At 71.5% G+C, this 56684-nt stretch carries 49 protein-coding genes (2 of these 49 only partly in view); 29 read left to right on the forward strand and 20 right to left on the reverse strand.

Annotation, left to right across the window (positions count from 1 at the left end; translation table 11 throughout):
• Nucleotides 1-1866, forward strand: the 3' portion of a protein-coding gene (nagE, locus tag ACHUEU_RS02385; protein WP_394214281.1) for an N-acetylglucosamine-specific PTS transporter subunit IIBC. 90 nt of this gene lie to the left of the window's left edge; only the last 1866 of its 1956 coding nucleotides appear in the window; the start codon falls outside the window, past its left edge; it ends in the stop codon at nucleotides 1864-1866.
• 73 nt (nucleotides 1867-1939) lie between these two features.
• Complete coding sequence (locus ACHUEU_RS02390; protein ID WP_394214282.1) at nucleotides 1940-3331, forward strand: hypothetical protein; 1392 nt, start codon at nucleotides 1940-1942, stop codon at nucleotides 3329-3331.
• A gap of 13 nt (nucleotides 3332-3344) precedes the next feature.
• Here ACHUEU_RS02390 and ACHUEU_RS02395 read toward each other — a convergent pair whose 3' ends face one another.
• Together ACHUEU_RS02395 and ACHUEU_RS02400 are read right to left on the reverse strand one after the other, a co-directional pair.
• Nucleotides 3345-4877, reverse strand: a complete 1533-nt coding sequence (locus ACHUEU_RS02395) for a peptide MFS transporter (RefSeq protein WP_394214283.1) — start codon at nucleotides 4875-4877, stop codon at nucleotides 3345-3347.
• 81 nt (nucleotides 4878-4958) lie between these two features.
• Complete coding sequence (locus ACHUEU_RS02400; protein WP_394214284.1) at nucleotides 4959-6458, reverse strand: phytoene desaturase family protein; 1500 nt, start codon at nucleotides 6456-6458, stop codon at nucleotides 4959-4961.
• Between the two features lie 76 nt (nucleotides 6459-6534).
• On the opposite strand from ACHUEU_RS02400, the gene ACHUEU_RS02405 reads away from it, so the two are divergent.
• From ACHUEU_RS02405 to ACHUEU_RS02430, 6 genes are all read left to right on the forward strand, one after another.
• The gene (locus tag ACHUEU_RS02405; protein ID WP_394214285.1) at nucleotides 6535-7386 is read left to right on the forward strand and encodes a siderophore-interacting protein; all 852 of its coding nucleotides are present in this window, start codon (nucleotides 6535-6537) and stop codon (nucleotides 7384-7386) included.
• A gap of 16 nt (nucleotides 7387-7402) precedes the next feature.
• Nucleotides 7403-8041, forward strand: a complete 639-nt coding sequence (locus tag ACHUEU_RS02410; RefSeq protein ID WP_394214286.1) for a DNA-3-methyladenine glycosylase I — start codon at nucleotides 7403-7405, stop codon at nucleotides 8039-8041.
• Between the two features lie 68 nt (nucleotides 8042-8109).
• The gene (locus ACHUEU_RS02415) at nucleotides 8110-9414 is read left to right on the forward strand and encodes an O-acetylhomoserine aminocarboxypropyltransferase/cysteine synthase family protein (RefSeq protein ID WP_394214287.1); all 1305 of its coding nucleotides are present in this window, start codon (nucleotides 8110-8112) and stop codon (nucleotides 9412-9414) included.
• Nucleotides 9415-9463: 49 nt separating this feature from the next.
• Nucleotides 9464-10579 carry an FAD-dependent oxidoreductase gene (locus ACHUEU_RS02420; protein ID WP_394214288.1) on the forward strand — a complete coding sequence of 372 codons (1116 nt, stop codon included), beginning with the start codon at nucleotides 9464-9466 and terminating at the stop codon, nucleotides 10577-10579.
• Between the two features lie 9 nt (nucleotides 10580-10588).
• On the forward strand, nucleotides 10589-11320 hold the full coding sequence (locus ACHUEU_RS02425) for a PIG-L deacetylase family protein (protein ID WP_394214289.1): 732 nt from the start codon (nucleotides 10589-10591) through the stop codon (nucleotides 11318-11320).
• Nucleotides 11321-11428: 108 nt separating this feature from the next.
• Nucleotides 11429-13303 (forward strand): transketolase, encoded by a 1875-nt coding sequence (locus tag ACHUEU_RS02430; protein ID WP_394214290.1) that lies wholly within the window; start codon nucleotides 11429-11431, stop codon nucleotides 13301-13303.
• Nucleotides 13304-13456: 153 nt separating this feature from the next.
• On the opposite strand, the gene ACHUEU_RS02435 is transcribed toward ACHUEU_RS02430, so the two are convergent.
• From ACHUEU_RS02435 to metG, 6 genes are all read right to left on the reverse strand, one after another.
• The gene (locus ACHUEU_RS02435; RefSeq protein WP_394214291.1) at nucleotides 13457-14917 is read right to left on the reverse strand and encodes a sugar porter family MFS transporter; all 1461 of its coding nucleotides are present in this window, start codon (nucleotides 14915-14917) and stop codon (nucleotides 13457-13459) included.
• A gap of 142 nt (nucleotides 14918-15059) precedes the next feature.
• A complete protein-coding gene (locus tag ACHUEU_RS02440) occupies nucleotides 15060-15407 on the reverse strand; it encodes a GntR family transcriptional regulator (RefSeq protein WP_394214292.1) in 348 nt (115 codons plus the stop codon).
• On the reverse strand, nucleotides 15404-15829 hold the full coding sequence (locus ACHUEU_RS02445) for a hypothetical protein (RefSeq protein WP_394214293.1): 426 nt from the start codon (nucleotides 15827-15829) through the stop codon (nucleotides 15404-15406). The genes ACHUEU_RS02440 and ACHUEU_RS02445 overlap by 4 nt, the downstream gene beginning before the upstream one ends.
• Nucleotides 15830-15916: 87 nt before the next feature.
• Nucleotides 15917-16147 carry a hypothetical protein gene (locus ACHUEU_RS02450; protein WP_394214294.1) on the reverse strand — a complete coding sequence of 77 codons (231 nt, stop codon included), beginning with the start codon at nucleotides 16145-16147 and terminating at the stop codon, nucleotides 15917-15919.
• A gap of 22 nt (nucleotides 16148-16169) precedes the next feature.
• Complete coding sequence (locus ACHUEU_RS02455) at nucleotides 16170-16331, reverse strand: hypothetical protein (protein ID WP_394214295.1); 162 nt, start codon at nucleotides 16329-16331, stop codon at nucleotides 16170-16172.
• Between the two features lie 126 nt (nucleotides 16332-16457).
• Nucleotides 16458-18269: a methionine--tRNA ligase gene (gene metG / locus ACHUEU_RS02460; protein ID WP_394214296.1), complete on the reverse strand. Its 1812-nt coding sequence runs from the start codon at nucleotides 18267-18269 to the stop codon at nucleotides 16458-16460.
• 120 nt (nucleotides 18270-18389) lie between these two features.
• On the opposite strand from metG, the gene ACHUEU_RS02465 reads away from it, so the two are divergent.
• From ACHUEU_RS02465 to ACHUEU_RS02475, 3 genes are all read left to right on the forward strand, one after another.
• Nucleotides 18390-19778: a UTP--glucose-1-phosphate uridylyltransferase gene (locus ACHUEU_RS02465; protein ID WP_394214297.1), complete on the forward strand. Its 1389-nt coding sequence runs from the start codon at nucleotides 18390-18392 to the stop codon at nucleotides 19776-19778.
• A gap of 405 nt (nucleotides 19779-20183) precedes the next feature.
• Nucleotides 20184-20438 (forward strand): hypothetical protein, encoded by a 255-nt coding sequence (locus tag ACHUEU_RS02470; protein ID WP_394214298.1) that lies wholly within the window; start codon nucleotides 20184-20186, stop codon nucleotides 20436-20438.
• Between the two features lie 7 nt (nucleotides 20439-20445).
• Nucleotides 20446-20928, forward strand: coding sequence for a hypothetical protein (locus tag ACHUEU_RS02475; RefSeq protein ID WP_394214299.1), 483 nt, complete (start codon nucleotides 20446-20448; stop codon nucleotides 20926-20928).
• A gap of 65 nt (nucleotides 20929-20993) precedes the next feature.
• Here ACHUEU_RS02475 and ACHUEU_RS02480 read toward each other — a convergent pair whose 3' ends face one another.
• Entirely contained in the window at nucleotides 20994-22076 is a 1083-nt protein-coding gene (locus tag ACHUEU_RS02480; RefSeq protein ID WP_394214300.1) for an acyltransferase family protein, read from the reverse strand.
• 238 nt (nucleotides 22077-22314) lie between these two features.
• Complete coding sequence (locus tag ACHUEU_RS02485) at nucleotides 22315-25770, reverse strand: bifunctional proline dehydrogenase/L-glutamate gamma-semialdehyde dehydrogenase (RefSeq protein ID WP_394214357.1); 3456 nt, start codon at nucleotides 25768-25770, stop codon at nucleotides 22315-22317.
• A 302-nt stretch (nucleotides 25771-26072) separates the two neighbouring features.
• Here ACHUEU_RS02485 and ACHUEU_RS02490 point away from each other — a divergent pair, with 302 nt between their 5' ends.
• A complete protein-coding gene (locus tag ACHUEU_RS02490; RefSeq protein WP_394214301.1) occupies nucleotides 26073-26459 on the forward strand; it encodes a hypothetical protein in 387 nt (128 codons plus the stop codon).
• Nucleotides 26460-26506: 47 nt separating this feature from the next.
• Here ACHUEU_RS02490 and ACHUEU_RS02495 read toward each other — a convergent pair whose 3' ends face one another.
• Nucleotides 26507-27115, reverse strand: coding sequence for a thymidine kinase (locus tag ACHUEU_RS02495; RefSeq protein ID WP_394214303.1), 609 nt, complete (start codon nucleotides 27113-27115; stop codon nucleotides 26507-26509).
• Between the two features lie 28 nt (nucleotides 27116-27143).
• A complete protein-coding gene (locus tag ACHUEU_RS02500; protein ID WP_394214304.1) occupies nucleotides 27144-28388 on the reverse strand; it encodes a GNAT family N-acetyltransferase in 1245 nt (414 codons plus the stop codon).
• A gap of 66 nt (nucleotides 28389-28454) precedes the next feature.
• Here ACHUEU_RS02500 and ACHUEU_RS02505 point away from each other — a divergent pair, with 66 nt between their 5' ends.
• The 5 genes from ACHUEU_RS02505 to ACHUEU_RS02525 all read left to right on the forward strand — a co-directional run bounded on the left by ACHUEU_RS02505 (nucleotide 28455) and on the right by ACHUEU_RS02525 (nucleotide 34997).
• Nucleotides 28455-29435 (forward strand): sugar phosphate isomerase/epimerase family protein, encoded by a 981-nt coding sequence (locus tag ACHUEU_RS02505; protein ID WP_394214305.1) that lies wholly within the window; start codon nucleotides 28455-28457, stop codon nucleotides 29433-29435.
• A gap of 106 nt (nucleotides 29436-29541) precedes the next feature.
• Nucleotides 29542-30573 carry a 3-oxoacyl-ACP synthase III gene (locus tag ACHUEU_RS02510; protein WP_394214306.1) on the forward strand — a complete coding sequence of 344 codons (1032 nt, stop codon included), beginning with the start codon at nucleotides 29542-29544 and terminating at the stop codon, nucleotides 30571-30573.
• Nucleotides 30570-33266, forward strand: coding sequence for an alpha/beta fold hydrolase (locus ACHUEU_RS02515; RefSeq protein ID WP_394214307.1), 2697 nt, complete (start codon nucleotides 30570-30572; stop codon nucleotides 33264-33266). The genes ACHUEU_RS02510 and ACHUEU_RS02515 overlap by 4 nt, the downstream gene beginning before the upstream one ends.
• Complete coding sequence (locus ACHUEU_RS02520; protein WP_394214308.1) at nucleotides 33263-34255, forward strand: NAD-dependent epimerase/dehydratase family protein; 993 nt, start codon at nucleotides 33263-33265, stop codon at nucleotides 34253-34255. The genes ACHUEU_RS02515 and ACHUEU_RS02520 overlap by 4 nt, the downstream gene beginning before the upstream one ends.
• Nucleotides 34256-34304: 49 nt before the next feature.
• Nucleotides 34305-34997 (forward strand): vitamin K epoxide reductase family protein, encoded by a 693-nt coding sequence (locus ACHUEU_RS02525; RefSeq protein ID WP_394214309.1) that lies wholly within the window; start codon nucleotides 34305-34307, stop codon nucleotides 34995-34997.
• Between the two features lie 86 nt (nucleotides 34998-35083).
• On the opposite strand, the gene ACHUEU_RS02530 is transcribed toward ACHUEU_RS02525, so the two are convergent.
• From ACHUEU_RS02530 to ACHUEU_RS02540, 3 genes are all read right to left on the reverse strand, one after another.
• Nucleotides 35084-36403, reverse strand: a complete 1320-nt coding sequence (locus tag ACHUEU_RS02530) for a TRAP transporter large permease (protein WP_394214310.1) — start codon at nucleotides 36401-36403, stop codon at nucleotides 35084-35086.
• Nucleotides 36404-36405: 2 nt separating this feature from the next.
• Nucleotides 36406-37032, reverse strand: coding sequence for a TRAP transporter small permease (locus ACHUEU_RS02535; protein WP_394214311.1), 627 nt, complete (start codon nucleotides 37030-37032; stop codon nucleotides 36406-36408).
• A 69-nt stretch (nucleotides 37033-37101) separates the two neighbouring features.
• Nucleotides 37102-38157: a TRAP transporter substrate-binding protein gene (locus ACHUEU_RS02540; protein WP_394214312.1), complete on the reverse strand. Its 1056-nt coding sequence runs from the start codon at nucleotides 38155-38157 to the stop codon at nucleotides 37102-37104.
• 342 nt (nucleotides 38158-38499) lie between these two features.
• Here ACHUEU_RS02540 and ACHUEU_RS02545 point away from each other — a divergent pair, with 342 nt between their 5' ends.
• The 3 genes from ACHUEU_RS02545 to holA are packed head-to-tail and all read left to right on the forward strand — an operon-like array spanning nucleotide 38500 to nucleotide 42681.
• Complete coding sequence (locus ACHUEU_RS02545; protein ID WP_394214313.1) at nucleotides 38500-39300, forward strand: helix-hairpin-helix domain-containing protein; 801 nt, start codon at nucleotides 38500-38502, stop codon at nucleotides 39298-39300.
• Nucleotides 39297-41660 carry a ComEC/Rec2 family competence protein gene (locus ACHUEU_RS02550; RefSeq protein ID WP_394214314.1) on the forward strand — a complete coding sequence of 788 codons (2364 nt, stop codon included), beginning with the start codon at nucleotides 39297-39299 and terminating at the stop codon, nucleotides 41658-41660. The genes ACHUEU_RS02545 and ACHUEU_RS02550 overlap by 4 nt, the downstream gene beginning before the upstream one ends.
• A gap of 34 nt (nucleotides 41661-41694) precedes the next feature.
• The gene (holA, locus tag ACHUEU_RS02555) at nucleotides 41695-42681 is read left to right on the forward strand and encodes a DNA polymerase III subunit delta (RefSeq protein ID WP_394214315.1); all 987 of its coding nucleotides are present in this window, start codon (nucleotides 41695-41697) and stop codon (nucleotides 42679-42681) included.
• Between the two features lie 101 nt (nucleotides 42682-42782).
• Here the strand turns inward: holA and rpsT are convergent, their stop codons facing one another.
• Entirely contained in the window at nucleotides 42783-43049 is a 267-nt protein-coding gene (rpsT, locus tag ACHUEU_RS02560) for a 30S ribosomal protein S20 (RefSeq protein ID WP_096802967.1), read from the reverse strand.
• 320 nt (nucleotides 43050-43369) lie between these two features.
• Nucleotides 43370-44047 carry a type II toxin-antitoxin system PemK/MazF family toxin gene (locus ACHUEU_RS02565; RefSeq protein WP_394214316.1) on the reverse strand — a complete coding sequence of 226 codons (678 nt, stop codon included), beginning with the start codon at nucleotides 44045-44047 and terminating at the stop codon, nucleotides 43370-43372.
• On the opposite strand from ACHUEU_RS02565, the gene ACHUEU_RS02570 reads away from it, so the two are divergent.
• The 5 genes from ACHUEU_RS02570 to hemW all read left to right on the forward strand — a co-directional run bounded on the left by ACHUEU_RS02570 (nucleotide 44046) and on the right by hemW (nucleotide 50589).
• Complete coding sequence (locus ACHUEU_RS02570; protein WP_394214317.1) at nucleotides 44046-45692, forward strand: circularly permuted type 2 ATP-grasp protein; 1647 nt, start codon at nucleotides 44046-44048, stop codon at nucleotides 45690-45692. The two genes, ACHUEU_RS02565 and ACHUEU_RS02570, sit on opposite strands and share 2 nt — an antisense overlap.
• Entirely contained in the window at nucleotides 45679-46596 is a 918-nt protein-coding gene (locus tag ACHUEU_RS02575) for an alpha-E domain-containing protein (protein WP_394214318.1), read from the forward strand. Before ACHUEU_RS02570 ends, ACHUEU_RS02575 begins: the two co-directional genes overlap by 14 nt.
• A gap of 141 nt (nucleotides 46597-46737) precedes the next feature.
• A complete protein-coding gene (lepA, locus tag ACHUEU_RS02580; protein ID WP_394214319.1) occupies nucleotides 46738-48618 on the forward strand; it encodes a translation elongation factor 4 in 1881 nt (626 codons plus the stop codon).
• Nucleotides 48619-48658: 40 nt separating this feature from the next.
• Nucleotides 48659-49414, forward strand: a complete 756-nt coding sequence (locus tag ACHUEU_RS02585) for an MOSC domain-containing protein (protein ID WP_394214320.1) — start codon at nucleotides 48659-48661, stop codon at nucleotides 49412-49414.
• Nucleotides 49411-50589: a radical SAM family heme chaperone HemW gene (gene hemW / locus ACHUEU_RS02590; protein WP_394214321.1), complete on the forward strand. Its 1179-nt coding sequence runs from the start codon at nucleotides 49411-49413 to the stop codon at nucleotides 50587-50589. The genes ACHUEU_RS02585 and hemW overlap by 4 nt, the downstream gene beginning before the upstream one ends.
• A 103-nt stretch (nucleotides 50590-50692) precedes the next feature.
• Here hemW and ACHUEU_RS02595 read toward each other — a convergent pair whose 3' ends face one another.
• Together ACHUEU_RS02595 and ACHUEU_RS02600 are read right to left on the reverse strand one after the other, a co-directional pair.
• Nucleotides 50693-51463, reverse strand: a complete 771-nt coding sequence (locus tag ACHUEU_RS02595) for a magnetosome magnetite crystal formation protein family (protein WP_394214322.1) — start codon at nucleotides 51461-51463, stop codon at nucleotides 50693-50695.
• 139 nt (nucleotides 51464-51602) lie between these two features.
• Nucleotides 51603-52484 (reverse strand): DUF3097 domain-containing protein, encoded by an 882-nt coding sequence (locus tag ACHUEU_RS02600; RefSeq protein ID WP_394214323.1) that lies wholly within the window; start codon nucleotides 52482-52484, stop codon nucleotides 51603-51605.
• 117 nt (nucleotides 52485-52601) lie between these two features.
• On the opposite strand from ACHUEU_RS02600, the gene hrcA reads away from it, so the two are divergent.
• The 3 genes from hrcA (at nucleotide 52602) to ACHUEU_RS02615 (ending at nucleotide 55694) form a co-directional block, all read left to right on the forward strand.
• Nucleotides 52602-53639 (forward strand): heat-inducible transcriptional repressor HrcA, encoded by a 1038-nt coding sequence (gene hrcA / locus ACHUEU_RS02605; RefSeq protein WP_394214324.1) that lies wholly within the window; start codon nucleotides 52602-52604, stop codon nucleotides 53637-53639.
• 102 nt (nucleotides 53640-53741) lie between these two features.
• The gene (dnaJ, locus tag ACHUEU_RS02610) at nucleotides 53742-54869 is read left to right on the forward strand and encodes a molecular chaperone DnaJ (protein WP_394214325.1); all 1128 of its coding nucleotides are present in this window, start codon (nucleotides 53742-53744) and stop codon (nucleotides 54867-54869) included.
• A gap of 36 nt (nucleotides 54870-54905) precedes the next feature.
• Nucleotides 54906-55694, forward strand: a complete 789-nt coding sequence (locus tag ACHUEU_RS02615; RefSeq protein ID WP_394214326.1) for a 16S rRNA (uracil(1498)-N(3))-methyltransferase — start codon at nucleotides 54906-54908, stop codon at nucleotides 55692-55694.
• 103 nt (nucleotides 55695-55797) lie between these two features.
• Here the strand turns inward: ACHUEU_RS02615 and ACHUEU_RS02620 are convergent, their stop codons facing one another.
• Nucleotides 55798-56340, reverse strand: a complete 543-nt coding sequence (locus ACHUEU_RS02620) for an NADPH-dependent FMN reductase (RefSeq protein ID WP_394214327.1) — start codon at nucleotides 56338-56340, stop codon at nucleotides 55798-55800.
• 77 nt (nucleotides 56341-56417) lie between these two features.
• Between ACHUEU_RS02620 and ACHUEU_RS02625 the strand changes: the two genes are divergently transcribed.
• Nucleotides 56418-56684, forward strand: partial view of a histidine triad nucleotide-binding protein gene (locus tag ACHUEU_RS02625; RefSeq protein ID WP_394214328.1) — the 5' portion only. It continues 108 nt past the right edge of the window; only the first 267 of its 375 coding nucleotides appear in the window; it begins with the start codon at nucleotides 56418-56420; the stop codon falls past the right edge of the window.

Below are 56684 nucleotides of genomic sequence, written 5' to 3' on the forward strand. Positions count from 1 at the left end.
ATCCTCACCGCGACCGGCGACGAGGCGAACCTGGCCGGCGTCTTCTTCAAGACCGCCGGCGGGGCGCTGCTGGACAACCTCCCGCTGCTGTTCGCGATCGGTGTCTCGATCGGCATGGCCACCAAGCCCGACGGCACCTCCGCGCTGGCGGGCCTGGTCTCCTGGCTGACGGTGACCACCCTGCTCAGCCCCGGGAACGTCGCGCTCTTCCAAGGGATCGAGGAGTCCGGGGTCAATCCCGCGTTCGCGAACCTCGAGAACGTGTTCGTGGGCATCCTGTGCGGCCTGATCGGCGCCGCGGCATATGACCGCTTCAAGGACACCGAGCTGCCGGATGCGCTGTCGTTCTTCTCCGGCCGGCGCTCGGTGGCGATCGTCAGCGCGGGCGCCTCCCTGATGCTGGCCCTGCTCCTGTTCTTCCTGTGGCCCCTGGTCTACTCGGGGCTGGTCGGCTTCGGCGAGTTCATCGTGACGCTCGGCCCCGTCGGCGTGGGCATCTACGGCTTCCTGAACCGGCTGCTCATCCCGCTCGGCCTGCACCACCCGCTGAACTCCGTGTTCTGGTTCGATGTGGCGGGCATCAACGATCTCGGCAACTTCCTGGACGGCGAGGGCACCTACGGGGTCACCGGCCAGTACATGTCCGGATTCTTCCCGGTGATGATGTTCGGCCTGCCCGGCGCGGCCCTGGCGATGTATGCCACCGCCCGCACCTCCCGTCGCAAGGTCGCGGCCGGGGTGCTGTTCTCCAGCGCGATCGCCTCCTTCTTCGTGGGCGTCACCGAGCCGCTCGAGTTCTCCTTCATGTTCCTCGCCCCGGGGCTGTACGTCGTGCACGCCCTGTTCACCGGCATCTCCATGGCCGTCACCGCGATGCTCCCGGTGCGCATGGGCTTCGGATTCTCCGGGGGCTTCATCGACCTGGTCCTCGGCTGGGTGAACCCGATGGCGCAGAACCCCTGGGCGCTGCCGCTGATGGGCGTGTTCTGGTTCGTCGTCTACTTCCTCGTCTTCCGCGCCATCATCCTGAGGTTCGACCTCAGGACCCCGGGGCGTGAGCAGGAGGCGCCCGATGACGAGGGACCTGCCGCAGCGACCGGTGCCGACCGGCACCTGGTCACCGCCACCGCCTTCCTCACCGCCCTCGGCGGCCGGGAGAACATCGTGGATCTCGAGAACTGTGCGACCCGCCTGCGTCTCGAGGTCTCCGATCCGTCCCTCGTGGACGAGGCCGCATTGAAGCGGGCCGGCGCGGCGGGCACCGTGAAGCCGGGAGGGCGCGCCGTCCAGGTCGTCTACGGCACCAGCGTGCAGTTCGTGAAGGATGCGATGGACGCGCTCATGTCGGGCCGCGCGACGCCGCCGCAGACCGCCGGTCAGGACGCGGAGATCGCCACCGCTGCTGGCTCCTCCGATGCCGCCGCGGCTGGCGATGCGGTGGCGACCACGGTGCGCAGCACCCATCTGGTGCGGCTGGGACAGCCGATCGAGGGCACGCAGGTGCCCCTCTCCGAGGTCCCGGATCCGACGTTCGCCGAGGGTGTCATGGGTCCCGGCCTTGCGATCGAGCCGGCCTCGGGTCAGGTCGTCGCCCCGGCCGCCGGGACCGTGCAGCTCGTCTTCGACACCGGTCACGCCGTGGCGCTCGTGCTGGAGGACGGCACCGAGCTGCTGATCCACGTGGGTCTGGACACCGTGCAGATGAAGGGTGAGGGCTTCACCCCGCTGGTGTCCGTCGGCCAGCAGGTCGTTGCGGGCACACCGCTGCTGGACGTCGACCTCGCGGCGATCCGGGCCGCCGGTCATCCCACCGTCACGCCGGTGATCGTGCTCAACGACAGGGACGCCCGGATCGAACCGGTCTGAGCCCCGCCCTGAACACGCGCCCCGGTCTCCGCCGGTGCCACCCGGGGGACGTCTCCTGAGGCATGCTGGAGGGATGACGGACCCACAGCGATCGGAGCGGGAGCAGGTGCTGACCGAGTACGGCAGCTGGCGGCTCACCGCCGACCAGGACGCACCCGTCGCCGAGGAGATCCGCACCCTGGAGACCCTGCTGCGGCTCAAGGCCGAGCAGCTCGACAGCCCGGACCCCGGGCGGTGGACCGAGGAGCTGGCCACCGAGCTGCTCACCGTCGTGGTGCCGCGCACGGTCATCCAGCCGCGCGAGCACGTGATGGACCTGGTGCCCACCCTGATCCGGTTCGTCACCTACCTGCGGGAGACCGGGCGCTGGCATCCGGCCTCGATGAGCGCCACCGAGGCGGCCGGGATGCTCGGCGGGCTGGAGTTCGCGGCCCTCGAGGCGGCCGACGACCCCACCCGCCGCTCCTTCTCCACCAACATCCTCGGGCACGGCATGGCCCTCGGCGTGGACCTCGAGGACGAGGACGAGCTCGCCGCCTTCATGCACTGGTACAACTCCCTGCCCGATGACGAGCGGCTCGCCCTCAGCGAGACCGGGCGTCTCGCGGACCCGGTGCGGCCCTACGACCGGGAGGCGGCGCTCCGGGCGGTGCAGGCCGAGGGACGAGCCGCGGAGGCGGAGGGACCGGTCGCCGCCGGCTGGCCCTGGTTCCTCCCCGAGCCGGAGGACTCCGGCGGCGCCCTGCTCGTCGACGGGGCCGCGGCGGAGGACGATGCGCACTACGCCATGAACGATTTCGTGCAACGGGCCGCCGCACTGCTCGAGCACATCGGCGAGCAGCCACGGAAGGTCACCGGCACCGGCGCCCTCAACCGTGCGGACTCCGCGGCCGTGCTGGAGCGACTGGGCCTGCGGTCCTCACCGCGCACCATGTGGGAGCGGCCGGAGCTGGCCGGGGCCTGGGTCACGCTGCTGGACGGAGGCTGGCTCGAGATCAGCGGAAGGACGGTGCGCCGTCGACCGGGCCCGGTCCCGTACGTGCCCCCTTCCGCGGACGGGAGCGGTGCGGCGCCCGTCGAGGGGTTCGCGGAGTTCGGCCACGCCGTGCTCACCGCGGCCCTGCTCGGGAAGGACGCCCGCGACGCCGAGGACGGCGGGTTCCGAGGCATGCCCGGCACCATCGCCGCCCTGCTCGTCGCCTGCAGCCCGCAGGGACTGCTGATGCCCGGCGCCCTGCCGCCGCCGGCCGAGGAGCCCCAGATCCCACTCGATCCGGGCACCGGCGAGTGGGACCGCACGGAGCTGCGCCGGCTGTTCGCCGTCCGTCGGGACCTCGACGACCTCGCGGGGATGGGGATCCTGGACTGCGAGGGCCGCCGCTTCGCGGGCTCCGCCGCGGTGATGGCGGCGCTGGTCGCGCTCGTCAGGGACCGAGGCGCGGAGCACGGCTTCACCCTGGGGTGAGCGCCCGTGGCGCTCAGCGCACCCCGCGCATGCCACGGCCCACGGGCTTGGCGATCACCAGCATGACCACCCCGATCGCGATGGTGACCGCGCCCAGCACACCGAAGTAGGCCACCTCGGACTCGGCCGAGTAGAAGCCGGCCAGTGCACCGGAGAGCGAGGTGCCCAGCGCCACCGCCAGGTTGTACAGCGCCATCATCATCACCGGGTAGGCGCGAGGCGCGAGCTTGGTGGCCAAGGAGAGACCGACCGGGGAGAGCCACAGCTCGCCGATCGTCGCGACCAGCATGATCATCGCGATCCACAGCACCGGCACCGCGAGCACGGAGGCCATCGGCAGGAACAGCAGGAACGCGGAGCCCATCAGGATGATGCCCACGCCGAACTTCCGCGGGGTGCCGGGCTGGCGCGGGCCGAGCATCGTCCACAGGGCCGCGAGCACCGGGGCGAGCACGATGATGAAGAACGGGTTGAAGGACTGCACCCAGGAGATCGGCATCTCCCAGCCGAGGACCTCGCGGTCCAGCCGCGTGTCCGAGTACAGCGTGATCACCGTGAACTGCTGCTGGAACAGCGCGAAGAACGCCGAGGTGCCCGCGAACAGGGGGATGAAGGAGACCACCCGGGAGCGCTCGTCGCCGTCCAGCTTCCTCGAGGTGAGCAGGAGCGCGAAGATCGCGACCGCGCCGATGACAGCCAGGCCCGCCACGACGGTGGCGAGGTTGTGCGCGTTCAGCACCCCCGTCAGCACCAGCACCAGCACCAGCACCACGGTGCCGATCCCGACACCGGCCCACCGCCGGTACTGCGCACGGGGCAGCGGATCGGGGACCGCGTGGACGCTCGCCGGCAGTCCCTTGCGGGTCAGGACGTACTGGGCCAGACCCACGGCCATCCCGATCGCGGCGAGGCCGAAACCGAGGTGGAAGCCCCACTGCTGCTGGGCGATGCCGGTGATCAGCGGGCCCAGCAGCCCGCCGATGTTGATGCCCATGTAGTAGATCGAGAAGCCCGCATCCCGCCGCGGGTCAGCGCGCGAGTAGAGGGAGCCGACCAGGGTCGCGGCGGTGGACTTCAGACCGCCCGAGCCGACGCCCACCAGCAGCAGACCGGCCATCAGGCCCGGGATCCCGGGCACCAGCGCGAGCGCGACATGGCCCAGCATGATCATCACGGCGCTGCCCAGCAGCGTCCTCTCGGCGCCCAGCAGCCGGTCGGAGACCAGTGCGCCCAGGATCGAGAAGAGGTAGACCGAGCCGCCGTAGGCACCGACGATCCCCAGGGCGGCGGTCTCGTCGATCCCGAGGCCGCCGTCGGCGACCGCGAAGTACATGTAGATCGCGAGGATGCCCTGCATGCCGTAGAAGCTGAAGCGCTCCCACAGCTCGACGCTGAACAGGTTCGCGAGCGGGCCGGGCTGTCCCAGGAAGGTGCGTCCGGAGGGGTTGTGGGCGTCCGGCGCGGGCGACTGCACGGCGATCCCGCCGTCGACGGCAGGAGGCTCGGACCTGCTCGGACGAGGAGCGGGGATCTCGGGAGAATTCACGGGGAGCAATGCTGTGACATCGGGGTGCACGATCTCAACGTGAGGCTCCGAGGTGTGAGAAGTCAGTCTCCGCTGCAGGCATCAGGAGGCTCGGGTGGGGGAGAGGCCCGGCATCTCCGTGATGCCGAACTCGTGCTCCAGCACCCGGCGGGCGGCGTGCCAGCCGGACATGCCGTGCACGCCCGGCCCCGGCGGCGTCGCCGAGGAGCACAGGTACCAGCCGGTCCCGCCCAGGCGGTACGGGTCCCATCGCGCGGTGGGGCGGGCGATCATCCCGGTCATGGTGACCCGGCCCATCGAGATGTCGCCGCCGACGAGGGCCGGGTTGTGCTCGGCCATCTGGGAGGCGGGGATGCCGCGGGCGGCGACGATCAGATCGCGGAATCCGGGGGCGAAGCGCTCGATCTGGGCGGTGACCAGCTCGGTGGGATCGGTGGTGTCCCCGGCGGGCACGTGCGCATATGCCCACAGCGGCCGCAGGCCGTCATGGATCCGCCCCGGATCGACCACTGACGGGTCGCTGACCAGGGTCGTCGGACGCTGGGGCAGTCGCCCGGCGGCGACCTCCGCCTCGGCGCGGGCCATCTGGGCGCGGGTGCCGCCGAGGTGCTGGGTCCCGGCCTCGCCCACCTCCGGGTCCCGCCAGGGCACCGGGCCGGAGAGCACGAAGTCGACCTTCGCCGCCCCGTCACCGTGCGGGAAGCGGCGCAGCGCCCGTTCGAGCGGGGCCGGCAGGCGGTTCGCGAGGATCCCCGCCGCGGCGGGGGCGGGGGTGTCCAGCAGGACGGCCCGGGCGGGCGGCACATCTCGCCAGGTGCGCACGAGGTGGCCGGTGCGGATCTGCCCGCCGTGGGCGTGCAGGTCCGCCACCAGGGCATCGATGATCGACTGGGAGCCGCCGAGGGGAAGCGGCCAGCCGGCTCCGTGGGCGATCGTGCCCAGCAGGCCGGCGGTCGCCGCCATCGCGAGCGAGGGCATCGGGCCGATCGCGTGGGCGGCGACCCCGCCCAGCAGGGCCCGCGCCCGCTCGGTGCGGAAGGGGAGGTTCCAGGCGGGAGTTCCCTGCGCTCCGATCAGTGCGCCGAACAGGGGAGCCGCGGCGAGGACCGCGGGATCCAGCAGCGCCGGGGGCAGGGAGCGCTTGTCCCCGAGGGCGAGCGCGACCACCAGGTCCTGATGGCGGGACAGCGTGCCCAGCGTCGCTCGCCAGGCGGGTCCGTCGGTGCCGAGGCCGGCGGCCGTGCGCTCCGCATCGCGCCAGGCGATCGCGGCCGGCTCGTCATCCAGCGGCTGCGCATACGAGGCGGCGGGGGCGATCGCCCGCACCCCGCGGGCCTCCACGTCGAAGGCGGCGAAGAAGGGGCTCGCGAGCGCCAGCGGATGGACCGCGGAGCAGATGTCGTGCACGATCCCGGGAGCGAGACCGAGGTCCAGGGTGCGGGCCCCGCCGCCGACCGTGTCCTCCGCATCGAGCACCTGCACCGAGAGGCCCGCACGGGCGAGGGTCACCGCGGCGGCGAGACCGTTGGGACCGGAGCCCACCACGGCCACATCGACCTCGGGGGCGGGACGGATGCTCATCGTCCCAGCCTAGAGCAGGGGCGTGAGTCCTCCCCCGGGGGATTTACGGAAGCGGGATGTCGCGTAATGTGGGGGGATGCAGACCGTCACCGACCAGACCCGCTCCGCCGATGCTCCCGCGCAGCGCCCCGCGAAGCAGCAGGCCGTGCTCGAGGTGCTGGGCAAGACCCGGATCTCGCCGCGCCTGCTGCGCCTCACCCTCGGCGGCGACGGCTACAGCACGCTGCACCGCAACGAGAGCGCCGACGCCTACGTCAAGCTGCTCCTGCCCGATCCCGCCTCCGGCCTGCACCCGCCCTTCGACATGGAGGCGCTGCGCGAGCACAGCCCCGCACTGCTGCCGACCCGCCGCACCTACACCGTGCGTCACTGGGACGACGAGAATCAGCGGCTCGACATCGACGTGGTGCTGCACGGCGACGGCGAGGACAGCGGCATCGCCGCCCGCTGGGCCGATGAAGCCCAGCCCGGCGACCTGATCGCCCTGAACGGTGCCGGCGGTGGCTACAGCCCGCTTCCGCAGACCCGTCGTCATCTGCTGATCGGCGACCATGCCGCCCTGCCCGCCATCGCCGCGGCGCTGGAGTCCATGCAGGCGGACGCCTCCGGGCTGGTGCTCATCCACCTCGAGGACGAGGAGGACCGCCTGGAGCTCGACCGTCCCGCCGGGGTGGAGGTGCGCTGGGTGATCGGCCCGCGGGAGGCGCTGGTCCCCGCCGTGCGTGCCCTGGACCTCGCGGAGCCCGAGGGTCTGCAGGTGTTCTGCCATGTCGAGCGGGGCACCACCAAGCAGCTGCGTCAGGTGCTGGTCAAGGACGCCGGCATCCCGCGCCCGCAGATCTCGATCTCCGCCTATTGGGCGCTGGGCCGCATCGAGGACCAGTTCCAGGCCGAGAAGCGGGAACCGATCGGGAGGATCGACGACTGAGCACGGCCCCTCGAGCATGGACCTGAGCATCGGGGACGACGGACTCGCCCGGCCCGCGTGGGCGTCCGTCCACGACGACCTGCGCGAATATTACGACACCGAGTGGGGCATGCCGGTGCGGGACGAGCGCGGTGTCTTCGAGCGCCTCGCCCTCGAGGGCTTCCAGTCCGGGTTGAGCTGGGCCACGATCCTGCGCCGACGGGAGGGCTTCCGCCGTGCCTTCGCCGGCTTCGACGTCGACGCCGTGGCGGCCTTCGGACCCGCGGACGTGGGCCGGCTGCTCGTGGACGAGGGGATCATCCGCCACCGGGGCAAGATCGAGGCCACGATCTCCAACGCCCGGGCGACCATCCAGCTGCGCGATGAGCAGGGTCCCGGCACCACCCTCGCGGACCTGGTGTGGTCCTACCGGCCCGCTCGCACCCCGATGCCGGTCATGGCAGCGGACGTCCCCACCACCAGCGCCGAATCGGTGGCGCTGGCCAAGGAGCTCAAGCGCCGCGGATTCCGCTTCGTCGGTCCCACCACGATGTTCGCGCTGATGGAAGCGCTCGGGGTGGTGGACACCCATCTGCTCGGCTCCCACCGCCGCGGCACCTCCGGGGTCTGGTCGGCGGACGGGTGCCCGGCCGCGGAGGGCCACACTCCGTCATAGAGCTCGCCCGCTCCTGCGGGGCCGCTGGAGGATGGAGCGGTCAGGACCACAGAGGGCGAGGAGCAGCGATGAGCACCGCAGCGATCCATGCAGGGTGGGATGCCGCCGACGACGGGCACCGGGCGCTCACCCCGCCGATCCACACGGCGAGCGCCTACGCCCAGCCCTCCCATGCCTCGCTCAAGGCGCTGTTCCAGCGGCGCGGGGACGGTTTCGCCTACTCCCGCTCCGGCAACCCCACCACCGCAGTGCTGGAACAGCGCATCACCGCCCTCGAGCAGGGGATCGGCGCGATCGCGGTCGCCTCGGGACAGGCGGCCACCACCATCGCCCTGTCCGCGCTGGCCGCCCCGGGCGGTCATATCGTCGCCTCCTCACGGCTCTACGGCGGCACCACCGAGCTGCTCGACGACACGCTCGCGGATGCCGGGGTGAGCTGCACGGTCGCCGATCCGTGGGATCTCGAGGCCTGGGAGGCCGCGTTCACCGAGGACACCCGGGCGGCGATCGTCGAATCGATCGCCAATCCCGGCGCACAGCTGGTGGATCTGCCGGCGCTCTGCGCGATCGCCCACGCTCGCGACGTGCCCGTCGTCGTCGACTCCACTCTGGCCAGCCCGGCTCTCTACCGGCCCGGTGAGCACGGTGCTGACGTGGTGGTGCATTCGGCGACCAAGTACCTGTGCGGCCACGGCACCACCATCGCCGGGCTGATCGTGGACACCGGGCGCTTCGACCCGCGGCGATGTCCGCAGCGCTGGCCGCAGCTGACCGAGAGGAACCGGCGCTTCGGCGTCGCCTTCGCGCAGGAGTACTCCCGCGGCGGCTCCGGCCTGCTGGGGTACGCCCGCGCCAAGTACGTCACCGACTTCGGGACCACCCTGTCTGCCGCCAGCGCCCAGCAGATCCTGGTCGGGATCGAGACCCTCGACCTGCGGATGGCCAAGGTGAGCACGGATGCGGCCACCCTCGCCGCCCGTCTGCACGGGCTGCCCGGAGTGGCCCGGGTCGAGCACCCCACCATCCCCGGCCGCCCGGATGCGCAGCTCGCCGACCGCGACTTCCCGCGCGGCACCTCCGGGGTGTTCTCCCTGGAGCTGACCGGGGGCGAGGCCGCCGCCGCCGCGTTCTGCGACGCGCTCGCGCTGTGGACCATCGCGGTGAACATCGGCGACGCCCGCTCCCTGGTCTGCCATCCCGGGACCACCACCCACTCCCATCTCACCGATGCCCAGCGCGCGGCGTGCGGGGTGCGCGCAGGCACGGTGCGGCTCAGCGTCGGGCTGGAGGACCGTGAGGACCTCTGGGCCGATCTCGCCCAGGCCCTGGCGGTGGCGCGCGCCGCCGCCGGCAGGGGCGCCGCGGTGGCGTGAGACGCCTCGCACTGCGGAACACGGGCCGGTCCAGTGCGTTGCCCTGGGCATGGACAGCGTGAAGGACAGCACGGTGCGCACCGTGGATGTGGTGGTGATCGGCGCCGGGCAGGCAGGCCTGTCCGCCGCGCACCACCTCCAGCGGCACGGCGGGTTCAGCTCCGTGATCCTCGATGCCGAGGACGGTCCGGGAGGCGCCTGGCGCCACCGCTGGCAGAGCCTGACCATGGCCACCGTCAACGGCATCCGTGAACTGCCCGGGATGCCCGCGGTCGAGGCGGAGGACGGGGTGCCGGCTCGCGTCGCCGTGCCGGAGTACTTCGCCGATTTCGAGCGACGCTTCGAGATCGAGATCGAACGGCCCGTGCGGGTGACTCTGGTGGAGGAGGATCCCGCCGCCGACGGCGCATGGCCGTCCCCACTGCTTGTGCACTCGATCGGCGCGGGAGGGGAGCGACGAGCACCGCTGCGCACCCGCGCGGTGCTCAACGCCACCGGTACCTGGACCCGACCCTTCGTCCCCGTCTATCCCGGCGCCGCCGACTTCCGCGGCCGTCAGCTGCACACCGCCGACTATCGCGGTGCCGAGGACTTCGCCGGGATGCGGGTCGGCGTCATCGGGGGAGGCATCAGCGCTCTCGGCCACCTCCTGGAGATCGCGGAGCTCGCACAGACCTTCTGGTTTACCCGCCGCGCACCGGAGTTCACCGAGCGGCCCTTCACCGCAGAGGCCGGCCGCCAGGCCGTCGCCGGCGTCGCGGAACGGGTGCGGCAGGGTCTGCCGGTGCGCAGCGTGGTCTCGGCGACGGGGCTCGCCTGGACGCCCGAACTGCGGCGGGCGCAGCGTCGCGGCATCCTCGACCGTCGGCCGATGTTCACCGAGATCACGCCGGAGGGCGTGCGCGAGGACAGCGGCGAGCAGACACCGCTGGACGTGCTGCTGTGGGCCACGGGCTTCCGCCACGAGCTGCGGCACCTGAGACCGCTGGCCCTGCACAATGCGCACGGCGGCATCACCATGGACGGCACCGCCGTCGCGGCGGATCCCCGCATCCACCTGCTCGGCTACGGGCCCAGCGCTTCCACCATCGGCGCCAACCGGGCGGGCCGTTCTGCGGTCAACCGGCTGCGGAAGGACCTCATGAAGCAGCCGGTCCCGGGCTAGGCTGGCGGCATGGACACCCCTCTCGTGCCGCTGCCCGACCTGTCCGAGGACGGAGTCTCGCGCGTGCTGTGCATCGTCGCCCATCCCGACGACATGGAGTACGGGGCCTCGGCCGCCGTCGCCGCCTGGACCGGCGCCGGCATCGAGGTGAGCTACCTGCTGCTCACCCGGGGCGAGGCCGGGATGGCGCAGGAGCCGGCGGTGGTGGCACCGCTGCGGGAGCAGGAGCAGCGACGGGCCTGTGCGCTCGTCGGCGTCGAGGACCTGCGCTACCTCGACCACCCCGACGGGATGCTCGAGGGCGGGCTCGCGCTGCGGCGCGATATCGCCCGGGTGGTGCGCCAGGTGCGCCCCGACCTGGTGCTCACCGCGAACTTCGAGGTCGAGGCCTACGGCGGGCTCAATCAGGCCGATCACCGGGTGGCCGGACTGGCCGCGGTCGACGCCGCCCGCGATGCGGCGAACCCCTGGGTGTTCCGCGAGCTCGCCGAGGTCGAGGGTCTGGACCCCTGGCGCGCGCGGTCGCTGCTGGTGGCCGGTCATCCGGCGCCGACCCATGCGAAGCGGGTCGACCCCGAGCAGGTGCAGGCCGCCGTGGAGTCGCTGCAGGCGCATGAGGCGTACCTCGCCCACGTCGAGGGGCATCCGCTGCCCGAGGAGTTCATCCCCGAGATCCTGCGCGGTGGGGGAGAGGCCGCCGGGAGCGAGCACGCCGTGGTGCTGCGGGTCTTCGACCTCTGAGCCGTTCGACGGCCGCGCGGGCCGACCGGACGGTCGTGGACCGCTGGCGGTGTCGGGCGCAGACTCCTACGGTGGAGGCATCAGGCATGATCCACCACGGAAGGAGTCATGATGACCACGTCCATGCACGACAGGCTCGACCTCGACCAGGTGCCGGAGCTCGCAGCCCAGCTGCGGGTCGACTCGATCCGCTCCTCGACCAGCGCCGGCTCCGGCCACCCCACCTCGAGCCTCTCCGCCGCCGACCTGCTGGCGACCCTGATGGCGCGCCACCTGCGCTACGACTGGGACGAGCCCGAGGCCCCCGGCAATGACCACCTGGTCTTCTCCAAGGGGCATGCCTCGCCGCTGCTGTACTCCGTCTACCGCGCCGCCGGTGTGGTCTCCGAGCAGGAGCTGATGGAGGGCTACCGCCGCTTCGATGAGCGGCTCGAGGGGCATCCCACGCCGGTGCTGCCCTGGGTCGACGTCGCCACCGGTTCGCTCGGGCAGGGACTTCCCGACGGGGTCGGCATCGCGCTCGCCGGCAAGTACCTGGAGAAGTCCCCGTACCGGGTCTGGGTCCTCACCGGGGACAGCGAGCTCGCCGAGGGCTCGATGTGGGAGGCCCTCGCCACCGCCTCGCACTATCAGTTGACGAACCTGGTCACGATGGTGGACGTGAACCGGCTGGGTCAGCGGGGCGAGACCGCGCTCGGCTGGGACGTGGACACCTACGCCGCCCGGGTCGAGGCCTTCGGCGCTCGGGCCGTGGTCATCGACGGCCACGATCTGGACGCCATCGACGAGGCGCTGGCGCTGGCCGACGGCGAGCTGGACCGGCCCCTGGTGATCCTCGCCCGCACCGTCAAGGGCAAGGGCATCCCCGGGGTCGAGGACGAGAACGGCTGGCACGGCAAGCCGATGCCCGAGGACAAGGCCGAGGAGGCCATCACCGCCCTCGGCGGCCGGCGCTCCCTGCAGGTGCGCGGACCGCAGCCGCCCGCGCTCGAGCCGGCCGCGCGCTCCCCGCGCGGCGAGGTCGAGCTGCCCACCTTCACCCTCGGCGAGGAGGTCGCCACCCGCAAGGCCTACGGCCCGGCGCTCGCCGCCGTCGCGAAGGTCGATCCACGGGTGGTCGCCCTGGACGGCGAGGTCTCGAACTCCACCGGCGTCGCCGATTTCATCGAGGCGTACCCGGAGCGATTCTTCGAGATGTTCATCGCGGAGCAGCAGATGGTCGCCGCCGCCACGGGTCTCTCCACCCGCGGGTACCGGTCCTTCGCCTCCACGTTCGCGGCCTTCCTCACCCGCGCCGCCGACTTCATCCGCATGGCCCCGGTCTCCCGGGTCGATCTGCGGCTCGTCGGCTCCCACGCGGGCGTCGAGATCGGCGCCGACGGGCCCTCCCAGATGGGGCTCGAGGACCTCGCGATGATCGCCGCCACCCAGGGCTCGACCGTGCTGTACCCCAGCGATGCGAGCTCGACCGCCGCGCTGGTGGCGGAGATGGCCGAGCTGTCCGGCGTGAGCTACCTGCGGACCACCCGCGGCGCCTACCCGGTGCTTTACGGGCCCGAGGAGTCCTTCCCCGTCGGCGGGTCGAAGACGCTGCGCAGCTCCGAGGACGACGCCGTCACCCTCATCGGGGCCGGCGTGACCCTCCACCAGGCGCTCGCCGCCGCCGACGCCCTGGCCGAGGACGGGGTGCGCGCCCGCGTGATCGACGCCTATTCGATCAAGCCGCTCGACGGCGCGGGCATCCGGGCGGCGGTCGCCGCGACCGGCGGGCGGGTCGTGGTCGCGGAGGATCATCATGCCGAGGGCGGGCTGGGCGCCGCGGTCCTCGCGGCGCTGGCCTCCGAACCGGTCACCGACCTGCACCTGCGCCACCTGGCCGTCGACGGGGTGCCGGGCTCCGGCACCACCGAGCAGCTGCTCGCCTGGGCCGGGATCGACGCCGCACACATCGCCGAGGCGGCGCGCGCCGCGCTGGAGGGCTGATCGGCAGGTCGTCCTGTCACGTGCGCAGGGTGAGGCGGGGGCATCCACCGGTCGGTGGGTGCCCCCGCCTCGGCGTTCACGGGGTGAGTCTCGGGTGCCGCGTGTCCGGTCGACGCGCGGCCGGTCTGATCGGCGCGGGCCGCCGACGGGACGTCATCCGTCCCGGCGGCGCCGCCCCAGCTCGAGGCTGTCCATGTCCTCCAGCTCGCGGTCCTTGGTCTCCGGGACCCAGAGGTAGACGAAGATCAGGCTCAGCAGCGCGAAGGCGGCGTAGAGGCCGTAGGCGAAGGTGAGCCCGATGTTCGACAGGGTGGGGAAGGAGGCCGAGACGGTCCAGTTCGCCGCCCACTGCGCGGCGGCCGCGACCGCGAGGGCCGAGGCACGGATCCGGTTGGGGAAGATCTCGCCCAGCAGCACCCACACCAGTGGGCCCCAGGTGGCTCCGAAGAACATCACGAAGGCGTTCGCGCCGATCAGCGCGATCGTCGACCAGGGATCGGGCAGCGAGATGGCGTCGCTGCCCGCGGTGACCTCGCCGAAGGAGAACGCCAGCGCCATCAGCCCCAGCGAGATCGTCATCCCGGCCGAGCCCACCAGCAGCATGATCCGTCGACCCACCCGGTCCACCAGCACGATCGCGATGATCGTCGCGACGATGTTCATGATCGAGGTGATCGTGGAGGTCAGCAGTGCCTGGGACTCGTCGAACCCGACGGACTGCCACAGCGTGGTCGAGTAGTAGAAGATGACGTTGATGCCCACCAGCTGCTGGAACAGCGACAGCAGGATGCCCAGCCAGACGATGGGTTTGAGGCCGAACCGTTCGCCCAGCAGGTCGCGCAGGCTCTCCTTGTCCTCCCGTTCGAGCGTCGTGCGGATCTGCTGGATCTTGAGGTTCACGTCGGGCTCGCCCGTGAAGTCGTAGAGCACCTTCGAGGCGCGATCGAGCTGGTTCCGGCGGATCAGGTAGCGCGGTGACTCCGGCAGGAACAGGGCCATGATGCCGTAGGCCGCGGCGGGCACCGCCTCGATCATGAACATCCAGCGCCAGGCGGCGACCCCGAACCAGAAGGTCTCCGAGGAGCCGCCGGCCGAGTTCGCGATCAGCGCGTTCGACAGCAGCGCGACGAAGATGCCGAGCACGATCGCCAGCTGCTGCAGGGAGCCCAGGCGGCCGCGGAACTTCGCCGGGGCGACCTCCGCGATGTAGGCGGGGGCGATGACGCTCGCGGCGCCGACGCCCAGCCCGCCGACCACCCGCCACACGATCAGGTCCCAGACCCCGAAGGCGAGGCCCGAGCCGAGCGCGGAGAGGAAGAACAGGATCGCCGCGATCACCATCACCGGGATGCGGCCGTAGCGGTTCGAGAGGCCACCGGCGAACCAGGCGCCGATGGCGCAGCCGAGCAGTGCCGAGGAGACCGCGAAGCCGGTCAGTCCCGCACCGAGGGAGAACTCCTCGGACAGGGCGCCCACGGCACCGTTGATCACCGAGGTGTCGAAGCCGAAGAGGAAGCCTCCGACGGCGGCGGCGATCGAGATCCCGACGACCTTCGCGTTCAGATGCTGGGTGCGTGTGGGATCCGCACCGGAGCGAGCTGCGGATGGTGTCATGACGGGGCCGCCTCCTTGCCGAACATCTCGGGCGGCCACCGTAACCCTTCTCACTGCCGGGCGGGCGCTGACGGGCCAGGCGGTCGGCCCGCGCGGCGCCTTCCGGCGCGGGTGCCGGAAGTCCTCGCCATGCGTCGGGGTCTCACCACGTCGTGCGCAGCATCCTGAGGGTCTGCTCGAGTGAGAGACCCTCGCGACGAGCCGTGCCTGCCAGCTGACGAGCCGCCTGCGCGACGGCCGAGGAGACCGGGGCCGCCTGGTCGCTGACCCGCGTGCCGGAGCGCGCCCGGGAGACGAGGAGACCGTCGGTCTCCAACGAGCGGTAGGCCTTCGCGACCGTGCCCGGGGCGACCGCGAGGTCGGCGGCGAGCTGGCGGACGGACGGCAGGCGCTCGCCCCGACCCAGCTGTCCGGTGGTGACCCGTCCGCTGATCTGGTCATGGATCTGTCGGGCAGGGCTCCCGTCCTCGGGGGTGAGCGTGATGATCATGACGACACCGGGGCGGGGCGGGAGCGGGAGGCGGAGGGGGCAGGCACGGCGGTCAGGATCGTGAACACCCACAGAGCGAGACCCAGGATGCCGGCCAGCAGCGCCAGGACGTCCAAGGTCCTGGTCAGGGCGGAGAACGGCGTGCCGGCGGAGAAGGTCACATCCTTGGTGGGCGAGACGGAAAGGGTCGCGCGTGAGGTGTCCGCGAGGGAGTGCAGGATCGCCGTCAGGTGCAGCAGCAGCGTGCCGAGCGCGACCCGCAGGACGTTCGCGCTGCGCAGCCGCCGGTCCACGGCATCGGCGGTGTGCTCGGCGGCCAGCGGCGGGCGCGCGATCCGGTGCAGCGTCCACCAGGTGGCTGCGCAGAGCGGCACCAGCAGTGCCGGCGGCACGAAGGACAGGTGCCATCCATAGATCGGCATGAGCATCGCCGAGGAGGAATCGAAGCTGACCTCGTACCAGACGTACTCGCCGGCGTCGTTCGGCTGCGAGGCGATACCGGCCGCGAGCTAGAGAGCGACGATGAGGCCGAGGACGGCGAGGAACGCGCCGATCCACCAGGAGCTGAGGAACGAGCGCCAGCTGCGCGGCGCCAGGAGGGCCCCGGAAGCGGCAGCGGGGCTCGGGCTCGGGCGGGCGACGCTCAGCAGGATCAGGATCAGCAGTCCGAGGACGAGCGGCAGGGCGAAGCGGGCGTCGAAGATGGCTGACCATGTCTTGCGGGGCGCGTCGATCCACAACGGGGCTGCGCCGAGGAAGGGGTCAGATCGCCGTGACCAGCGCCGCGGCCCCGACCATCACCGCGGTGGGGGCACGGCTGACGAGCAGGGGGCGGACGCTGCGCCGGAGCACCGACCAGGCGGAGACAGCGAGCACGATGCCCGCCAAGGTCGGCCAGAGCAGTTTCCCGATCAGCAACAGCATGCTGCACCTCCGAGGCGTATCAAGACGTTGATACGAACCGTATCACTCGAGTGGCACACATGAGGGTCTGTGCGTCTGGCGATGCGGCGCCGGTGCGGAGCGCGGTTCAGGCCGGACGCTGCGGGGTTACTCCTCCGGATCGGCCGCGGCGGCCGCCTCGAGGCGCTCGAGCTCCTGCTCGGCAGTCGTCGGGTCGAGCTTGGCGAAGATGCCGGTGGGCTTCGTGACGGCCTGCCCCACGCCCACGGGGTGGTGCGCCCAGTCCGGGACATCGGTGTAGTCACCGGTGATGATCGGGTAGCCGGGGCCGCCATCGAGGTCCTCGACCTCCACGATCTGCGGCATCGGGGCGATCCGGCGCTCCCCACCCAGCGCCTTCTCCACCTCGTTCGCCGACTGCGGCAGGAACGGCGCCATCATGGTGTTGAGGTCGGTGACGGCCTGCGCGAGCACGTGCAGCACCGTGAGCAGGCGCGGACGCTGCTCCTCGGCCTTCATCTTGAAGGGCTCGGTGCGGGAGACGTAGGCGTTCGCCTCGCCCACCAGGCGCATGATCTCCGTGATCGCGGCGCGCTGGCGGTGCGCCTCGATGAGACCGCCGACCGTCGTGAAGCCCTCACGGATCTGAGCCAGCAGTGCCTGGTCGATCTCCTCGAGCTCGCCCGCCGCCGGGATCTCTCCGACGTTCTTGGCGATCATGGCGGCGGTGCGGTTGACCAGGTTGCCCCAGCCGGCGACCAGCTCGTTGTTGGTGCGGGAGACGAAATCTGCCCAGGTGAAGTCGGCGTCCTGGTTCTCGGGCCCCGCGGCGGAGATGAAGTAGCGCAGCGCGTCGGGCTGGTAGCGCTCGAGCACATCGCGCACATAGATCACCACCCCCTTGGAGGAGGAGAACTTCTTGCCCTCCATGGTGAGGAACTCGCTGGAGACCACCTCGGTGGGCAGCGTCAGCTCACCGAAGCGACCGGGCTCGCCGCCCTTGTCGCCCTGCCCGTTCTGGGCGATCATCTCCGCCGGCCAGATCTGGGAGTGGAAGACGATGTTGTCCTTGCCCATGAAGTAGTAGGCGAGGGTGTCGGGGTCGTTCCACCACCTCCGCCAGGCCTCGGGGTCGCCGGAGCGGCGCGCCCACTCGATGGAGGCGGAGAGGTAGCCGATCACCGCGTCGAACCAGACGTACAGGCGCTTGTTCGGCTGGTCCTCCCAGCCCGGCACCGGGATGCCCCAGTCGATATCGCGGGACATCGCGCGAGGCTTGATGTCCTCGAGGATGTTCTGGCTGAAGCGGATCACGTTGGGGCGCCACAGCCCGGTCGCCTCGCGTTCATCGAGCCAGCGGCCCAGCTCCCCGGCCAGGGACGGCAGGTCCAGGAACCAGTGCGAGGTCTCGATGAACTCCGGCGTCTCGCCGTTGATCCGCGAGACGGGATCGATCAGGTCCGTGGGGTCCAGCTGGTTGCCGCAGGTGTCGCACTGATCGCCGCGCGCGCCGCCGGCCCCGCAGATCGGACAGGCGCCCTCGATGTAGCGGTCGGGCAGGGTACGACCGGTCGACGGGGAGATCGCCCCGGAGGTCGTGCGCTCCACCATGTAGCCGTTGTCGCGCACGGTGATGAACATGTCCTGCACCACCTGGTGGTGGTTGCGGGTGGTGGTGCGGGTGAACAGATCGTACGAGAGACCGAGCGCGACCAGGTCCTCGACGATGAGGCGGTTGTTGCGGTCGGCGAGCTCGCGGGCGGAGATGCCCTCGGCGTCGGCGGCGACCAGGATCGGGGTGCCGTGCTCATCGGTGCCGGAGACCATGAGCACCTCGTTCCCGGCCATGCGCATGTAGCGGGAGAAGACGTCGGAGGGGACGCCGAAGCCGGCGACATGACCGATATGGCGGGGACCATTGGCGTACGGCCAGGCGACCGCGGACAGGACTGTGCTCATAGCAGTCGATTCTAGGGGAGGCGGGGGAGGTGACCCGCCTCGAGAGCGGGGGAGTCCTCGGACATGGGCGTGCCGGGGCGGACGGCGCAGAGCACCCGGCCGTCCCGATACCCTGGTCCCATGAGCACCGAAGGACTTGCCGCAGCGCAGCAGAAGATGGCCGACGCCGGTGTCGCGCAGACCGCGATCGACGTCTTCTCCCACTACTACGGACAGCTCGAGGACGGGGTGACCGGCTCCATCCCCGAGGATACGATCGACCCCTACCTCGATCCCCCGATGCTCGAGGACGTGAAGATCGACGTCGGCCACGCCAAGCAGGTCTTCGACCAGCTCGCGATCATCAACCTCAACGGCGGGCTCGGCACCTCGATGGGCCTGGACCAGGCGAAATCCCTGCTGCCCGTGCGGGACGGCAGGAGCTTCCTGGACATCATCGTCGAGCAGGTCCTCGCCGCCCGGCGCGGCACCGGCTCCCGCCTGCCGCTGATCTTCATGAACTCCTTCCGCACCCGTGAGGACACCCTCGAGGTGCTCGCGAAGTATCCCGACCTGCCCGTCGGCGACCTGCCGCTGGACTTCCTGCAGAACAAGGAGCCCAAGCTCCGCACCGACGACCTCACCCCGGTCGACTGGGACGCGGACCCCGCGCTCGAGTGGTGCCCGCCCGGCCACGGCGACATCTATACCGCCCTGCAGACCTCGGGCCTGCTGCAGCAGCTGCTCGACGCCGGTTTCAAGTACGCCTCGGTCTCCAACTCGGACAACCTCGGCACCGTCCCCAGCCCCGTCCTCGCCTCCTGGTTCGCGGCCTCCGGCGCCCCCTACGCCGCCGAGCTGTGCCGCCGCACCCCCGCGGACCGCAAGGGCGGCCACCTCGCGGTGCGCAGGTCCGACGGCCGGCTGATCCTGCGCGACACCGCGCAGACCCCGGCCGAGGAGATGGACTACTTCACCGACGAGCACCGCCACCCGTTCTTCCACACCAACAACCTCTGGTTCGACCTCGAGCAGATGGCCGCGGTGCTCGAGGAGCGCGGCGGCATCATGGGCCTGCCGCTGATCCGCAACGAGAAGACCGTGGACCCGGCCGACAAGACCAGCACGCCCGTCTTCCAGATCGAGTCCGCCATGGGCGCCGCGATCGAGGTGTTCGACGGCGCGACCGCCATCGTCGTGGGCCGCGACCGCTTCCTGCCGGTCAAGGCCACCAGCGACCTGCTGCTGGTGCGCTCGGACGCCTACGCCCTCGACGAGCGCGCGGCCCTCGTGCAGCAGATCGACGCGATGCCCACGGTGTCGCTGCACAGCGGCTCCTACAAGCTCATCCAGGACTTCGAACCGCGCTTCCCCCACGGGGTGCCCTCGCTCAAGGACGCCGTCAGCCTCGATGTGCAGGGAGACTGGACCTTCGGGGCCGACGTCACCGTGGTCGGTGACGCGGTGCTGGGCGAAGAGGGCGGCGAGGTGCCCGAGGGCGCCCGCGTCGGCACCGCCTCCGCCGGCTGAGCCGGGTGGCGCGGGCTGCGGCACGGCGCCGGATGCCCGAGGTGCGGCGACTGCTGCGCACGGCGCCGCTCAGACGCTAGATACGGTGCCGGACGCTGCACTCGGTGTGTGCTGTCGTGGCCGACTGCGACGAACGGCATCACTGGCGCCGCGTGAGGGGTGCCGTCCGCAGCATCGGGCCATGCCTGGGGAGGATGCGTCGACGCGGCCGCGACCAGGCCGTTGTGGAGCGAGCGAACGACTGTGCGTCGGTCCGCGGATGCTGTGGCGATGCCGAGCACACCGACTCCTCTCCCGGATGACCTCTCGTCCGCAGTCTTCAGCACGCAGGAGGCACGCCGTGCCGGAGTGACGCGGGGGAGGCTCCGTGCTCGCGATCTCACCTCCCTGTCACGTGGGCTCTGGGTGCGCGGCGATCGAGTCCTGTCCGAACGCGAGATCGTCGCCGCGCTCTGTCGTCGTGATCCCGCGGTGTTCGCGATGGGGCTCAGCGCAGCGCGGATCCTCGGCTTCCCGTTGCCGGGCGTCGTCGCGCAGGAGGTCGTGGCGGCACCCGAGCAGAAGCGTCGAGGCACCGGCCGCTCCGCTCACGGACCCGGCAGAGGCGGCGTCGACCTGAGGATCCATCTGGGGACCGGGCAGTCGCGTCGCCGTCGGTGAGCACCTGGTGCAACGGCCCCGACCCCGGTACGAGGGCCGGGACACTCCGTTCGCCACGGTCGCCGAGCTCACCGAGGCCGTCACCGGCCATCGCGGTCGCGGGGCCCGCCGACTCAGGGAGGCGGTCGCCCTGGTGCGCATGAGCAGTGATTCGCCGCCCGAGACCGCGCTGCGACTGGCGGCGGTCCGAGCCGGTCTGCCCGAACCACTGGCCAGCGTCCGCGCCGAGCAGGTGCAGCCCGACGGGACCCTCCTGGACCTCGGAGAACCTGATCTGCACTGGCCGCAATGGCGCGTGGCGCGGGAGCATGAGGGCCCGACGCACCTGGACCGGGATCAGATGCCCAAGGCCATCGCCCGGGGAGAGCGACGACGGGACGCCGGCTGGATCGAGGTGCGCACCACCTACGCGGATCCTCCCCATGGCTGCCGCTCGGCCGTCACGAGGGTGCGCAGAGCCCTGGAGATGCAGGGGCGGAGAGCAGGATGAGCGGAGCTCCGGTGCTGTGCTGCGGCCCCGCCGCTGGCAGCATCGAGGGTCGCCCTCGACATGACTCAGGTGCGGGGAGGTATGCCGTCCGCAGCAGTCGGTCGGGGCTTGCGCGGCGCGTCATCCTCGGAGCGGACCAGCAGATCCCCGATCGGGGGATCGGTCAGCCAGCTGGTCAGGCGGCCGACCACGGTGGTGGACAGGAGCGCCGTGAGCAGCAGTGCGCCAGCGACCATTCCGAGGGTGCCCCACCAGCTCACCAGCCACTCCGGCAGCTCCTCGGCATAGCGGATGGGCAGCAGCAGCACCGGGTGCAGCAGATAGACGGTCAGCGAGCGCTCGCCCATCACGGTCAGCGGGGAGCGGCCGCGGGGCGTGACCAGCAGGATGGCCAGGCTCCCCGCGACCCCCGCCAGCAGCACCATCACCTGCAGGAGCATGCTCAGCAGGAGGCCCCTGTCGTCCTCGTACCCCGAGCGCAGGTAGAAGATCGAGGTGGGTACCCGGCCGTCCACCAGGTAGGCGACCGCCACGGCGGCCAGCAGCATCGCACCGCCCAGCCACCGGTGCCGGAAGGCCTTGATGCGCTCGAGCATCTCCGGCGTGGCGATCAGTCCGAGCACGAAGAACGGGAGCATCTCCGCCAGTCGGCCCACGCTCAGCACGGAGCCCAGATCGGGATCCAGCGGGGCGATCACCGAGATGGCCACCGCGAACATCAGCGGATGCTTCAGCTGCCGCAGCACGGGGGTGAGCAGGCGCCATCCCAGCAGCGCGACCAGGAACCACAGCGTCCACGCCGGCAGCAGCAGCTGCAGTTCGACATCGCTCCCGAGCAGCAGGGCCTTGCCCGCCTCGTGCACCATCTGGAAGATCACGTACGGCACGACCATCGCGGTGAGCAGGCGCCGCACCTGGCGCGGCTCATTGCGGTACGAGCGCGAGAGGAACCCCGAGATCATGATGAAAGCGGCCATGTGGAACGAGTAGATCGCCGTGTACAGCGTGCCGCCGAGCACATCGGCGGTGTTCTCGAAGCATTCGACGGTGTGACCCACCACGACGAGCGCGATCAGCAGGCCGCGTGCATTGTCGAGGTAGGGGTCGCGCGGCCGGCGGGGCCGGGTGGTCGCTTCGGTGCTCGACATCAGGGTCCTTCGAGGAGGCGCTGGGGACTATCGCAGCACCGTACGGCGTGCCGCGGCCGTCATCGGCGCGGCACGCCCGGGCGATCCCGGGAGCTGTTCGATGCCGTCGGCGCCCACCGGCCACCGAGTGCGACGCGGGGCTCACCGTTCCTGACCGGACGTGTGCGGACGGTCGCAGTGGACGGTGGGTGCGCGGCCCCGGTGCTCGGTCGAGGTCGGGCCCGGCGCCCCGCCGGGCTCAGGCCCGGCCGCGGGCCCAGCCCTGCCCGCCGGTGAGGTCCAGGGTGTGGGGGAGCGGGTTGCCGTAGCGGTGGTTCGTGGCGCTGATCGCCTGCTCGTGCAGGAACGGCAGCAGCTCCACCCGGCCGTCGACGACCACCTCGCCGGTGAACAGGGCGACCTCGATGCGGTCCGCGATGGCGGCGCGCAGGGCGGGATCACTCTCGCCGAGCAGGCGGATGCGTGACTGCTCGAGGGAGGGGATCCCGCCCGCGAAAGCCGCAGCGTCCTCGACCCGGACGGTCCGGCCTGCCTCCCGTGCCACCGCAGCGAGCTCCTCGGAGGCGACGGAGACCTCGACCTCGGCACCGGCCGTTGCGGCGGCGTGCAGCACCCGCTGCAGCTCCTGCCTCGAGGTGCCGCCCGTGGCCCGGATCATCACCGGCAGCGGCAGGTACCGCAGCAGGTTGATCTCGCCGTGGAGCTCCTGCGCATCGCGGGGGATGAAGGTGCTCGCCCACTGCTCCCGGTCGCTGTGACGTGCCGCAGCGAGCCAGGCCTCCGCCTCCTGCGCACGGTCGAAAGTCCCGTCGGCGTCCGACCAGTCCATCAGGTGCACCAGGTAGTTCGGTCCGCCCGCCTTCGCGGTCTGTCCGATCGCCGAGCGCTTCCAGCCGCCGAAGGGCTGGCGCTCCACGATCGCGCCGGTGATGCCGCGGTTGACGTACAGGTTCCCGGCCTCGACGTGCTCGGTCCACCAGGCGATCTCCGAGGGCTCCAGCGAGTGGAGGCCCGCGGTCAGCCCGAAATCGGTGCCGTTCTGGATGCGCACGGCCTCCTCGAGGGTCTCGGCGTGGATCACGCCGAGCACCGGCCCGAAGTACTCGGTGAGATGGAAGGGCGAACCCTCCTCGACCCCGGTGCGGACCCCGGGGGAGAACAGCGTGCCCGACTCATCGAGCTGACGCGGCCGGGAGAGCCACTCCTCCCCTTCGCAGAGCTCGGTGAGCCCCGAGCGCAGCTTCTCGCCGGGCTCTTCGATGACCGGCCCCATCTGGACCGTCGGATCCGTCGGGCGGCCCACGTGCAGGCTCAGCACCGCATCGGCGAGCTGCGCGGAGAAGCGGCGGGAGGTGGTGACCGACCCGACCGTGATCACCAGCGAGGCTGCCGAGCACTTCTGTCCGGCGTGGCCGAAGGCGCTCGCGGCGACGTCGTGCGCGGCGAGATCGAGATCGGCCTGCGGGGTGACGATGATCGAGTTCTTGCCGCTGGTCTCGGCGAGGATCCGCAGCTCGGGCCGCCAGGAGGCGAACATCGCGGCGGTATCGGAGGCACCGGTGAGGATCAGCTGCGAGATCCGCGGATCGGAGATCAGTGCCCGCCCCACCTCGTTCTCGGGGACGTCGACGAGGGTGAACACGTCCTTCGGCACCCCGGCCTCATGCAGGAGCCGGCCGATCAGCGCTCCGCAGCGACGGGACTGGGGCGCCGGCTTCATGATCACCGCGCTGCCGGTCACCAGAGCGGCGAGGACGCCGCCGGTGGGGATCGCGACCGGGAAGTTCCAGGGCGGGGTGACCAGGGTCAGCGGGCGCGCCTGAGCGCTCACTTCTTCGAGACGGGCCAGCTGCTCGGCCTGCTCCGCGTAGTAGAGAGCGAAGTCGATCGCCTCGCTCACCTCCGGATCGCCCTGCTCGAGGGTCTTTCCGGTCTCGGCGGCCATCACCTCCAGCAGCTCACCGCGGTGGGCGGCCAGGGTCCCGGCGACGCGACGCAGGATCATCGCCCGCTTCTCGACGCCCAGCGCGGCCCAGGCGGGCTGCGCCTCGAGGGCGCCGGTGATGGTGGCGTCCACGGCCTCGACGGTCTCGAGCCGGGCGGCACGGGCCTCTGCCACACCGAGCTGCGAGCCGCGGATGCGGTGGGTGATGCCCGCGGCCCACTCCTGGTTCATCGGGGTCGACAGATCGGTGTCCGGGGTGTTGCGGAACGCCCCGGGGACCGCCGGCAGGCCCGGGGAGCCGAGCTCCAGGGAGGTCGTCCCGCCCGCGACCTCCGTGCTGCGGTCCTGGTCGCGGTGGGTGGGCGGCGAGGTCTCCGCCAGCGCAGCCTCCAGCGCCCGGGAGAAGCGCTGCTGCTCGCGGGCGAAGAGCTCCTCGGAGCTGTCCAGCTCGAAGGCCGCGGAGAGGAAGTTCTGCGAGGAGGCGTTCTCCTCGAGACGTCGCACCAGGTAGGAGACGGCGACGTCGAAGTGGCGGGGGTGCACGATCGGCACGTACAGGCGCATCGTGCCGGTGGTCTCGCGCACCACCGCCTGCTGGCCCGGCGCCATGCCGGCCAGCATCTCGAACTCGACCCCGTGCCCAGGGCCGGCGGGGATGCCGCGGTGCTGCATCAGCAGGTGGGCGAAGGCGACGTCGAAGAGGTTGTGCCCGGCGACGCCGAGGTGGACCGCCTCGAGCTTCTCGGTATCCAGCGCCTCGAGCAGCATGCGCTTGTACTGCGCGTCGGTCGCCTCCTTGGACAGCAGCGGCGCCTGCATGAGCCCGTGCACCGAGGCGTCCACCTGCTCCATCGCGAGGTTGGCACCCTTGACCAGACGCACCTTGATCGGCGCCCCGCCCTCGGCCACGCGGCGCTCGGCGAAGCGGCGCAGGCGGACCATCGCCGAGGGGGCGTCCGGCAGGTAGGCCTGCAGCACGATCCCGGCGTGCAGGGAAGCGAGCTCGGGACGGTCCAGGAGCTTCTCGAAGACCCGCAGGGTCAGCTCGAGGTCCCGGTACTCCTCCATGTCCATGTTCAGGAAGGTCGGGTCCTGCCCGCGGGCGGCTTCGAGGTACAGCGGCAGCAGGGACTCGACGATGTGATCGACGGTCTCGTCCGCCGCCCACAGCGGCAGGTGGTCCACGATCGAGGAGACCTTGATCGAGGCGTAGTCCACGTCCTCCCGGGCCACCAGCTCGCGCACGCCCTGGAGGCGGCGGTCGGCCTCCTGGGCGCCCAGCACCGCCTCACCCAGCAGGTTGATGTTCAGGTTCGTGCCGTCGGCGGTGAGACGCCGGATCGCGCTGCTCAGCGGGCGGGGGCGCGCATCGAGGATGAGATGCCCGACCATGCGGCGCATCGTGGCCTGTGCGGTGGGCACCACGAGCGAGGGCGCGAGCGTGGAGGCGGCACCGCCCAGAGCGATCACCCGGCGCAGCGGAGCGGGCAGGAAGGCGGGCGGATCCTGGGCCAGGCGCTGCAGCTCCACGGCCGCGGCGCGCGGGTCCTCCGGTCGGATCACCCGGTCCACGAAGGCCAGGGTGAAATCCAGCCCCTTCGGGTCCTGCAGCAGATCCGAGAGCAGCTTCGCGGGTCCCGGGACCGGACGGATGGCGGCGGCGTCCACCCAGGAGCGGACCTGTGCCGAGACCTCATCGAGGGTCGGGACGGGACGGTCGGCGTCGAGCGGGGACTGCGAGTGGGGCACAGGGGGCAACGGAGTCTTCTCCTCGTTCGAAGGTCACGGCGACGGTGCTGTGAGGGCGGGCGACCGGAGGGTCGGCGCGACCGGTGTCCCCGTCCCTAGATCGTAAGACCTCCTGTCACCTTCCGACACCGCGATCGGGGTCTGTTCGTGGAGGTTGTGTGACCGAAGTGGGACTGACGTGGGACGGCGGAGACGGAGGGCGTCCGGGGCGGTGCACGGAACCGGTTGGTCGGCGCCCCGGCGGGGCGCTGCGGGGCTGTGGCACGATGCAGGGCACACACCCGACGATGCAGGAGGCAGTGATGAAGAGGTTCATTTTCGTAGCCGGGCTCGCGATCGGCTTCGTGGTCGGCTCGCGGATGGGTCGCGGGCCCTACGAGTCCCTCGAGCGCACGGCCCACCGGGTCGCCGAGGATCCCGAGCTCCAGCGGCGCGCCTCACAGGCGAAGGAGACCGCCTCGCGCGTCGCGCAGGACACGGCCGGTGCGGTCAAGGAGAAGGGCCCGGAGGTCGCCTCCAGGGCGCAGGGGGCGGTGGCCGGTGCCGCCGGCTCCGCCAAGGAGCGCCTCCACGGTCACTCCTCGGACGAGCGGGACGAGGAGGCCGCGACCGTGGCCGAGAACTCTGCGGGCAGCGCCCACGCCGGCGGGGACGCCGAGGTCGGCGAGGACAAGCCGCTGAGCTCCTGAGCGGACCGCTCAGGTCCGTGCATGCCCAGGATCCGGACGCGCCGGCATCACCCCAGGACGGTGACGCCGGCGCGTTCCTGCTCCTGCATGAAGCAGGAGCCGCACAGCGACATGTAGGTCACCGTCTCCCCGTCGATCGCGACCTGCTCTCCCTCGAAGACGAAGCGGCCGTCGACAACGCGGCAGTTGAACTCCGCCTGGGAGCCGCAGCGGCACATGGTGGGCAGTTTCTCGATGTTGTCCGCGAGCTCGAACAGGCGCGCGGCGCCGGGGAACATCGCGGTGCGGAAGTCCGCGCGCAGCCCGTAGCAGATCACCGAGACCCCGTCGAGCTTCGCGATCCGGAAGAGATCGTCGATCTGGTGGGGTGCGAGGAACTGCGACTCGTCCACCAGCACGCAGTGCAGCGGCCGCAGTCCTCGTTCGTCGGCCGTGGTGTCGACGCGCGTGCGCAGGTCGTCACCGTTCGCCGCGAGCACATCCACCCGGCGCCGCGCACCGCCGCGGGCGACCACCCAGTCCGCGCCCTTGGTGTCCAGCGCCGGCTTCACGGTGAGCGTGGCCAGGCCCCGCTCGTCGTAGTTGTACGCGGTCTTGATCAGGGTGTCGGACTTGCCGGAGTTCATCGCTCCGTACTTGAAATGCAGCTTGGCCACGCGGGTCTCCGGAGATCGGGGGAGGGGATCAGAAGGCGTCCAGGACGCTGGGCCGGGGACCGGCCAGCAGCGCGTCCAGGAAGGACTCGGCCGCAGGATCGGCGTGGGCGCGCAGGCCGAGACGGCGGGCGTCGGCCAGGGTGCGGCCGCCGACGAGCAGGAGCGAGGCCGAGTGGATGTCCAACCGGCAGCTGCCCAGCGCCTCCGCCGCAGCCGCTCCCGCCGGCTCGTCCGGCTCCGCCACCGTGACGGTGCCCTGGTGCACGGAGACCAGGAAGGTGCCCGCGGCCCGACAGGTGCCCTCGGGGACCGTGGCGTCCTCGACGACGAGGCGGAGCGTGCCGTCCAGGGCGGCGGGAGCCTGGCGGGCGCGCAGGGTCGCGGCCGTGTCGATCACCCGCATCATCACCAGCGGTTCCGGCGACGGATCGGGACGGACACCGCCACCGGGCAGCACGTCCAGGACCGGATCCTCGGTGCGCAGCCGCAGCCGGACCAGCTCGGTCACCGTGGACCAGGAGCCGAGTGTGCGCAGCAGCGCCTGCCGGTCCTCACGGGTGCGGCCGAGGAGCTCGTGCACCTCGAGACCGGGGTCGTCGGCGGTGCCGGCGCGCCGCGCCCAGGACACATAGCCCTGCGCGGTGCCGGCCGCGTCCTCGAGTAGCAGCGCGGACCAGGGGTGGGCGGGCAGGGTCTCGGGGAACAGCGGCGGCTCGCGGCGCAGCATCAGGTTGTCGCCCGCGGTCAGCTCGTGATGCAGCCGGCGCAGCCTCGGCATCGACTCGGCGGTGACGGGCACGAGGCGCCGCCCCGGGACGGCGGGGATCCGCTGCAGATCCACCAGCGGCACGATCAGAGACCGGCCCCGCGCGACCACCTGGTAGCCGTATCGGCGGTAGAGCGACGGGTTCGAGGGATACAGCATCGACAGCTCCATCCCCTCGGCGCCGCAGCGGGCGATCAGGGCGGTCAGCAGCGTCCCGAACAGTCCCTCCCCGCGATAGGCAGGATGGACCGCCAGCCCCGCGATACCGCCGCAGCGGGCCACGCCGCCGCCCAGCGCCACCAGGTCGCGGCGGATCCTGGCACCGGCGGCGAGCACCCCGCGGGGTCCGCCCGGCAGCGTGGAGGCATCGATGCCCAGCGGGATCTGGCCGGGAGAGAAGTCCCGGGGAGCGGTCGGGGCGGCCGGGTCGAGACCCCCGCCGAAAGCGCCGGAGGCCATGGTCCGGTAGCTGACGAAGTCCTCGGCGGTGAGATCTCGAACGGGCATGCGGGAGAGTCTAGGGCGCGGGCTTGTTGCATACTGACCACGCCTGTCCAGCCCAGAGGAGATGTCGTGAGCCCACGCCGTGATCGTCCGTCCACGGATGCGCCGCGGAACGGTGCCCGCAAGCCCTACACCCGCCCCAGCAGTGCCCATCGCACCGCCCGCGAGAAGCTCTCCAAGCGCCTCTCGGCAGGGGACCCGCGCAGCGACCAGCACCCGCAGCGGAGGATCCCGGTGGGACTGTCCACCTCCTCCGTCTTCCCCGCCGGGGTCGAGGAGGCCTTCCGGCTCGCCCACGAGATCGGCTACGACGGCATGGAGGTGATGGTCTCCTATCCCAAGGACAGCCAGGACCCTGCGCTCCTGCGCGAGTACTCCGAACGCCATGAGCTGCCGATCCTCTCCCTCCACGCTCCCACCCTGTTCTTCCTGCAGGGCCTGTGGGGCCGCGATGCATGGGTGAAGATCGAGCGCACCATCGAGATCGCCAAGGAGCTCGGCGTCCCCACGATCGTGGCGCATCCCCCGTTCCGCTGGCAGGGGAAGTACGCGCACGGCTTCGTCGAGGGCGTCGCGGCGCTCGAGGAGGAGCACGGCATCGCGATCGCGGTCGAGAACATGTACCCGTGGCGGCTCGGGGTGCGGGAGCTGCTGAACTACTTCCCCGACCACGATCCGACCGATGAGGAGTATTCCCACGTCACCGTCGACCTCTCCCACGCCGCGACCGCGGGCGATGACGCGCTGGAGATGATCGAACGGCTCGGTGACCGCCTCACCCACCTGCACCTGACCGACGGGTCCGGGAGGACCACCAAGGATGAGCACCTGCCGCCCGGGGAGGGCAATCAGCCCTGCGCCGAGGTGCTGCGGCGCCTCGCCAACCGCGGCTGGGAGGGCTCGGTGCTGCTCGAGGTCACCACCAGCAACAATGCCGAGGCCCGGGAGCGGACGCTGCGCCAGAGCCTCGCCTTCGCCCGTCACCATCTCGGCCATCACCTCGAGGACGAGACGGGCGGAGGGGACGACGTGGGATCCACCACGCCCTGAGGGAACCCCCAGACGCAGGTGGGACACTGATGGTCGCAGGTGCCGGGCCCGTCCCGGCCGCCTGCGACGATGACATCCACACGGAACGACGAGGTAGCGCACTCTGATGGCGAACGGGAACACAGGGATCGTCCACAGGAACACCAGCCTGCTCGGGATCGAGATGAGCCTCCCGCAGGTCACGGTGACCTCGGACGAGATCGACGAGATGCTCGCCCCGGCGCGCAAACGACTGCGGCTGCCCAAGGGCGTGCTGCAGCGCGTGGCCGGTGTGTACGAGCGTCGCTGGTGGCGGGATCGCGACAACGGGTGGAAGCAGGGCGTCGTGCTCGCCGCCGAGCGTGCTATGGCCAAGGCCGGCATCATGCGCGACCAGGTGGGCCTGCTGATCAACGCCTCCGTCTCCCGCCAGCATCTGGAGCCGGCGGTGTCCACCGGGATCCACCACTCCCTGGGCCTGCCCAGCAGCGCCATGAACTTCGACATCACCAACGCCTGCCTCGGCTTCGTCAATGCGATGACCATGGCCTCGGCCATGATCGATTCCGGGCAGATCAAGTATGCCCTGGTCGTCGGCGCGGAGGACGTCGAGCAGGTGCAGCGCGGCACCGTCGATCGGCTGAACTCCAAGACCTCGACCCGGGCGGACTTCAACAACCAGTTCGCCTCGCTGACCCTCGGTTCCGGGGCCGCCGCCGCCGTGCTCGGCCCGACCGATGAGCACCCCGAGGGCCACCGGCTGAAGCACACCCAGGCACGCGCCGGCACCGAGCACCACGAGCTGTGCGTGGCGAACATGCAGGACATGCGCACCGACTCCGCCGGACTGCTCGAGAACGGCATCCAGCTCATCCTGGACACCTGGAAGGGCGCCAACGAGGACGGCTACGACTTCAAGAACCTCGACCTCGTCATCCCGCACCAGGTCTCCACGGTCTACATCCGCAACTTCTCGACGATCACCGGGGTGGGGATGGACCGCATCCCGGTCACCCTCGCGGACTGGGGCAACATCGCCGCCGAGGCGGTGCCGATGACGCTCGCGCACATCCAGGACGACATCGAGCGCGGGCAGCGGGTGCTGCTGATGGGAGTCGGCTCCGGGCTGAACACGGCGATGATGGAGGTCCAGTGGTGAACACCACCCGCAGCACCGGCCGCCGGGCGTCATCCCCCGCGGGCCCCGAGATCCCGGAGCTGCCCGGTGTGGACCCGCGGCTCCACCGCACCCTCGAGGTGCGCGACCACACCGGTGCGGCACGCCGCTGGCACCTGCTGGACTCCGGTCCGCTGCTCGCCGAGCGCGGGATCACCCCGCGCGGCACCCTGCTGGCCGTGCACGGCAACCCCACCTATTCCTTCCTCTTCCGCTCCCTGGTCAGGGACGACATCCCCTGGCGGCTGATCGCGGTCGACCAGTTGGAGATGGGCTACTCCGAGCGCAGCGGGGTGAAGCGCCGCTACCAGGACCGCATCACCGACCTGTCGCTGCTCACCGACGCGCTGTCCCTGCGCGGCCCGGTGGTGACCGTCGGCCACGACTGGGGAGGGCTGATCTCCGCCGGCTGGGCGCTGGACAACCGCCACGATCTGGCCGGGATGATCCTCACCAACACCGGGGTCCACCAGAAGCTCGAGGAGGCGCTGCCCACGGCGCTGCAGCTGGCGACCGCGCCCTGGTTCCGCACGCCCTCGACCTCGGTCACCGACACCTTCCTGCGCACCACGCTGGCCCTGTCGAAGCCGCCGCTGCCGCGCGAGGTCCAGGACGCCTATCTCGCCCCGTACCGGGGCCGGGCCCGCCGTCGCGGCATCGACCAGTTCGTGGCAGACATCCCGGCCGGTGCCGCGCACCCCTCCCGCGCCACCCTCGAGCGGGTCGCGAGCGGCATCACCGAGCTCGATGTCCCCACCCTCTTCGCCTGGGGGCCGCGGGACGTCACCTTCTCCGACCGCTTCCTGCGGGACCTCGTCCAGCGGGTGCCGCACGCCGATGTGCACCGCTTCGAGGGCGCCTCCCACCTGGTGTGGGAGGATGCCGACGTCGCCGGGCTGGTCGCCGACTGGCTGGAGACCACCTTCGGCACCGCCGAGCAGCCGCGCACGGCAGCGCCCGGGTGGCAGCCCGTCTCCGCCTTCGCCGAGCAGGCGCCCGAGCGGCCGATCGGCGCGCCGATCGCCGAGCTCGCGAACGATCCCCGCCATGCCCGCCGCGCCGCCGTGGTGGAGCTGGGCGGTGAGGACGGCGAGACCCGGGAGATCTCCTGGTCCCTGCTGAACCGCCGCGTCGACGACATCGCCGCGGGTCTGCTCGCCCACGGGGTGCAGCCCGGGGACCGGGTCAGTCTGCTGATCACCCCCGGTGCTGACCTCACCGGGGTGCTCTACGCCTGCTTCCGGATCGGCGCCGTCGCCGTGATCGCCGATGCAGGCCTGGGCCTGCCCGGACTCACCCGCGCCACCATCGGCTCCCACCCGGACTGGTTCATCGGCATCAAGCGCGCCCTGGTCGGCGCCCGGGCGCTGGGCTGGCCCGGCCGCCGCCTCTCCGTCGAGCAGCTGCCGACGGTGGACCGCATGGCCCTGGGCGTGGAGACGTCGATCGCCGAGCTGGCCCGCTCCGGGTCGATGATGCGGGAGCTCGGGGCGCCGCTGACCGCGCCGTGGCCCGCGCCCGATGCGGACGCCGCGATCCTGTTCACCTCCGGCTCGACCGGGCCCGCGAAGGGCGCGGTGCTCACCCATCGCCAGCTGGCCGCCATGTTCGCCGCTGTCGGGGACACCCTGGACCTGGCCCCGGAGCGCGGACTCGTCGCCGGGTTCGCCACCTTCGCCCTGCTGGGCCCGGCCCTCGGCGCGCCGACGGTGGTGCCGGACATGGACATCATGCGTCCCGGCGACCTCACCGCCCCGGCCCTGGCGGAGGCGATCGCCGCCCTCGGCAGCCCCGCCGTGTTCACCGCCCCTGCGGCCCTGCGCAACATCATCGACACCGCCGACCAGCTCGACGAGGCCGGCCGTGCCGCGATGGGCCGGGCGGCGAGCTTCTTCTCCGCCGGCGCGCCGATCCCCGCGCACCTGCTGCGTGAACTGCGCACCCTGATGCCCAGCGCGCGGGCGCTGACCCCGTACGGCATGACCGAGTGCCTGGCCGTGGCCGCGATCGACCTCGAGGGCATCGAGGCCGCGGGCGAGGGCTCCGGCGTGTGCGTCGGCCGGCCTGTGCCGCGGGTCGAGATCGCGATCGCCGTGATGGACGAGCTGGGGGAGACCACCGGGGAGATCACGCAGGATGCCGGCGAGAAGGGTGAGATTCTGGTGCGGGCGCCGCATGTGCGGGACCGGTACCTGATGCTCTGGGGCACCACCCGCACCGCGATGCGCTTCACGGGCTGGCATGCCACGGGCGACGTCGGCCACCTCGATCAGGAGGGTCGGCTGTGGGTCGAGGGCCGCGCGGCTCACGTGCTCGCCACAGCCGAGGGGCTGCTCACCCCGGTCCAGGTCGAGGACGCGGCGGAGTCCGTGCCCACGGTGCGCCGTGCCGGCGCCGCCGTCGTGGGCCCCCGCGGCACCCAGCAGGTGGTGGTGATCCTCGAGACCGAGGACGGGTACCGGCCCGGCAGGACCGGTCGCCCCCGCCCCGCCGATCCCTCCCTGCAGGAGGCGGTGCGTCGCGCCGTGCGGGACCGCTCAGGGGCCGACGTGGTCGCGGTGTTCACCACCAGCGCGCTGCCCACCGACATCCGCCACAACTCGAAGATCGACCGGGCCGCGCTGTCGCGCTGGTCCGCCCAGACCCTCGCCGGCGAGCGGGCGGAGGCCCTGTGAGCGCGCCGACGGTCCTGGTCACCGGGGCCTCCGGAATGCTCGGCGGCGCGGTCGCGACCGCGCTGCGCGACCGGGGCGCGACGGTGCGCGCCTTCCAGCGCCGCCCCGCCGGGATCGACGGGGTCCAGGACCTCACCGGCTCCCTCACCGCGGCCGACGACGTGCGCCGCGCCGTGCAGGGCGTCGATGCGGTGATCCACCTCGCCGCGAAGGTCTCCATCTCCGGACCCGAGCACGAGTACCGGGCGATCAACATCGAGGGCACCCGTCACGTGGTCGACGCCCTGCGGGCCCAGGGCGGGGGAGCGCTGGTGAACGTCTCCTCCCCGTCGGTCGCCCATCTGGGCCGCGCGATCGTCGGCGCAGACGCCACCACCGCCGACCCCGCGATGGCCCGTGGGCCGTACGCGCGCACCAAGGCCGCGGCCGAGCTGCTGGCGATGCAGGCCGACGGCACGGACGGACTGCAGGTGACCTCGATCCGCCCCCATGTGGTGTGGGGGCCCGGCGACACCCAGTTGGTGGGCCGCATCGTCGACCGTGCCCGTCGTGGCCGGTTGCCGCTGCTGGATCACGGCATGGCGCTGATCGACACCACCTACGTCACCAATGCCGCCGACGCGATCACCGCTGGTCTCGACCGTATCGAGGCCGTGCACGGGGAGAGCTTCGTGGTCTCCAACGGTGAACCCCGCACCGTTCGCGACGTCTTCGCCGGCTGGTGCGAGGCGGCGGGGGTCCCGGCTCCGACCCTGCGGGTCCCCGGTGCTGCGGCGCGTTTCGCCGGTCGCGTGATCGAGCGGATCTGGGAGAAGCGCCCCGGGCACGACGAACCGCCGATGACGGAGTTCCTCGCCGAGCAGATGTCGACCGCGCACTGGTTCGACCAGCGCCGCACCCGCGAGCGGCTGGACTGGACGCCCCGGGTGAGCATGGGCGAGGGCAATGCACGCCTCGCGGCCTGGTACCGCGAGCACCCGGTCCTCTGAGAGCTGTTCCTGACCCCCGTCCCCCCGCACGGAAGAGCACGGCCACCGTATGAACGAGAACCCCACCACAGACCCGGCAGGCGCGGTTCCCGCGCATGACGAGGCGACGCTGCTGGCCGAGATCGATGCCGAGCTGGCCGCCGAGCGCTCCGCGAAGGCCCGTGCCGGGCAGCGGATCACCGGACTGGTGCTGCTGATCGGCGCGCTGGTCGGATGGATCGCCTCGCTCGAGCTGCAGGTCGGCAAGGAGTTCCTGCTCGCCAACCCCGGCGCCAGCCTGGCCTGCGATGTGAATCCCTTCATCTCCTGCGGCAATGTGATGATGACCTGGCAGTCCTCGGCGCTGGGGATCCCGAACATGGCGATCGGGCTGGGCGGCTTTGCGATCATGGGCGTTCTCGGCGCGCTGATGGTCTCCGGCACTCAGCTGCCCACCTGGTGCCGCTGGGCTCGGCTGGGCGGGATGACCTTCGCCTTCGGCTATGTGCACTTCCTGGCGATCTCCACGATCTTCGTGATCGGCGCGCTGTGCCCGTGGTGCATGGTGATCTGGACGGTCACGGCCCCGATGTTCTTCGCCACCCTGGCCCACACCGTCGAGAGCGGCGATCTGCGGTTCCCGGCGCCGTGGGCGAATCTGCTGCGCCGCTGGGTGGTGCTCACCCTGGGGTGGTACCTGCTGGTGATCGTCGTGATCGCGCTCGCGTTCCGGCAGCAGTGGCTGGTGATGCTGGGACTCTGACCGCTCTCGCGACGATCCCCGCAGCCTCTGGCGACAGGGACTGCGGGGATCGTCTTCTCGGGATCGGGCGGGAGCCCCCATGGGGATCAGAGCATCCCGAGCAGCCCCGGGACGGCCAGTGAGATCTGCGGGACGAACACCACCAGGAACAGTCCCAGGGCCAGGGAGATCAGGAATGGTGTCAACCGGGCGATGACCGGCTCGATCTTCAGATCCGCGATTCTCGCGCCCACGAAGAGCACATTCCCCACCGGAGGGGTGATCACGCCGACGCTGAAGGCGTAGACGACCATGGTGCCGAAGTGGATCGGATTGATGCCCAGGTCGGAGACCATCGGCAGGAAGATCGGCACGAAGATCAGGATCGCCGGGGTGGGATCCATGAACGTCCCCACCGCCAGCAGGATCACCATGATGATGATCAGGATGACCGTCGGTTCCGAGGTGACGTTGAGGATCAGGTCGGCGATCAGGTCCGGGATCCGCGCGAAGGCCATCACGAAGGACAGCGCCGAGGACACCCCCACGAGCAGCATCACGATCGACGTGGTGCGGCCCGCGTCCACGAGGATCCTGGGCAGATCCTTCACCGTGAGCGTGCGGTAGAGCAGGCCCAGGACCAGGCAGTAGACCACGGCGACGGCCGCGGACTCCGTGGCGGTGAAGAAGCCCGAGAGGATGCCTCCGATGACGATCACGATCATCAGCAGCGACGGGATCGCCCGCCACAGGGTCTTCGCCGCGAGTGCCGGGGTGATTGCGATGTCGGCATCGCGCCGCGGTCCGGTGCGGTGGCGCTTGTGCGTGGCGGCGATCACCAGCATCACCGCGATCGCCCAGATCAGGCCGGGCCCGATGCCCGCCATGAACAGGGCGGCGATCGATGTGGAGGACACCAGCGAGTACACGATGAACGTGTTGGACGGTGGGATCAGCATCCCGGACGGTGCCGACGCGACGTTGACCGCCGCGCTCCACGGCTTCGAATAGCCCTCCCGTTCGAGCCGTGGCCCCATCACGGAGCCCACCGCTGCCGCCGAGGCGACGGCGGCGCCGGAGACGGCACCGAACATGGTGTTGGAGAGCACGTTGGTGTGCACGAGGCCACCGGGGAGCTTGCCGACCACCACCCGGGCGGCGTCGACCAGACGGCCGGCGATGCCGCCCTGGTTCATGAGGCCGCCGGCGAGGATGAAGAAGGGGATCGCCAGCAGGGTGAAGCTGTTGATGCCCGTGAAGACCTCGGAGGCGGTGTTCATCGTGGTGGTGGTGGGATCATTGCCCAGCAGCACGAAGATCGCCACGAACGAGGTCACGCCGATCACGATCGCGATGGGGACACCGAGGGCGATGCCGATGACGATGCCGAACAGCAGGATCAGCCCGGCGACAGCGGTGACATCCATGGTCAGCTCTCCTTCTGGTCGGTGTCGCGCGGGAGGTCGGGGCTGTCGTCGCGCTGGTGGTCCGAGGTCCGCTCGGCCGGCGGGGAGCCCTCGCCTGCGCCCGCAAGGCCGGGAACGGTCGTGATCTCCTGCTCGGTCCGGGCGACGACGGTCGTCAGCGGACCGCGCCCGAGGAGATCTTCGATCAGATGGAGCACAGCGATGAGCGCGATGATCACGCCCGCCACCGGGAGGATCACATAGGCCTGGCCGATCGTGCCCGGAAGTGCCGTCAGCTGCTGCGACCAGCTGTTCTGCGCGGCCAGGGTCCCGCCGTAGACCAGCACCAGGACGGCGAAGACGAGGATCACCAGCTGGATCAGGACGGCCACGCCCCGACGGACCGGCCGAGGCAGACGCTCGACGACGAAGGTGACCGCGATGTGGCCCCGCTCCGAGAACACCAGCGCGGCGCCGACGAGCGATGTCCACACGAAGACGTACTTCGCGAGCTCCTCGGTCCACGCGGCGGGGCTCTGGATCACCTCACGCGTGAAGACCTGCCACACGACCGCGAGGACCATGACCGTGAAGAGGACCGCGGTGGCGGCCCCCAGAGAGCGGTTCAGGCCCTTGATGATGAGTGTCATCTGATTTCCCTTCTGCACGGCAGGAGGCCGGACCCCATGGCCCGGCCTGCTGCGTGGAGGTGTTCCTGGTCAGCCCTGGGCTCCGCGGATCGCGTCCCACAGAGCGGTCTGCGACTCCTCGGTGAGGAACTCTTCGGGCAGGGCGGCCAGCGCCTCCTGGAAGGCGTCGGCGTCGACCTCGTTGAAGGCGGCGCCGTCGGCCTCCGCGTCCGCGACGGCCTGCTCGGTCTGTTCGGCCCAGAGCCCGGTGTGCTCCTGGACGGCGGTGGCCCAGCCCTCGTCGAAGGCGGCCCGGTCCTCCTCGGACATCGAGTTCAGGGTCTCGGTGTTGATGATCAGGTAGTCGGTGCCGACGAGGTGGCGAGTGAAGGAGTAGTACGGCGCGACCTCGTAGTGAGCCTGCGTGAAGTAGGAGATCTCGTTGTTCTCCGCGGCGTCGATGACCCCGGAGTTCAGCCCGGTGTACACCTCGCCGTAGGCGAGCGGGGTGCCCGTCGCGCCGAGCGCCGCGGCCATCGCCAGGTGCAGGTCCGACTCCTGGACGCGCATCTTCTGCCCGTTCAGATCGGCCGGGGTCATGATCGGGCCGACGGTGCTGTACGCACTGCGCTCACCCTGGGTGAAGCCGCCGATGACCGTGATGTTCTGGGACTCCTCGAGTGATGCGAACAGCTCTCCGACGATCGCGGGGTCCTGGAGGATCTGCATCTGCTTGTCGATGTTGTCGAATGCGCCCGGCATGTTCAGGGTGAGGAAGTCGGGGTTGAGGTTCTCCAGCTGGGTGCCCGAGACGATGGACATCTCCACGGAGCCGTTGGACGCCATCTGCAGGGTCTCCTGCTGGGCACCGAGAGTCTCGTTGGGGAACACGTCGATGCCCCAGGCGCCGCCGGTGGACTCCTCGAGGGCCGTGCCGAAGTTGTCCAGGGCGATGTACGAGGGGTGGGTCTCGGTCTGGTTGAGGGCCAGGCGCATCATGGTGCCGGAGCCCCCGCCGTTCGACGCTCCCCCTCCGTCATTTCCGCCGCCGCAGGCGGCGAGGGCTGCTGCAGCACCGGCGAGACCGGTGGCTCCGAGCAGGGTGCGGCGGGTCACGTGCTGGGCGGTGAAGCGTGAAGATGCCATGGGGAGTACCTCTCATCATCGAGTCGGACAGTGCGCCGGGAGTGGACCATCCGGGGCGCCGACTTCGTTATCGGACTGCTCTGATCCTGCGGGGGAGGACGCGAGTTCATGCGATGTTGCCTCGAGTTGCCCCTCCGTATCCCTCTTGTGACCTCGGCGTTCACCAGGTTCGGTGAGCGCATTCCTGCAGTCGGAGGGGCCTTTCGGCGCGCTTTGGGAAAGCTCTGGATCGATGCACGCAGCACAGCTGGACGGACTGACCGCTCCTCCACAGTGCGCAGTGGTCCCCACGTCGCACGTGGCCATGGTGCGTCTGCGACCGTGACGTCTAGCGTCGCGGACATGGGAGCACACACCGGATCCGAGGGTCCGCGGCGCGGTCGGGTCGGGAAGCATCGCCGGTCCGGGCGGGCGCTGGTTGCGCGCCGGGATCACCCTGCACCGCAGCGGACGCGTCGCCCGGGCCTGCCCGCCCCGTCGCCGTCGGCGCTGGTGGGCCTCGCCGTGCTGGTGCTGATCGCGGTCGGGGTCGTGCATCTGTCCGGGTCGGGCTCCGCAGTTCCGCTGGAGACGGCACCGACGCCTCAGCACGAGGCTGTCGAGGCCGCCTCCCCGGAACGGACCACCGCCGTTGCGACCGGGGCTGCGGCCCCGCCGCCGACGTCCAGCCCGTCGGCTGCCGCGGCCACCGACCGATCCGAGATCGTGGTCCACGTCTCCGGGGCAGTGGCGGCGCCGGGCGTGGTGCAGCTGCCGGGTGATGCTCGGGTCGATGACGCGCTGCGCGCCGCCGGCGGTGCGACGGACGATGCCGATCTCTCGGTGGTGAACCTGGCCCGCCCTCTCGCCGACGGGGAGCAGATCCATGTCCCGCTGCCGGGGGAGGCGCCACGAGCCACACCCGCCGCAGAACCCGGATCCACGGGGGGAGTCCAGGAGTCCGGGAGCGGGGCGCCGATCGACCTGAACACCGCCGGCGTCGCCGAGCTCGAGGAGCTGCCCGGGGTGGGGCCGGCGATCGCGCAGCGCATCGTCGAGCACCGGGAGCAGAACGGCTCCTTCTCCTCGGTGGAGAGCCTGCTGGAGGTCTCCGGGATCGGACCGGCCACCCTCGAGGAGATCCGGGGACGGGCGACCGTATGACCCAGGCCGATCTGCGCCTGCTCCCGGGCGCGACCTGCGTGTGGGCGCTCGCGGTGCTCGGCATCACCGCAGGCGCCGCAGCGGCTGTCGCCGGCGCTGCGGTGCTGGTCGCACTCGCGCTGACCGCGGTCACGCTCACCGGGTCACCACGGACCGCCCGGAGCATCGTCGCGCACCTCGGCATCGTGGTGCTGGCCGGTGCGCTGCTGTTCCCCGCCCTGCAGCGGCATGACAGCACCGCGGCCGCCGTCGAGCTCGCGGAGCAGGAGGGGCTGATCGTGGAGCTGACCGTCGTGGCCACCGCGGACCCCGCACCGCCCGGCGGCGGACCGTCCTGGGCCCTCGAGGGCCAGCAGATGACGGCACGGACGGTGCGCGGTCCGGCGCGGGTGGGGCGAAACGCCGTCGTGCTGCCCGCCTCGCTGCCCGTCCTGGTGCGGGCGGCCGGGGAGTCGGCCCACGACCTGGCCCGCGTGCGGGACGGGGACCTCGCGCACCTGCGCGGACGTGTCGCGGTCAGCGGTTCCCTGGTGATCCTGCGGGCTTCGGAGGTGCGGCCGGTGGCGCAGGCCGGTCTTTCCGGGGCTGCCCTGTCGGTCCGGCACTCGCTGCGCCGGCAGGCACGGCAGGCGACCTCGCATCTGCCCTCGGACGAAGCCGCCCTGGTGCGGGGGATGACCCTCGGGGACACCCGCGGCATGGGGGAGCAGACCGAGGAGATCATGCGCCGGGCAGGGATCTCCCACCTGGTCGCCGTCTCCGGGGCCAACATCGCCCTGGTGCTCGCCGCGGTGCTGGGGCCGCTGCTGCTGTGCGGGGTGCGCCGGCGACCCCGGCTGCTGGTCGCCGGGAGCGTCGTCGCGGGATACGTGTGGCTGGTGGGGGACGAGCCCAGCGTCCAGCGCGCGGCGACGATGGCGGTCCCGCTGCTGGCCGCCCGCTTCGCCGGGGTGCGAGCCTCCCCGATCGCCGCCCTCGCCCTCACCGTGGCCCTGTGGTCCGTGCTCGACCCCGTCACCGCCGCGTCCATCGGGTTCCTGCTCTCCGCCCTGGCGACCGCGGCCATCCTGCTCGCTGCGCCGCGGCTGGCCACCGCCCTCGAGGAGCTCAGCAGCAACAGGCTCGGCCGTACCGCCGCTCTGGTGCTCGCCGTGCCGCTGGTCGCTCAGCTGGCCTGCACGCCGGTGCTGATCCTGCTCACCCCGGAGGTCTCGGCCTGGTCGGTGCCGGTCAACATGCTGGTGGGTCCCCTGGTGGGCCCGTCCACGGTGATCGGGCTGCTCGCCCTGGTGATCGGCACGGCATGGCCCGCTGCCGCCGCCCTGCTGTGGACGCTCGCCGCCGGGGGAGCGCACCTGGTGCTGCTGATCGCGCGGGCGGCTGACGCCCTGCCCGGATCCCGCATCCCCGTCCCCGCCGGGGTCACCGGCGTGCTGCTGGTGCTGGCCGTCCTGCTCGCCGCGGCGATCGCCGTGGCCGCCCGCCGGCTGCCCCTGACCCGCTGGGCCGTGGCCGCACTGCTGGTCGCGGTCCTCGCCCCCGGGGCGGGACGTCTGCTCCCGCTCAGCACGGGACCGGAGTGGACGCTGGCCCTGTGCGCGGTCGGCCAGGGCGACGCCCTCCTGCTGCGCCCGCACCCCGATGACGGACCGGGCAGCACCGTCCTGATTGACACCGGACCCGATCCCGCGATGCTGCGGAGCTGCCTGGACCGATTGCAGGTGCGCGAGATCGACCTGCTGGTGCTCACCCATCCCCATCAGGACCACACCGGGGGCCGGGCGGCGCTGACCGGACGCCGCACCCCGCAGCGACAGTGGATCTGCCCGCTGCCCGAGGCCGCATCGGAGTCGGTGACCCGGGTGCCGACCACCGTCGCGACCACGGGCGAGACCTGGCAGCATCCCGGGCTCGCCCTGCGCGTGCTGTGGCCGGGCTCCGCCGAGGACGCCCGTCGCGCCGCAGCCGCCGAGCACGGCGGGGGAGAGGGGGACGCCGCCAACGACTGCTCGATCGTGCTGGAGGCGCTCTGGGGCGACGGCACCCGCCTGGTCTCCCTCGGCGATCTCGAGCCCACCGCCCAGCAGGAGCTCGCCGCGCTGCGGCCCGGTCCCGCGGACATCGTCAAGGTCGCCCATCACGGCTCCCGGTTCCAGCACGCCCCGCTGTACCGGCAGCTCGGCCCCGCCCTCGCGCTGGTGCCCGTCGGCCGGGAAAACGACTTCGGCCACCCCACCGAGGAGGCGCTCGGCCTGCTGCACACCCTCGGAGCCCAGGTGCTGCGCACCGACGTCCACGGCACCGTGGTGCTGCCGGCCGGCGACGCCGCGGCGCCGCGCAGCGTCGGCCGGGCCCGATAGGATCAGCCAGTCACCCCAGCAGTGAGGAGCCCCCGTGAGCGATGTCGAGTGGCACAGCGTCGCCCTCGCGCCGATCGTGCTGGTCCACGGCACCGAGACCCTGATCGCCGACCGCGCCGTCCAGCGCCTGCGGGGCCTCGCCCGCGAGGCCGATCCCACCGTGGAGGTCCACGACCTCGCCGGGGACGCCGCCGGCCCCGGGGCGCTCGCCCAGGTGGCCAGCCCGTCACTGTTCGGCGAGCCCCGCTTCGTCGTGGTGCCCGAGCTGCAGTCGGCCCCCGACACCCTGGTCCTCGAGCTGCTGGACTATCTCAGGGCCCCGGAGCAGGACGTCACGCTGGTGCTCGTCCACCGCGGCGGGAACCGCGGCAGGAAGCTGCTGGACGCGCTGAAGAAGGCCGGCGTGCCGCGGGTCGATGCCGGCCCCGTCAAGCGCGCCGGCGAGAAGCAGAGCTTCGTGGCCGCAGAGTTCGCGCGTGCCCAGCGCCGCATCCAGCCCGAGGCGCTGATCGCCCTCGTCGACGCCTTCGGCACCGACCTGGCCGAGCTCGCCGCGATCAGCCGCCAGCTGATCGAGGACAGCACCCCGGAGCCCGGCGAACAGGCCCCGCAGGTGTCCGTGGCCGATGTCCACGCGCTGACCGCCGGTCGGGTCGAATCCACCGCCTTCGCCGTGGCGGACGCCGCCATCGCCGGTCGCGAGCAGGACGCCCTGCAGCTGCTCCAGCAGGCGCAGCTCGCCGGTGCCGACCCCGTCCCCATCGTCGCCGCGATCGCCTCCAAGATGCGATCCCTGGCGAAGGTCACCGCCCCCGGGGCCAGCGCCCGCACCCTCGGCATGCCCGACTGGATGCTGCGCAACCTCGGCCGCGAGGCCAGGCACTGGAACGACCGCTCGCTGGCCCGGGCGCTCGAGGCGGTGGCCCGCGCCGACCACGAGGTCAAGGGGGCCGGGCGCGACGCCCGGTGGTCGGTGCAGCGCATGGTGATGGGCATCTGCCGCGCCCGTCGCGCGCACTGAGCTGGTCCCCGGCGACAGCGAGGAGCCCGGTGCGCATCGCTGCGCACCGGGCTCCTCGCTCACCCCGTCAGGCGGGGAGGCAGCTCAACGGCTGCCTGACCTCACTTGCTGACGCCGGCGACCAGCTTCGCGAGACCGGACTTGCGGTTCGCGGCCTGGTTCTGGTGGATGACGCCCTTGGAGACGGCCTTGTCGAGCTTGCGCGAGGCGGACTTGAGCGCCTCGCCCGCGACGTCGGCATCGCCGGTGGAGACGGCGGCCTTCACCTTGCGGGTGTAGGTCTTGAGCTCGGACTTGACGATGCGGTTGCGCAGGCGCGCCTTCTCGTTCGTCTTGTTCCGCTTGATCTGGGACTTGATGTTTGCCACGAAGACTCTTCTCTTGTGCTGCTGCGGTGGATCATCCGAGACGGCCGAGGAACGGAGCCGACGGGGACGGCGGTGGGGATTCGCCTGGAGACGTCGGTACCGGGTCGCTGCCACGGGTACTCGCCCGGGTCGCACGAATCGTCGCCCCTGACACGGCGGGACCACGTCATGCGCACACCGAACGGTATGTCACACATACGGTGCAGGACACTACCAGAGCACAGGCCCCTCACCGCATCGGGTGTGCGCCGGGTCTCGTGCGCCGGTGCGCGCCCGGCCGGGCCGGGCCCGGGCCGCGACCCCGCCGCGACGGCGACCCGTCACCAGCCGTGCACCTCTCGCACCGCGGCGGCCACCCGGTCGTACCGCTCCCGGTCCAGGCGTCCGCCCTCGCGGCGCACCGCCTCGGGCGACAGCCGCAGCAGCCGGTCGGCGCGCACCTCGGAAGGGCGTCCCCGGCGGTCCCAGTCCCCGGCGCCGATGTCCACCCAGGTCGAGCCGTGCTGGTCGGTGGCGGTCAGGCCCGGCGCGGTGCGGTCGCGGGAGGTGAGCATCAGGGCGACCAGGACCGTGCCGGAGCCGTCGGAGCCGTCCCGATCGGCGTCCTCCTCGGCGATCACCAGCACGGGTCGGTCCTTGCCCTGGGTGATGTCCTCCTCGTAGGGCACCCAGGCCCAGACGACCTCGCCCGGATCGGGGCGGTCGTCGGCATGCGGCGCATAGGCGAATGTCAGCGGGCCCTCGGTGCGGCGATCGGCGAGGACCGGGGAGCCCGCACCGATGCCGGTATCGGCTGCGGAGGCGCCTGCGGGCCGCCGGCCGGCCTCCGAGCTCTGCCTCACCGCGCGGAGCGCGGCACGGCCGAGATCCCGCGCGCCTCGGCGGGCGGCGGGGGAGCGCAGGGCAGTGCGGAGGAATCTGGAGATCAGGGACATGGTGCTCGCTTCCTGGGCGTTCTGCGCCCCACGGGGCAGGGGTGGTGCGAGAATGGTAGGCATGTCTGCCACCTCGCTGTTCCACAGCGCCCGCACCGGTGCCGGAGGCGACGAGATGTTCGCGCCCGACGGCACCGTGCGGCCCACCTATCGCGCCCTGCACGACGCGCTGGCCGGACTCGGGCCCGAAGAGTTCCGATCCCGCTCGGAGTCGCTGGCCCGCAGCTACCTCGACCAGGGCATCACCTTCGACCACGCCGGGGAGGAGCGTCCCTTCCCGATCGACGCGATCCCACGGGTGATCGCGGCCGAGGAATGGGCGCGCGTCTCCGCGGGCATCTCCCAGCGGGTGCAGGCTCTCGAGCGCTTCCTCGACGACCTCTACAACGACCAGGCGGCGATCGCCGACGGGGTGATCCCCGCGGAGCTGGTCACCTCCTCGACCTATGTGGTCGATCAGATGCGCGGCTACACCCCGCCCAACGGGGTGCGGATCCACATCTCCGGCATCGATCTGGTGCGCGACGGGGATGGGGAGTTCCGTGTGCTGGAGGACAACGTGCGGACCCCCAGCGGGGTCAGCTACGTGCTCTCGAACCGTCGTGCCATGGCGCAGGGCTTCCCGGAGCTGTTCGCCGACCGGCCGGTACGCCGCGTCGGCGACTACCCGGGACGGCTGCTCTCCGCACTGCAGGCCGCCGCGCCGGACCTCGCCGACGAGGAGGCCACGGTGGTGGTGCTCACCCCGGGCCGCTTCAACAGCGCCTACTTCGAGCACTCCCTGCTGGCCCGCACCATGGGCGTGGACCTCGTCGAGGCCTCCGATCTGGTCGAGCGCAACGAGCGCATCTACATGCGCACCACCGCCGGGCTGCGGCGGGTGGACGTGATCTACAAGCGCACCGATGACGACTTCATCGATCCCGAGGTGTTCCGCCCGGACTCGATGCTGGGCGTGCCGGGCCTGGTGCGCGCGGTCCTCGCCGGCAACGTGGTGGTCGCCAACGGCATCGGCAACGGCATCGGGGACGACAAGCTCACCTACACCTATGTGCCCGACCTGATCCGCTACTACCTGGGCGAGGAGCCGATCCTGCCCAATGTCGACACCTGGCGGCTGGAGGAGCCGGAGTCCCGCGCGGAGGTGCTGGACCGGCTCGAGGAGCTGGTGGTCAAGCCCGTCGACGGCTCCGGCGGCAAGGGCATCGTGATCGGCCCCGCGGCCACCACCGAGGAGCTCGACGAGCTGCGGACCCGGCTGCAGGCCGATCCCCGCGGCTGGATCGCCCAACCCGTGGTGCAGCTGTCCACGATCCCGACACTGGTCGAAGAGGGGCCGGAGCCGCGTCATGTCGACCTGCGCCCCTTCGCACTGAACAGCGGCGACGATGTCTGGGTGCTGCCCGGCGGGCTCACCCGGGTCGCACTGCCCCGCGGCGAGATGATCGTGAACTCCTCCCGCGGCGGCGGCTCGAAGGACACCTGGGTGCTCGCCGCGGAGCGCACCGCCGACCCCGGGGCTGCCTCCTCGACCTCGCAGACGCAGGAGACCCGGGACGAAGCGATCGAGGACCCCACCGACGACAGCTACGACGAGTTCGAGGACGTGCGCGAGGAACCGGCCGAGGAGCGGGCCCCGGAGCCCGACCCGGTCACCTCCGCGATCCCGATCATCGACGTCGAGGAGGCACCCCATGATGCTCAGTAGGATCGCCGATGCGATGTTCTGGATCGGCCGGTACGTCGAACGGGCCGACCAGACCGCCCGGATACTCGACGTCTCGCTGCAGTCGATCACCGAGGACACCCCGGAGGACCTCACCGCGGCCTGTGGTGCCGTCTACCAGATCTTCGGGGTGGAGCAGGTCTCCGACGGCGACTGCACCGTCCAACGGGTGCTGGACCGGCTGCTGACCGACCGGATGAATCCGTCCTCGGTGGCCGGCGCCCTGCTCACCGCCCGGGAGAACGCCCGCGGCGTGCGCGAGGCGCTCTCGACCGAGGTGTGGGAGTCGCTGAACACCACCACGCTCGGCCTGCCCCGCGGGGTGCGCCCCTCCCGCATGCACGGCGCCTTCCAGTTCGCCAAGGACCGCTGCGCCGTCGTCAACGGCCTGGTGGACTCCTCGATGACGCGCGACGAGGCTTGGCTGTTCCTGCGCATCGGGCAGCTGCTCGAACGGGTCGACATGTTGGCCCGCAACCTGCAGGACCACGACCTGGAGGACTCCTCCTCCGCCGGGACGGTGATGCTGCTGCGTTCGTGCAGCGCGCACGAGGCATACATCCGCACCTACCGCGGCCGCGTCCGCTCCTCCCGGGCGATCGAGTTCCTGCTGCTGGACTCGATCTTCCCCCGTTCGGCAGTGCACTGCCTCAGCGAGCTCGACGAGGCGCTCGAGACCCTCGCCAAGCTCCACGGCAACAGCTTCGATCGCCTCGGCGCGGCCGAACCCGGCCGGAGGATCGTCGGCCGCGCCCTGGCCAGCCTGCGGTTCCGTGCCCTGGATGACATCATCGCCGACTTCGACGAGGAGATGGAGCAGCTGCAGATGGTCACCGGCGCCGTCACCCGGGCCTTGGGCGCCACCTACTTCCACCCGGCGCACTGAGAAGGGCAGGGGATCGGCTGAGGTCTGCCTGTGACCTCTGTCCGCGCGCGCGGCGGGGAGCGGGCCGAGGGCGCCTGCCATGAGACGATGGGCCGATGCCCGGGCGCCGCTGCGCCCGACGATGGACCCACGAGAGGATGTATGCCGGTGAGCCCGAGGATCGCTGTCGATGAGGCCCGGGACATCCTGCCCGCGTCGACACCCCAGGAGCGCCTGCGCAACTTCTGCATCATCGCGCATATCGACCACGGCAAATCCACCCTGGCCGACCGCATGCTGCAGATCACCGGGATCGTCGAGGAGCGCGCGATGCGCGCGCAGTACCTCGACCGGATGGACATCGAGCGCGAGCGCGGCATCACCGTCAAGAGCCAGGCCGTGCGCATGCCGTGGCAGGTCGACGGCGAGAACTACGCCCTGAACATGATCGACACCCCCGGCCACGTCGACTTCACCTACGAGGTCTCCCGCTCCCTCGCGGCCTGCGAGGGCGCGATCCTGCTGGTCGATGCCGCACAGGGCATCGAGGCGCAGACGCTGGCGAACCTGTACCTGGCGATGGAGCACGACCTCACCATCATCCCGGTGCTGAACAAGATCGATCTGCCCGGCGCGGAACCGGAGAAGTACGCCGCCGAGATCGGGCAGCTGGTGGGCGTGGACCCCGAGGACGTGCTGCGCGTCTCCGGCAAGACCGGGGTGGGTGTGCCCGAGCTGCTGGACCACGTCGTGGAGACCCTGCCCCCACCGCACGGTGAGGTCGAGGCCCCGTGCCGTGCGATGATCTTCGACTCCGTCTACGACACCTACCGCGGCGTGGTCACCTACATCCGCGTGTTCGACGGCTCCCTGAAGTCCCGCGACCGGATCGACATGATGTCCACCGGAGCGCACCACGAGCTGCTCGAGATCGGCGTGAGCTCCCCGGAGCCCCACCCCACCCCGGGCATCGGCCCCGGCGAGGTGGGCTACCTGATCACCGGCGTGAAGGACGTGCGCCAGTCCAAGGTCGGCGACACCATCACCACCTCGATCCGCGGCGCCCAGCAGCCCCTGGCCGGGTACTCGGAGCCCAAGCCGATGGTCTACTCCGGGCTGTTCCCGATCGACGGCTCCGACTACCCGGTGCTGCGCGACGCGCTGGACAAGCTCAAGCTCAACGACGCCTCCCTGAACTACGAGCCCGAGACCTCCACCGCCCTCGGCTTCGGCTTCCGCGTCGGCTTCCTGGGCCTGCTGCACCTGGAGATCGTCCGCGAGCGGCTCGAGCGCGAGTTCAACCTCGAACTGATCTCCACCGCGCCCAGCGTCGTCTACCAGGTGACGATGGAGGACGGCACCGAGGTCGAGGTGATGAACCCCTCCGACTTCCCGGCCGGCAAGGTCGACTCCATCACCGAACCGATCACCAAGGCCACCATCCTGGTGCCTAGCGAGTTCATCGGCGCCGTCATGGAGCTGTGCCAGTCCAAGCGCGGCAGCCTCGGCGGCATGGACTACCTCAGCGAGGACCGGGTCGAGCTGCGCTACACCCTGCCGCTGGCCGAGATCGTCTTCGACTTCTTCGATCAGCTGAAGTCCAGGACCCGCGGCTACGCCTCGCTGGACTACGACGTCTCCGGTTCCCAGGTCGCCGACCTCGTCAAGGTCGACATGCTGCTGCAGGGCGAGCCGGTGGACGCCTTCAGCGCCATCGTGCACCGGGACAAGGCCTACAACTACGGCGTCGAGATGGCCGGGAAGCTCAAGAAGCTCATTCCGCGCCAGCAGTTCGAGGTGCCGATCCAGGCCGCCATCGGCGCCCGCATCATCGCCCGCGAGAACATCCGCGCGATGCGCAAGGACGTGCTGTCCAAGTGCTACGGCGGCGACATCTCCCGCAAGCGGAAGCTGCTCGAGAAGCAGAAGGAGGGCAAGAAGCGCATGAAGAACATCGGATCCGTCGAGGTCCCGCAGGAAGCCTTCATCGCCGCGCTCTCCTCCGATGCGGGCGACATGCCCAAGGACAGCAAGAAGAAGTGACGCCCGGGCGACGGCCCGACGCCGCGGGAGGAGCCCCGAGATGACCATCGCCCCCAGCACCCTCGAGGTGGCGTTCGATCCCGCCGCCACCGGACGGATCGCCGCGGTGTGCACCGTCGCCGAGCTGTTCCCGGTCCCTGCCAGCGGACTGATGAGCGGGATCGACAAGCGACCGGTCCCCGGGCCGGTCCGGCTGCTCACCCACGGCGTGCTCGGTGACGTCCAGGGGGACCGCGAGCACCACGGGGGGATCTTCAAGGCCGTCTACGCCTTCTCCCGAGAGGTCCGCGAGGCGTTCGTCGACCTGGCCGGCCAGGAGCTGCCCGATGGCTTCTTCGGCGAGAACCTGGTGACGCTCGGCCACGACACCGACGAGACGGTCATCGGGGAGCGCTGGCGGATCGGCGGCGCCGAGATCGAGGCCACCTGCCCCCGCACGCCCTGCGGCACCTTCTCCGCGAGGTTGGGCGACCGGCGCTGGGGCCGCACCTTCAGCGCCCAGGGCCGCTGCGGCGCCTACTTCCGCGTCCGCACCGAGGGCGAGGTGACCGCGGGCGAGGCGATCGAGGTCCTGGCACGCCCCGCCCACGGCGTGACCATCGCAGATGCCTTCCGCGGCCTGACCGCGGAGCAGGCCCGTGCCCTGCTGGACTGGGCGGAGGGGACCGGCACCGTGCTCTACGACTCCCTGGCCCGGTCCGCGCTCACGGTGCTGTCCCGGGCGGGACAGCAGGTCGACTTCCCGGCCGTTCTGCGCTCCACCGGCCGTGGGCTGGGCCCGGGGAGGGGACTGTGAGCACCGTGAAGCATGCAGCGGATCCAGGAAGCGACCTCTCGGTCTACATCCACGTCCCCTTCTGCGCGGTGCGCTGCGGGTACTGCGACTTCAACACCTACACCGCCACCGAGCTCGGCGGCGGCGGGTCCCAGGCCGAGTACGCGCACAACGCCATGGCCGAGATGGACCTGACCCTTGCCGCGGACCGCGCGGCCGGCTACGACTACCAGCAGGTCTCGACCGTGTTCTTCGGCGGCGGCACCCCCACGCTGCTGCCCGCTGATGATCTGGTCGCGATGCTCGAGCACCTGCGCACCCTGCTCCCGCTCGCGGACGACGCCGAGGTCACCACCGAGGCGAACCCCGACTCGGTGACCCGCGCCTCGCTGTCCCGGCTCGCCGCCGCCGGCATCACCCGAGTCTCCTTCGGCATGCAGTCCGCCGTGCCCTCGGTGCTCGCCACTCTGGACCGCACCCACGACCCCGAGAAGGTGCCGCAGGCCGTGGCCTGGGCGCGCGAGGCCGGTCTGGACGTCAGCCTCGACCTCATCTACGGCACCCCGGGCGAGACGATCGCCGACGTCGAGACCTCCGTGACGTCGGCTCTGGCCTGCGGAGTCGACCACATGTCGGCGTACTCGCTGATCATCGAGGGCAACACGGCGATGGCCCGGCAGCTGCGTCGCGGCGAGCTCACGGCCCCCGACCCCGACGACATGGCCGACAAGTACGAGCTGGTCGATGATCTCGCGAGGGCCGACGGGCTGTCCTGGTACGAGGTCTCCAACTGGTCCCGCACCCCGGCCCAGCGCTCCCGCCACAACCTCGCCTACTGGCGGGGCACCGACTGGTGGGGGATCGGGCCGGGCGCCCACCGCCACCGCGACGGGCTGCGCGCCTGGAACGTGAAGCATCCCAGCCGGTACGCCCGGATGCTCGCCGCCGGCGAGCTGCCGGTCGCGGACTCCGAGCAGGTCACCGCCGAGGACCGCCTCGTGGAGCGCGTCATGCTCGAGCTGCGGATCGCCGACGGCCTCGACATCGCGGTGATACCCCTCGAGCGTCGGCCGATGCTCGCCGTGCACCGCGACCGCGGGCACCTCGAGCCCGCCGCCCTCGAGTCCGGTCGAGCGGTGCTCACCCGCAGCGGGCGCCTGCTGGCCGACGCGGTGATCCGGGACCTGGTGCCCTGACCGGTCGCCGGACCGACCGCGGCGACCTGTGCGAGAACGCCCCCGGGATCGGTGGATGATCCCGAGGGCGCGCACGGTCAGCGGGCGGCAGTGGCCGCGTCGCTCACTTCACCAGACGGATGTTGACGGGGTAGTTCCAGTACTCGCCCCGGTTCGCCTTGACCGCACCGATGATCGAGAAGATCAGCTGCAGCAGGGCCGGCAGGCCGGCCAGCGGGAACAGCACCCAGCCGATCGTGAGGGTGAGCACGCCGATGATCGCGATCGCGATGGTGAGCACCACCTGGGCGACGAACACCGCGATCGCGCCGTTGAGCGCCTCGGCGGAGTGGAAGCGCACGAAGCGGTCCCGGTCCTTGTACATCAGGTAGACGACCAGCGGGCCCACCCAGCCGAGGAAGCCCCAGCTGATCACGTGGCCCACGGCGACCGCGGCCTGGGCGATCGTCGCCCACAGGCGCGAATCCGACTGGCTGACGGCCTGCCCGGTCAGGGGCCCGTCATAGACCCCCGGAGTGCCGGCCGGCGGCAGGCTCTCGCCCTGCGCCGCCGGCCCGGACCCGTCGGGTGCCTGCTGGCCATGGGGCGCCTGCTGGGCGTGCGGTGCCTGTGCGGGGTCGGGGGCGACGAACGGATCCTGCCCGCTCGGGGCCGGCTGCTGCGCGGGAGCCTGCGGTGCCGGCTGCGAGGCCGGGGCGGCGTCGCTGTCCAGGGGGTGGTTCCTCGCGGCCTCGGCGTCGTAGGCGTAGGGATCGTGCGGGTGGAGGTTCGGATCGGAGGTCGGAGCGCCCTGCTCCGCCTGCGGCGGCCGCGGGGCGTCCGGGGTGCCGGACTCGGCGGCGTAGGGATCGTGGGGGTGCGGTGTCTGGCTCATGGTTCCTTCTTCGTCACGGGCCGGCAGAGGACCGGCGGCGGGCTGATGGATCCAGCCTAGGGAGCATCCGCGGCGTCGTCACCGTGGCGAACCGCCGGATCATGTGGGGGATAGCCCCCAGCAAGAAGGCCGGCGACGATCAGGACGGGTCGACGGTCACGAAGTCGATGAGCTCCTCGATGCGGCCGGAGAGGGTCGGCTCGACGTCCGCATAGGAGCGCACGGTCGACAGGATCCGCTTCCAGCCCAGGCCGATGTCGGCCTTGTCGGCGCGCGGCCAGCCGAGCGCCGCGAGGGAGCCGACCTTGATGTCCGTGCCCTTGGGCACGTGCGGCCACTCGCGCAGACCCACCCGCGCGGGTTTGACCGCCTGCCACACGTCCACGTACGGGTGGCCGACCACGGTGACGTTGCCGCGGGCCCCCGGCAGAGCCATCACCTCGGCGGCGATGCGGGACTCCTTCGAGCCCTTCACCAGGTGATCCACGAGGATCCCGAGCCGTCGATCCGGCGAGGGGCCGAACTCGCGGACCCGCTCGGTGAGGTTGTCCGCGCCCTCCAGCTGCTCGACGACGATCCCCTCGATGCGCAGGTCGTGGCCCCAGACCTTCTGCACCAGCTCGGCGTCATGGGTGCCCTCGACCCAGATCCGGGAGGCGCGCGCGGTGCGGGCCTTCGCACCCTCGACGAAGACCGAGCCCGAGGCCGAGCGGCGGCGCACCGGGCCGGTCGGGGCCGCGGCCACGGGACGGTGGAGCACCACGGGCTTCCCGTCGATCATGAAACCGGGTCCGAGCGGGAACGTGCGGCGCACGCCGCGGCCGTCCTCGAGCTCGACCACCAGCTCGCCCGCGATCTTCTCGACCCGGGTGATGGCGCCGGTGAAACCGGTCGAGGCCTCCTCGACGACCAGGTCCCGTCGAGCGGGGACCTCCTGGGCGACGGGGCGGCGACGATGGTGGGCGGGGGGACCGGCGGACAGCACGTCGCGGCCGTACCGGTCGGGGAAGTTCGCAGGCACGCGCGACACCGTACACCCGTGGCGAACGCCTCCCTGCGCAGCGCGCCGAGGCGGCGTACGATTGGCACTTGGCACGGCAGAGTGCCAGTGTGGACCGGCCATCGAGCCGCTCCGACCATGAGACGACAGCACGCAGCGCAGGAGGTGAGGGAGACGGAGGACCGCAAGCTCCACATCCTCGGCGCGATCGTCGAGGACTACGTGGCCACCCGCGAGCCCGTCGGCTCCAAGTCGCTGCTGGAGCGGCACGAGCTCGGTGTCTCCGCCGCGACCGTGCGCAACGACATGTCGCTGCTGGAGGAGGAGGGGCTGATCCATCAGCCCCACACCTCCGCCGGACGGGTCCCCACCGACAAGGGCTATCGCGCCTTCGTCGACCACGTGGCCACCATCAAGCCGCTGTCGGCCCCCGAGCGTCGGGCGATCCGTGCCCTGCTCGAGGATGCCGGCGACGTCGAGGACCTGCTGGCCCGCACCGTGCGTCTGCTCGCACAGCTCACGCAGCAGGTCGCCATGGTGCAGTACCCCGCGCGTAGACAGGCGAGGATCCGCCACGTCGAACTGGTCAAGGTGGCCGACTCCCTGCTCCTGGTGGTGCTGATCCTGGAATCCGGGCGGGTGGACCAGCGCACCGTCCCGGTCATGGCGGGCAGGCCGACGGAGTACTACGCGGCCCTGCGCGACCATCTGAACCGGGTCGTCGCCGGCCGGGAGGTCACCGATCTCACGGCGCCGCTGGGCGAGTACCTCGAGTCGCTGTCCCCGCCGGAGCGCGCGGCGGCCGCCGAGGTGGCCGAGACCCTCGTGGCCCTGGCCGCGAACCGGGCCGAGGACCGCATCATGATGGCGGGCACCTCGAACATCGCCCGCTCCGCGCAGGACTTCGCCCGCGAGGTCGAACCGCTGCTGGACGTGCTCGAGGAGCAGCTGGTGCTGCTGCGCCTGTTCACCGAGATGCACGTCTCCCCCGGGGCTGTCGAGGTGCGCATCGGTTCGGAGCTCGAGGACCGTGCTCTGCACTCCACCGCCGTGGTCGGTGCCGGCTACGGGGCGGGATCCCATCTGGCGATCCTCGGCCCCCGCCGGATGGACTACGTCACCGGGATCTCCACGGTCCAGGCCATCGCCCGCTACGTCTCCCGCTATCTCGAATAGGAGCGCCGCCGGTCCACCCGGCCCTCCCCGCTCGACCCCCGTCTCCGCCCGCCGCTCGCTGCGGCCCGGCCACCCCGACTCCCCGCGAAGGAATCCACCCCTGTGAACGAGGACTACTACGATCTGCTCGGCGTCTCCCGCGAGGCCTCGACCGACGAGATCAAGAAGGCGTACCGCAAGCTCGCCCGCACCCTGCATCCGGACGTGAACCCGGATCCGGAGGCCGCCGAGAAGTTCAAGCGGGTCTCCCAGGCCTACGAGACGCTCTCCAGCGCGGACAAGCGTCGCCAGTACGACATGGGCGGCGGCCCGGGCATGGGCGGATTCCCCGGCGGCGGCGGGGCCGGCTTCGACTTCAACGACATCTTCGACATGTTCGCCGGCGCCTCCGGGATGCGCGGCCGCAGCCAGGGCCCGGTGCCGCGCCAGCGCCGCGGCGGGGACGTGCTGCGCCGGGTGCGGATCGAGCTGCGCGACGTCGTCTTCGGCACCGAGGAGGAGGTCACCTTCCGCACCGCCGTGCTGTGCGAGCGCTGCGAGGGCTCCTGCGCCGAACCCGGCACCAGTCCCACCCGCTGCACCACCTGCAACGGCTCCGGCCACGTCCAGCGCGTCGCCCAGTCGCTGCTGGGCCAGATGGTCACCATGGCGCCGTGCCCCACCTGCGACGGCCACGGCGACGTCATCGAGAGCCCCTGCACCGAGTGCTCCGGCCACGGCCGCACCGCCACCGAGCGCAGCGTGACCGTCCGCATCCCCTCCGGCGTGGAGAACGGCACCCGCATCCAGCTGCGGGGCGAGGGGGAGACCGGCGAGGCCGGCGGTCCCTCCGGTGACCTCTTCGTCGAGCTCATCGTCACCGACCATGAGATGTTCGATCGCCACGGCGACGATCTGGTGACCACCATCGCGGTGCCCATGACCACCGCCGCTCTTGGCGCCACCATCCCGCTGGACACCTTCGACGGCGAGCAGGAGCTGGACGTGCGCCCCGGCTCCCAGCCCGGTGAGGAGATCACCCTCAAGGGGCTCGGCGTGACGCCGCTGCGTCGGGAGCGGCGCGGCGACATCCGCGTGGTTCTCGATGTGGACGTGCCCTCCTCGCTCACCGACGAGGAGCGGGACCTGCTGGAGCAGTTCGCCGCACTGCGCGGGGACGAGACCTCCCGCCGCTCCAAGGGGCAGCGGGGACCGTTCGCGAAGCTCCGTGAGCGCCTGCGCGAGTTCTGAGCCCGCCCTGCACCCGAGACCAGCGGAGAGCATCTGATGCCCACCACACCGCCGAGCTTCCTCGTCCTCGACGAGGCGCTGGCCTCCGCCGTCGCCGGTGACTCGCTGGAGCTGGCGGGCGATGAGGGCCGCCATGCCGCGAAGGTCGCCCGGATCGGGGTGGGGGAGCAGGTGCTGCTCACCGATGCCCCGGGCCGTCAGGTCCTCGCCGAGGCGGCCGCCGCTCGCAAGGAGGCGCTGGATCTGCGCCTGCTGGCGGATCCCGCGCCCGCCGTGCAGCGCCTGCCCCGGCTCACCCTGGTCCAGGCCCTGGCCATCGGAGGCCGCGACGAGCAGGCCGTCGAATCGGCCACCGAGCTCGGCGTCGACACCGTGGTGCCGTGGATCGCCCGGCGCTCGGTGTCCGTCTGGCGCGGGGAGAAGCTGCGCAAGGGCCGCGCCAAGTGGGAGGCGACTGTGCGCGCAGCCGTGAAGCAGTGCCGCCGGCCCGGCATCCCGACGGTCGATCCGCCGGTCACCACCGCGCAGCTGCTCACGGAGCTGCGGGAGAGGACGGCTGACGGCACCCTGATGCTGGTGCTGCACGAGCAGGAATCAGCGGGTGTGATGAGCCTCGCCCCTCGGCTGCGCTCGGCGAGCGAGGACGGCCTCGAGGAGATCCTGGTGATCGTCGGACCCGAGGGCGGGATCGACCCCGACGAGCTCGCGCAGCTGCGCGAGGCAGGGGCCCGTCCCGTGCTGCTGGGCCCGGAGGTGCTGCGCTCCTCGACCGCTGGCCCTGCCGCGATCGCGGTGCTCAGCGCGCTGGTGGGACGCTGGGGCTGAGGTCTCGGCCCACCCGCTGCCCGGGACGATGCAGCGGGGGCGACCCGGCGGGGCCCCGCCGGGAGCAGATCTCGACGGGGCCACCAGCAGGGATCGCGCAGGATCAGCCGACGCGCGCCGGCATCCGGGCGTCGAGGGCATCGAGGTGGAGGCGCAGGGCCGCGGCCTTCTCCTCGGAGACGAACAGCTCACCCTCGACGGAGAGATCCTCCCGGAAGCCCAGGCCGATCGCGCCGAGCACGTCGGCATCCAGTCGCAGCATCAGCTTCTCCAGCTGCGGCAGCACCTCGCTCGCTGCTCCCCAGCCGTAGCCGAGCAGCACGGTGGGCAGATCCTTCCACTCGGCGTAGAGGAAGTCGATCGCGTTCTTCAGGGCGCCGGGGTAGGAGCCGTTGTACTGCGGGGTGAGGATCACGACGGCGTCGAGGGCGGCGATCCGCTCGCCCCAGGCGCGGCCGTGGTCGGTGGTCTTCTGCGCGCCGGACTTCGGGCTCGCGGGCTCGTCGAAGGCGGGCAGGGCGACCTCGCGCAGGTCGATGAGGTCGATCTCGAAGCGGTCGGCGGCGGCGTCGGCGACCCAGCGGGCCACCTTGTCACCGACGCGGTTGGGGCGGGCGCTGCTGATGATGATTCCGAGAGTCGTCATAGTATTTTAAACTTCTCATACCAGATGGGGCTTCCCCAAGCCAGGGTGGCCTTCCTCGCTCCCGTAGACTTCGCAGCATGCGAAACAGCGTCACCGAACCCGCCGCACCGCGCCACGATCCGGACTGCCTCTTCTGCAGGATCATCGCCGGGGAGGTCCCCTCCGAGCGTGTCCACGAGGATGATCAGGTCATCGCCTTCAAGGACCTGCATCCGCAGGCGGCCGTGCACGTGCTCGTCGTCCCCCGCGCGCACCGCCGGGACGTGACCGAGCTCGCCGCGGACCCCGACCTGCTGGCCCACACCGCGAAGGTCGCCGCGAACGTGGCGGCCGAGCAGGCCGAT

Source organism: Brachybacterium vulturis, assembly GCF_043641765.1.
In the GTDB taxonomy this organism is placed as follows: domain Bacteria; phylum Actinomycetota; class Actinomycetes; order Actinomycetales; family Dermabacteraceae; genus Brachybacterium; species Brachybacterium vulturis_A.

What these genes read in the sequence shown, in the direction of transcription:
- ACHUEU_RS02595 (WP_394214322.1), bottom strand. Translation starts at nt 51,463, where the DNA reads ATGAGCCAGACACCGCACCCCCACGATCCCTACGCCGCCGAGTCCGGC.
- ACHUEU_RS02455 (WP_394214295.1), bottom strand. Translation starts at nt 16,331, where the DNA reads ATGCTGTTGCTGATCGGGAAACTGCTCTGGCCGACCTTGGCGGGCATC.
- ACHUEU_RS02490 (WP_394214301.1), top strand. Translation starts at nt 26,073, where the DNA reads ATGAAGAGGTTCATTTTCGTAGCCGGGCTCGCGATCGGCTTCGTGGTC.
- ACHUEU_RS02415 (WP_394214287.1), top strand. Translation starts at nt 8,110, where the DNA reads ATGAGCACCGCAGCGATCCATGCAGGGTGGGATGCCGCCGACGACGGG.
- ACHUEU_RS02435 (WP_394214291.1), bottom strand. Translation starts at nt 14,917, where the DNA reads ATGACACCATCCGCAGCTCGCTCCGGTGCGGATCCCACACGCACCCAG.
- ACHUEU_RS02430 (WP_394214290.1), top strand. Translation starts at nt 11,429, where the DNA reads ATGATGACCACGTCCATGCACGACAGGCTCGACCTCGACCAGGTGCCG.
- ACHUEU_RS02445 (WP_394214293.1), bottom strand. Translation starts at nt 15,829, where the DNA reads ATGCCGATCTATGGATGGCACCTGTCCTTCGTGCCGCCGGCACTGCTG.
- lepA (WP_394214319.1), top strand. Translation starts at nt 46,738, where the DNA reads ATGCCGGTGAGCCCGAGGATCGCTGTCGATGAGGCCCGGGACATCCTG.
- metG (WP_394214296.1), bottom strand. Translation starts at nt 18,269, where the DNA reads ATGAGCACAGTCCTGTCCGCGGTCGCCTGGCCGTACGCCAATGGTCCC.
- ACHUEU_RS02530 (WP_394214310.1), bottom strand. Translation starts at nt 36,403, where the DNA reads ATGGATGTCACCGCTGTCGCCGGGCTGATCCTGCTGTTCGGCATCGTC.
- ACHUEU_RS02585 (WP_394214320.1), top strand. Translation starts at nt 48,659, where the DNA reads ATGACCATCGCCCCCAGCACCCTCGAGGTGGCGTTCGATCCCGCCGCC.
- ACHUEU_RS02420 (WP_394214288.1), top strand. Translation starts at nt 9,464, where the DNA reads ATGGACAGCGTGAAGGACAGCACGGTGCGCACCGTGGATGTGGTGGTG.
- ACHUEU_RS02570 (WP_394214317.1), top strand. Translation starts at nt 44,046, where the DNA reads ATGTCTGCCACCTCGCTGTTCCACAGCGCCCGCACCGGTGCCGGAGGC.
- ACHUEU_RS02480 (WP_394214300.1), bottom strand. Translation starts at nt 22,076, where the DNA reads ATGTCGAGCACCGAAGCGACCACCCGGCCCCGCCGGCCGCGCGACCCC.
- ACHUEU_RS02410 (WP_394214286.1), top strand. Translation starts at nt 7,403, where the DNA reads ATGGACCTGAGCATCGGGGACGACGGACTCGCCCGGCCCGCGTGGGCG.
- ACHUEU_RS02575 (WP_394214318.1), top strand. Translation starts at nt 45,679, where the DNA reads ATGATGCTCAGTAGGATCGCCGATGCGATGTTCTGGATCGGCCGGTAC.
- ACHUEU_RS02500 (WP_394214304.1), bottom strand. Translation starts at nt 28,388, where the DNA reads ATGCCCGTTCGAGATCTCACCGCCGAGGACTTCGTCAGCTACCGGACC.
- ACHUEU_RS02425 (WP_394214289.1), top strand. Translation starts at nt 10,589, where the DNA reads ATGGACACCCCTCTCGTGCCGCTGCCCGACCTGTCCGAGGACGGAGTC.
- ACHUEU_RS02545 (WP_394214313.1), top strand. Translation starts at nt 38,500, where the DNA reads ATGGGAGCACACACCGGATCCGAGGGTCCGCGGCGCGGTCGGGTCGGG.
- ACHUEU_RS02615 (WP_394214326.1), top strand. Translation starts at nt 54,906, where the DNA reads ATGCCCACCACACCGCCGAGCTTCCTCGTCCTCGACGAGGCGCTGGCC.
- ACHUEU_RS02540 (WP_394214312.1), bottom strand. Translation starts at nt 38,157, where the DNA reads ATGGCATCTTCACGCTTCACCGCCCAGCACGTGACCCGCCGCACCCTG.
- ACHUEU_RS02535 (WP_394214311.1), bottom strand. Translation starts at nt 37,032, where the DNA reads ATGACACTCATCATCAAGGGCCTGAACCGCTCTCTGGGGGCCGCCACC.
- ACHUEU_RS02400 (WP_394214284.1), bottom strand. Translation starts at nt 6,458, where the DNA reads ATGAGCATCCGTCCCGCCCCCGAGGTCGATGTGGCCGTGGTGGGCTCC.
- ACHUEU_RS02440 (WP_394214292.1), bottom strand. Translation starts at nt 15,407, where the DNA reads ATGATCATCACGCTCACCCCCGAGGACGGGAGCCCTGCCCGACAGATC.
- ACHUEU_RS02510 (WP_394214306.1), top strand. Translation starts at nt 29,542, where the DNA reads ATGGCGAACGGGAACACAGGGATCGTCCACAGGAACACCAGCCTGCTC.
- hrcA (WP_394214324.1), top strand. Translation starts at nt 52,602, where the DNA reads ATGAGACGACAGCACGCAGCGCAGGAGGTGAGGGAGACGGAGGACCGC.
- ACHUEU_RS02565 (WP_394214316.1), bottom strand. Translation starts at nt 44,047, where the DNA reads ATGCCTACCATTCTCGCACCACCCCTGCCCCGTGGGGCGCAGAACGCC.
- ACHUEU_RS02405 (WP_394214285.1), top strand. Translation starts at nt 6,535, where the DNA reads ATGCAGACCGTCACCGACCAGACCCGCTCCGCCGATGCTCCCGCGCAG.
- ACHUEU_RS02550 (WP_394214314.1), top strand. Translation starts at nt 39,297, where the DNA reads ATGACCCAGGCCGATCTGCGCCTGCTCCCGGGCGCGACCTGCGTGTGG.
- ACHUEU_RS02525 (WP_394214309.1), top strand. Translation starts at nt 34,305, where the DNA reads ATGAACGAGAACCCCACCACAGACCCGGCAGGCGCGGTTCCCGCGCAT.
- ACHUEU_RS02390 (WP_394214282.1), top strand. Translation starts at nt 1,940, where the DNA reads ATGACGGACCCACAGCGATCGGAGCGGGAGCAGGTGCTGACCGAGTAC.
- ACHUEU_RS02620 (WP_394214327.1), bottom strand. Translation starts at nt 56,340, where the DNA reads ATGACGACTCTCGGAATCATCATCAGCAGCGCCCGCCCCAACCGCGTC.
- ACHUEU_RS02465 (WP_394214297.1), top strand. Translation starts at nt 18,390, where the DNA reads ATGAGCACCGAAGGACTTGCCGCAGCGCAGCAGAAGATGGCCGACGCC.